At 60.8% G+C, this 55,538-nt stretch carries 55 protein-coding genes and 1 pseudogene (1 of these 56 cut by a window edge); 18 read left to right on the forward strand and 38 right to left on the reverse strand.

Going from position 1 to position 55,538, the window contains the following annotated elements; genetic code table 11:
• From ACFE7X_RS07115 to ACFE7X_RS07175, 13 genes are all read right to left on the reverse strand, one after another.
• Nucleotides 1-144 carry the 5' end (the start) of an adenylate/guanylate cyclase domain-containing protein gene (locus ACFE7X_RS07115; RefSeq protein WP_375434978.1) on the reverse strand. It extends 786 nt beyond the left edge of the window, so the window shows 144 of its 930 coding nt (coding positions 1-144); the start codon lies at nt 142-144; its stop codon lies off the left edge, out of view.
• Nucleotides 145-313: 169 nt separating this feature from the next.
• Nucleotides 314-655: a hypothetical protein gene (locus tag ACFE7X_RS07120; RefSeq protein ID WP_375434979.1), complete on the reverse strand. Its 342-nt coding sequence runs from the start codon at nt 653-655 to the stop codon at nt 314-316.
• A gap of 75 nt (nt 656-730) precedes the next feature.
• Complete coding sequence (locus ACFE7X_RS07125) at nt 731-1,570, reverse strand: pirin family protein (protein WP_375434980.1); 840 nt, start codon at nt 1,568-1,570, stop codon at nt 731-733.
• A gap of 118 nt (nt 1,571-1,688) precedes the next feature.
• A complete protein-coding gene (locus ACFE7X_RS07130; RefSeq protein ID WP_375434981.1) occupies nt 1,689-2,345 on the reverse strand; it encodes an alpha/beta hydrolase in 657 nt (218 codons plus the stop codon).
• A 5-nt stretch (nt 2,346-2,350) separates the two neighbouring features.
• Complete coding sequence (locus tag ACFE7X_RS07135; protein ID WP_375434982.1) at nt 2,351-3,289, reverse strand: ring-cleaving dioxygenase; 939 nt, start codon at nt 3,287-3,289, stop codon at nt 2,351-2,353.
• Nucleotides 3,290-3,339: 50 nt separating this feature from the next.
• Nucleotides 3,340-4,005: a YceI family protein gene (locus ACFE7X_RS07140; protein WP_375434983.1), complete on the reverse strand. Its 666-nt coding sequence runs from the start codon at nt 4,003-4,005 to the stop codon at nt 3,340-3,342.
• Between the two features lie 127 nt (nt 4,006-4,132).
• Nucleotides 4,133-4,531 carry a hypothetical protein gene (locus ACFE7X_RS07145; RefSeq protein ID WP_375434984.1) on the reverse strand — a complete coding sequence of 133 codons (399 nt, stop codon included), beginning with the start codon at nt 4,529-4,531 and terminating at the stop codon, nt 4,133-4,135.
• Between the two features lie 52 nt (nt 4,532-4,583).
• Nucleotides 4,584-5,042: a hypothetical protein gene (locus tag ACFE7X_RS07150; RefSeq protein WP_375434985.1), complete on the reverse strand. Its 459-nt coding sequence runs from the start codon at nt 5,040-5,042 to the stop codon at nt 4,584-4,586.
• A 157-nt stretch (nt 5,043-5,199) separates the two neighbouring features.
• Nucleotides 5,200-6,162 (reverse strand): ribonucleoside-diphosphate reductase small subunit, encoded by a 963-nt coding sequence (locus ACFE7X_RS07155; RefSeq protein ID WP_375434986.1) that lies wholly within the window; start codon nt 6,160-6,162, stop codon nt 5,200-5,202.
• Between the two features lie 97 nt (nt 6,163-6,259).
• Nucleotides 6,260-7,075, reverse strand: a complete 816-nt coding sequence (locus tag ACFE7X_RS07160) for a helix-turn-helix domain-containing protein (RefSeq protein ID WP_375434987.1) — start codon at nt 7,073-7,075, stop codon at nt 6,260-6,262.
• Between the two features lie 115 nt (nt 7,076-7,190).
• Nucleotides 7,191-7,481, reverse strand: a complete 291-nt coding sequence (locus ACFE7X_RS07165; protein ID WP_375434988.1) for a DUF3861 domain-containing protein — start codon at nt 7,479-7,481, stop codon at nt 7,191-7,193.
• 44 nt (nt 7,482-7,525) lie between these two features.
• Nucleotides 7,526-8,743: a Bcr/CflA family multidrug efflux MFS transporter gene (locus ACFE7X_RS07170; RefSeq protein ID WP_375434989.1), complete on the reverse strand. Its 1,218-nt coding sequence runs from the start codon at nt 8,741-8,743 to the stop codon at nt 7,526-7,528.
• A 122-nt stretch (nt 8,744-8,865) separates the two neighbouring features.
• Nucleotides 8,866-9,840: an alpha/beta fold hydrolase gene (locus ACFE7X_RS07175; RefSeq protein ID WP_375434990.1), complete on the reverse strand. Its 975-nt coding sequence runs from the start codon at nt 9,838-9,840 to the stop codon at nt 8,866-8,868.
• A 187-nt stretch (nt 9,841-10,027) separates the two neighbouring features.
• On the opposite strand from ACFE7X_RS07175, the gene ACFE7X_RS07180 reads away from it, so the two are divergent.
• Both ACFE7X_RS07180 and ACFE7X_RS07185 read left to right on the forward strand, forming a co-directional pair.
• Nucleotides 10,028-10,975 carry a helix-turn-helix domain-containing protein gene (locus ACFE7X_RS07180; protein ID WP_375434991.1) on the forward strand — a complete coding sequence of 316 codons (948 nt, stop codon included), beginning with the start codon at nt 10,028-10,030 and terminating at the stop codon, nt 10,973-10,975.
• Nucleotides 10,976-11,067: 92 nt separating this feature from the next.
• Nucleotides 11,068-11,226, forward strand: a complete 159-nt coding sequence (locus ACFE7X_RS07185; RefSeq protein ID WP_375434992.1) for a hypothetical protein — start codon at nt 11,068-11,070, stop codon at nt 11,224-11,226.
• Nucleotides 11,227-11,758: 532 nt separating this feature from the next.
• Here ACFE7X_RS07185 and ACFE7X_RS07190 read toward each other — a convergent pair.
• Both ACFE7X_RS07190 and ACFE7X_RS07195 read right to left on the reverse strand, forming a co-directional pair.
• Entirely contained in the window at nt 11,759-12,262 is a 504-nt protein-coding gene (locus tag ACFE7X_RS07190) for a GNAT family N-acetyltransferase (protein ID WP_375434993.1), read from the reverse strand.
• Nucleotides 12,263-12,784: 522 nt separating this feature from the next.
• Nucleotides 12,785-15,376 (reverse strand): malectin domain-containing carbohydrate-binding protein, encoded by a 2,592-nt coding sequence (locus tag ACFE7X_RS07195; RefSeq protein WP_375434994.1) that lies wholly within the window; start codon nt 15,374-15,376, stop codon nt 12,785-12,787.
• A 131-nt stretch (nt 15,377-15,507) separates the two neighbouring features.
• Between ACFE7X_RS07195 and ACFE7X_RS07200 the strand changes: the two genes are divergently transcribed.
• The 3 genes and pseudogenes from ACFE7X_RS07200 (at nt 15,508) to ACFE7X_RS07210 (ending at nt 16,260) form a co-directional block, all read left to right on the forward strand.
• Entirely contained in the window at nt 15,508-15,801 is a 294-nt protein-coding gene (locus ACFE7X_RS07200) for a hypothetical protein (protein ID WP_375434995.1), read from the forward strand.
• Nucleotides 15,802-15,852: 51 nt separating this feature from the next.
• Nucleotides 15,853-15,996: pseudogene (locus ACFE7X_RS07205) on the forward strand (DUF4982 domain-containing protein); the annotation flags it as partial.
• Nucleotides 15,994-16,260, forward strand: coding sequence for a hypothetical protein (locus tag ACFE7X_RS07210; RefSeq protein ID WP_375435037.1), 267 nt, complete (start codon nt 15,994-15,996; stop codon nt 16,258-16,260). The pseudogene ACFE7X_RS07205 and the gene ACFE7X_RS07210, both read left to right, overlap by 3 nt.
• Before the next feature lie 84 nt (nt 16,261-16,344).
• On the opposite strand, the gene ACFE7X_RS07215 is transcribed toward ACFE7X_RS07210, so the two are convergent.
• Together ACFE7X_RS07215 and ACFE7X_RS07220 are read right to left on the reverse strand one after the other, a co-directional pair.
• Complete coding sequence (locus tag ACFE7X_RS07215; protein WP_375434996.1) at nt 16,345-16,542, reverse strand: hypothetical protein; 198 nt, start codon at nt 16,540-16,542, stop codon at nt 16,345-16,347.
• A 115-nt stretch (nt 16,543-16,657) separates the two neighbouring features.
• Entirely contained in the window at nt 16,658-17,080 is a 423-nt protein-coding gene (locus ACFE7X_RS07220; RefSeq protein ID WP_375434997.1) for a BLUF domain-containing protein, read from the reverse strand.
• Nucleotides 17,081-17,585: 505 nt separating this feature from the next.
• Between ACFE7X_RS07220 and ACFE7X_RS07225 the strand changes: the two genes are divergently transcribed.
• On the forward strand, nt 17,586-18,755 hold the full coding sequence (locus tag ACFE7X_RS07225) for a low temperature requirement protein A (RefSeq protein ID WP_375434998.1): 1,170 nt from the start codon (nt 17,586-17,588) through the stop codon (nt 18,753-18,755).
• An 81-nt stretch (nt 18,756-18,836) separates the two neighbouring features.
• Nucleotides 18,837-19,076 carry a hypothetical protein gene (locus tag ACFE7X_RS07230; RefSeq protein ID WP_375434999.1) on the forward strand — a complete coding sequence of 80 codons (240 nt, stop codon included), beginning with the start codon at nt 18,837-18,839 and terminating at the stop codon, nt 19,074-19,076.
• Nucleotides 19,077-19,230: 154 nt separating this feature from the next.
• Here ACFE7X_RS07230 and ACFE7X_RS07235 read toward each other — a convergent pair whose 3' ends face one another.
• On the reverse strand, nt 19,231-19,641 hold the full coding sequence (locus tag ACFE7X_RS07235; protein ID WP_375435000.1) for a hypothetical protein: 411 nt from the start codon (nt 19,639-19,641) through the stop codon (nt 19,231-19,233).
• 692 nt (nt 19,642-20,333) lie between these two features.
• On the opposite strand from ACFE7X_RS07235, the gene ACFE7X_RS07240 reads away from it, so the two are divergent.
• The 9 genes from ACFE7X_RS07240 (at nt 20,334) to ACFE7X_RS07280 (ending at nt 34,283) form a co-directional block, all read left to right on the forward strand.
• A complete protein-coding gene (locus ACFE7X_RS07240) occupies nt 20,334-20,663 on the forward strand; it encodes a DUF6660 family protein (protein WP_375435001.1) in 330 nt (109 codons plus the stop codon).
• Between the two features lie 190 nt (nt 20,664-20,853).
• Nucleotides 20,854-25,290: a CusA/CzcA family heavy metal efflux RND transporter gene (locus ACFE7X_RS07245; protein WP_375435002.1), complete on the forward strand. Its 4,437-nt coding sequence runs from the start codon at nt 20,854-20,856 to the stop codon at nt 25,288-25,290.
• A 24-nt stretch (nt 25,291-25,314) separates the two neighbouring features.
• Complete coding sequence (locus ACFE7X_RS07250; RefSeq protein ID WP_375435003.1) at nt 25,315-26,505, forward strand: efflux RND transporter periplasmic adaptor subunit; 1,191 nt, start codon at nt 25,315-25,317, stop codon at nt 26,503-26,505.
• Between the two features lie 29 nt (nt 26,506-26,534).
• The gene (locus ACFE7X_RS07255; protein ID WP_375435004.1) at nt 26,535-26,867 is read left to right on the forward strand and encodes a YnfA family protein; all 333 of its coding nucleotides are present in this window, start codon (nt 26,535-26,537) and stop codon (nt 26,865-26,867) included.
• A 9-nt stretch (nt 26,868-26,876) separates the two neighbouring features.
• Nucleotides 26,877-27,488, forward strand: a complete 612-nt coding sequence (locus ACFE7X_RS07260) for a hypothetical protein (RefSeq protein WP_375435005.1) — start codon at nt 26,877-26,879, stop codon at nt 27,486-27,488.
• A gap of 45 nt (nt 27,489-27,533) precedes the next feature.
• Nucleotides 27,534-29,666, forward strand: coding sequence for a heavy metal translocating P-type ATPase (locus tag ACFE7X_RS07265; protein WP_375435006.1), 2,133 nt, complete (start codon nt 27,534-27,536; stop codon nt 29,664-29,666).
• 502 nt (nt 29,667-30,168) lie between these two features.
• The gene (locus ACFE7X_RS07270) at nt 30,169-33,351 is read left to right on the forward strand and encodes a PAS domain-containing protein (RefSeq protein ID WP_375435007.1); all 3,183 of its coding nucleotides are present in this window, start codon (nt 30,169-30,171) and stop codon (nt 33,349-33,351) included.
• 49 nt (nt 33,352-33,400) lie between these two features.
• Entirely contained in the window at nt 33,401-33,817 is a 417-nt protein-coding gene (locus tag ACFE7X_RS07275; protein WP_375435008.1) for a response regulator, read from the forward strand.
• 154 nt (nt 33,818-33,971) lie between these two features.
• Nucleotides 33,972-34,283, forward strand: coding sequence for a circadian clock KaiB family protein (locus tag ACFE7X_RS07280; protein WP_375435009.1), 312 nt, complete (start codon nt 33,972-33,974; stop codon nt 34,281-34,283).
• Between the two features lie 612 nt (nt 34,284-34,895).
• Here the strand turns inward: ACFE7X_RS07280 and ACFE7X_RS07285 are convergent.
• The 12 genes from ACFE7X_RS07285 to ACFE7X_RS07340 form a co-directional block, all read right to left on the reverse strand.
• On the reverse strand, nt 34,896-35,567 hold the full coding sequence (locus ACFE7X_RS07285) for an SDR family NAD(P)-dependent oxidoreductase (RefSeq protein ID WP_375435010.1): 672 nt from the start codon (nt 35,565-35,567) through the stop codon (nt 34,896-34,898).
• Between the two features lie 27 nt (nt 35,568-35,594).
• On the reverse strand, nt 35,595-36,563 hold the full coding sequence (locus tag ACFE7X_RS07290) for a zinc-binding dehydrogenase (RefSeq protein ID WP_375435011.1): 969 nt from the start codon (nt 36,561-36,563) through the stop codon (nt 35,595-35,597).
• A gap of 62 nt (nt 36,564-36,625) precedes the next feature.
• On the reverse strand, nt 36,626-37,018 hold the full coding sequence (locus tag ACFE7X_RS07295) for a YybH family protein (RefSeq protein ID WP_375435012.1): 393 nt from the start codon (nt 37,016-37,018) through the stop codon (nt 36,626-36,628).
• A gap of 53 nt (nt 37,019-37,071) precedes the next feature.
• On the reverse strand, nt 37,072-37,650 hold the full coding sequence (locus tag ACFE7X_RS07300) for a PPC domain-containing DNA-binding protein (protein WP_375435013.1): 579 nt from the start codon (nt 37,648-37,650) through the stop codon (nt 37,072-37,074).
• Between the two features lie 4 nt (nt 37,651-37,654).
• Complete coding sequence (locus tag ACFE7X_RS07305; RefSeq protein ID WP_375435014.1) at nt 37,655-38,524, reverse strand: alpha/beta fold hydrolase; 870 nt, start codon at nt 38,522-38,524, stop codon at nt 37,655-37,657.
• 222 nt (nt 38,525-38,746) lie between these two features.
• Nucleotides 38,747-39,235: a YybH family protein gene (locus ACFE7X_RS07310; protein WP_375435015.1), complete on the reverse strand. Its 489-nt coding sequence runs from the start codon at nt 39,233-39,235 to the stop codon at nt 38,747-38,749.
• A gap of 343 nt (nt 39,236-39,578) precedes the next feature.
• Entirely contained in the window at nt 39,579-40,178 is a 600-nt protein-coding gene (locus ACFE7X_RS07315) for a Crp/Fnr family transcriptional regulator (protein WP_375435016.1), read from the reverse strand.
• A gap of 64 nt (nt 40,179-40,242) precedes the next feature.
• The gene (locus ACFE7X_RS07320; RefSeq protein ID WP_375435017.1) at nt 40,243-40,503 is read right to left on the reverse strand and encodes a hypothetical protein; all 261 of its coding nucleotides are present in this window, start codon (nt 40,501-40,503) and stop codon (nt 40,243-40,245) included.
• Between the two features lie 261 nt (nt 40,504-40,764).
• Nucleotides 40,765-41,571: an alpha/beta fold hydrolase gene (locus ACFE7X_RS07325; RefSeq protein WP_375435018.1), complete on the reverse strand. Its 807-nt coding sequence runs from the start codon at nt 41,569-41,571 to the stop codon at nt 40,765-40,767.
• A gap of 122 nt (nt 41,572-41,693) precedes the next feature.
• Nucleotides 41,694-43,280 carry an MFS transporter gene (locus tag ACFE7X_RS07330; RefSeq protein ID WP_375435019.1) on the reverse strand — a complete coding sequence of 529 codons (1,587 nt, stop codon included), beginning with the start codon at nt 43,278-43,280 and terminating at the stop codon, nt 41,694-41,696.
• A 13-nt stretch (nt 43,281-43,293) separates the two neighbouring features.
• Nucleotides 43,294-44,352, reverse strand: a complete 1,059-nt coding sequence (locus ACFE7X_RS07335; protein WP_375435020.1) for an HlyD family secretion protein — start codon at nt 44,350-44,352, stop codon at nt 43,294-43,296.
• Between the two features lie 2 nt (nt 44,353-44,354).
• Nucleotides 44,355-45,698 carry a TolC family protein gene (locus ACFE7X_RS07340; RefSeq protein ID WP_375435021.1) on the reverse strand — a complete coding sequence of 448 codons (1,344 nt, stop codon included), beginning with the start codon at nt 45,696-45,698 and terminating at the stop codon, nt 44,355-44,357.
• Between the two features lie 411 nt (nt 45,699-46,109).
• On the opposite strand from ACFE7X_RS07340, the gene pdhA reads away from it, so the two are divergent.
• Nucleotides 46,110-47,156, forward strand: coding sequence for a pyruvate dehydrogenase (acetyl-transferring) E1 component subunit alpha (gene pdhA / locus ACFE7X_RS07345; protein ID WP_375435022.1), 1,047 nt, complete (start codon nt 46,110-46,112; stop codon nt 47,154-47,156).
• Between the two features lie 580 nt (nt 47,157-47,736).
• Here pdhA and ACFE7X_RS07350 read toward each other — a convergent pair.
• Entirely contained in the window at nt 47,737-48,135 is a 399-nt protein-coding gene (locus ACFE7X_RS07350; protein ID WP_375435023.1) for a hypothetical protein, read from the reverse strand.
• 185 nt (nt 48,136-48,320) lie between these two features.
• A complete protein-coding gene (locus tag ACFE7X_RS07355) occupies nt 48,321-49,442 on the reverse strand; it encodes an NAD(P)-dependent alcohol dehydrogenase (RefSeq protein ID WP_375435024.1) in 1,122 nt (373 codons plus the stop codon).
• A gap of 186 nt (nt 49,443-49,628) precedes the next feature.
• On the opposite strand from ACFE7X_RS07355, the gene ACFE7X_RS07360 reads away from it, so the two are divergent.
• Nucleotides 49,629-50,429 (forward strand): helix-turn-helix domain-containing protein, encoded by an 801-nt coding sequence (locus tag ACFE7X_RS07360; RefSeq protein WP_375435025.1) that lies wholly within the window; start codon nt 49,629-49,631, stop codon nt 50,427-50,429.
• Nucleotides 50,430-50,509: 80 nt separating this feature from the next.
• On the opposite strand, the gene ACFE7X_RS07365 is transcribed toward ACFE7X_RS07360, so the two are convergent.
• The 6 genes from ACFE7X_RS07365 to ACFE7X_RS07390 all read right to left on the reverse strand — a co-directional run bounded on the left by ACFE7X_RS07365 (nt 50,510) and on the right by ACFE7X_RS07390 (nt 55,349).
• Nucleotides 50,510-51,169: a YceI family protein gene (locus ACFE7X_RS07365; RefSeq protein ID WP_375435026.1), complete on the reverse strand. Its 660-nt coding sequence runs from the start codon at nt 51,167-51,169 to the stop codon at nt 50,510-50,512.
• A 61-nt stretch (nt 51,170-51,230) separates the two neighbouring features.
• Nucleotides 51,231-51,917, reverse strand: a complete 687-nt coding sequence (locus tag ACFE7X_RS07370; protein ID WP_375435027.1) for an alpha/beta hydrolase — start codon at nt 51,915-51,917, stop codon at nt 51,231-51,233.
• 56 nt (nt 51,918-51,973) lie between these two features.
• Nucleotides 51,974-52,921 carry a VOC family protein gene (locus ACFE7X_RS07375; RefSeq protein ID WP_375435028.1) on the reverse strand — a complete coding sequence of 316 codons (948 nt, stop codon included), beginning with the start codon at nt 52,919-52,921 and terminating at the stop codon, nt 51,974-51,976.
• 52 nt (nt 52,922-52,973) lie between these two features.
• On the reverse strand, nt 52,974-53,498 hold the full coding sequence (locus ACFE7X_RS07380; protein WP_375435029.1) for an ester cyclase: 525 nt from the start codon (nt 53,496-53,498) through the stop codon (nt 52,974-52,976).
• A gap of 168 nt (nt 53,499-53,666) precedes the next feature.
• The gene (locus ACFE7X_RS07385) at nt 53,667-54,251 is read right to left on the reverse strand and encodes a Crp/Fnr family transcriptional regulator (protein ID WP_375435030.1); all 585 of its coding nucleotides are present in this window, start codon (nt 54,249-54,251) and stop codon (nt 53,667-53,669) included.
• 534 nt (nt 54,252-54,785) lie between these two features.
• Nucleotides 54,786-55,349 (reverse strand): hypothetical protein, encoded by a 564-nt coding sequence (locus tag ACFE7X_RS07390; protein ID WP_375435031.1) that lies wholly within the window; start codon nt 55,347-55,349, stop codon nt 54,786-54,788.
• Between the last annotated feature and the right edge of the window lie 189 nt (nt 55,350-55,538).

Raw genomic sequence — 55,538 nt, forward strand, 5'->3', positions numbered from 1 at the left:
TTGTACGCGGCAAGTGGAGCAGCGCGCCAGCCCGCCGCAGGCGTGCACGTGGGGAATGCCATGACGCAAGTCAGCTGCTAGGATGGTTTCGCCCGGCAGGCTGTCGAACTGCTGGTTGTCGGGCAATACAGCTAATGAGGGCATGGGAAGTGAAAATAGTAAACCGCCCAGGCCGAAGTGGTAGAGGCTACCGCTAAAACACGTACTTCAGCCGGGACAAGTTGTCCTCGCATGGCTGGGGATTGGCAAAACCAACGGCCCGGAAGCCTCTGGACTATGGCTTTCACCTCCGTACTGGCAGCTGGTGGCGGAATTACCTGCGGGTTAGCGAACGGTTGATGAGGAAGTCTGCCGAGTATTTGCCGGGACCCAACGCCAGGAGCAGCAGATAGGTGATACCATACAGGTAAGGCAAGGGATGAGCCGGCAAACCCAGTAGCATACCGCCCAGGAGCACGCTGGCGATGATGCCTACCGAGGCCAGCCGGCTGAATAACCCCACCATGACCAACGCCGGGAACAGCGTCGTCGCCAGCACGAGGATGAGCAGACGAAGCAGCTCGGCGGCCGTCCACCCCAGGACCCCGCCCATCGCGCCGAAGCTTACCCGAGCCGCCATCAGATGGAGCGACACGGCGACCCGAAACAGCAGCATGCTGACGTTATAAGTGTCCGGCGCGGGGAATACCCGCGTTACTTGTTGTACCCACACAGGCGCTTCGGCAAGAGGTTATTGCAGGGGAACTTCAATGAGCAGCACCTGGGCCGGCTTCTGGGCCACGACGCTAAGCGCCGGCGTGTTCCAAAGCCCCAGACCATCCCGGCGCTCCAGCGCCACGCCGTTAACGGTCACGGCACCTTCCAGTACAAAGGCGTACACGCCGCCTTTGTATTTCAACTGGTACGGCAAGGTCTGGCCTTTGCTCAGCTCGGCCATGCTGAACACAGCATCCTGATTGATTTTCAATGCGCCGGCATCGGTCGGGGAGAGCAGCGTCTGCCAGCGGTTTTGCTGGCCCGCCAGCTGAAACGCTTTCTGGTGGTAGGCGGGGGCTATGTCCTTGCGATTGGGAGCCACCCAGATTTGAAGAAACCGGGCGCTGTCCGTTTGGGAAGCATTGTATTCGCTGTGCGAGATGCCCTCACCGGCACTCATGTGCTGCACGGTGTAGGTGCCCTTGGCCGCGTCGAGCGACGTAATGCCGGAGGAGCCCTTGCTGTCGGTGTGGGCTACCCCACCGTGCAGCGGAATGGACACGATTTCCATTTCGGCGTGGTCATGGTCCGGGAAGCCGGCCCCGGCCTTTACCCAGTCGTCGTTGAGCACCCGCAGGGCCCCAAACCCTACCCGGTTCTGGTCATAGTAGTTGTTGAACGAGAACGTGTGCCGGCTCAGCAGCCAGCCCGTCTGGGTGGTGCCCCGGGAGTTGGCTTTGTGCACGACGTACTCGGGTGCCGCGGCCGGGAGGGGCGCAGCCCCCGCCGTGGCGGCCAGCGGGGTTTCCGCGTTGGTCTGGCACCCGATGCTTATGGCTAAACACAAGATGAGAGGTAATAAGCTGGATTTCATCGGGTGAGGCAAGGGTTAGTTCTACTCCAGTTGGCGGAAAAGCGCCCACCCAGCAGCAATAACGTGCTGGCGAGACACTTCGGCCTCGGCCAGCAGGTGGGGAAACGCTTTCTTCGATCTAGCGGGCGGCATTGAGGGCCGGCGCGGCAAAGTGCTGGCGGAACCAGGCAATGCCCCCGTCCACGTCAGGTTGGGTCAGGCTGTGGCCGGTGGGCGTATCCTGCCGGGTAAGCTGAAAGCCCGCGGCCGAGAGCAAGGCGGCGTAGCGCTCCGTGGAGGCCGGGTCCACCGTGGGGTCGCGGCTGCCGGGGTTGAAGAATACCGGGGGACGGCGCGCGGTGCGTACTGGCGGCACTTCCTTGGTCAGGGGCTGCATGGGGCGCCAGAGCACCGCGCCAGCCAGCAGTTCGGGATAGAGCAGCAGCAGGCTACCGGCGATGTTGGCCCCGTTGGAGTAACCCACGGCCACAACCTGCGAGGCATCGAAGCCCTCCTGCTGGCTGACTTGCGTCAGGAAGGCGGCCAGTTCGTGGGTGCGGAAACGCACGTCGTCCTCGTCAAATACGCCCATGCCCAGGCGGCGGAAAAAGCGGGGCATGCCCCCTTCCGACACGTTGCCGCGCACGCTCAGCACGTTCACGCCCGTCCCGAAGCCTTTGGCCAGCGGCAGCAGGTCGCGCTCATCGCCGCCGGTGCCGTGCAGCAGCAGCACCGTTGTGCCCGTGGGGGCGGAGGTGGCGGGCTGATAGAGGTAGTGCAGGGGTTGGTAATTCATCGGGCTTAGAGAAGGAGTTTGGGCAGGCGGGTTTCCAGCTGCGCGCGCAGACGCTCGTGTTGCTTGGGCAGCATCAGGCCGGTGCCCAAGGTGGCCAGCGGCTCGTCCACGGTGAAGCCGGGATTATCGGTGGCCACTTCGAACAGCACCCCACCCGGCTCGCGGAAATAGATGGCGTGGAAGTAGTCGCGGTCAATTTGCTGCGTGACGTTGAAGCCTTTGGCCGCAATCTTTTGGCGGAAGTACAGGTGGGCCGCGTCGTCCTTGACGCGGAAGGCCACGTGGTGCACCGAGCCGGCGGCGACGTGGCCGCGCGGCTCGGCGGGTACTTCCACCAACTCCACCAGGGCCGCGCCCTCCACCGTATCGGTGGCGAAGCGGTAGCGGTTCACGTGCTGGTCGATGAGCTTATAGCCGAAGATATCGGTCAGCACGTCGGCCGTGCCCTTGATGCTGGCCAGGGTCAGCGTGATGTGGTGAAAGCCTTTGGTGGCCACGTCAGCACCGATTTCAGCCGTAGTCCAGGGCGTGCGCGGGTCGGGTGTCTTGGACACCACCAGCTCCAGCTTCATCCCATCGGGGTCGAGCACGGTCAGGTACTGCTCCCCAAACTTCTCACTCGGCTTGTTGTAGGTGATGCCGTGGTCCTGGAAACGCTTCAGCCAGAAGTCCAGGCTGCCTGCGGGCACGGAGTAGCCGATTTCGGTGGCCTGGCCTGTGCCGCGACGACCGGGACCCATGCCTGCCCAGGGGAAGAAGGTGAGAATAGTGCCGGCCGAGCCGGACTCGTCCCCGTAATACAGGTGGTAAGTGCCGGGGTCATCGAAATTGACGGTCTTCTTCACGAAGCGCAACCCCAGGACTTTAGTGTAAAAGTCCAGGTTCTTTTGGGCGCTGTCGGTGATGGCCGTTATGTGGTGCAAACCTAAAATGCGGGGTTCCATGGCGGTGGGGATAAAAGCGGGGAAACGGAAGCGGGCGAGTACGAGGCCGCTTAGCGCGTGGCCACGCCGCTGGCTTTGGCGATGACGTTGAAGGTCAGTGCGAAGGTGTCGTCGATGGCCTTGTCGCCGATGCTCTCGAAGAACGACTTGGAGCCGTAGCGGATGTCGTACTTGGTGCGGTCCACGGTGGCCGTGCCCGACGCGGCGGCCACGCCGTTTTTCACGCCCATCTTGGCCGGGAAGCTCAGCGGATTGGTTTTGCCTTTGATGGTGAGGTTGCCCGTGATGGTGGCGTTGTTGCCGGCGGCGTCGCCTTTCAGCGGCTTGATGCTGGTGATGACAAACGTGGCAGTGGGGTTCTTTTCGATCGAGAAAAAGTCGTCCGACTTCAGGTGGCCCAGCAGCTTGCCGTTGGTTTCGGCGTCGGTTAGGTCGGTGTTTTTGAGGGAGGTCATGTCCACCACAAAGGTGCCGCCGGTAATCTGCGTGCCTTTCACCAGAACCTGGCCACTCTTGAACTGAACAGTGCCGTTGTGCTGACCGGTCACTTTTTTGCCCACCCAGCCGATGGTGCTCAGCTGCGGCTGTACTTGGTAAGGGGTAACGGCGGCCGCAAGTGCGGCGGCGTGGGTGGCGGGTTTGGTGCCAGCAGGGGTATTTGCCGTGGCGGACAAAACGGTGGCGGCCAGCAGCAGGGGCATCAGGAGCTTTTTCACGTGGAGGTTTAGTTGAGTTGTTAATACATGTATGTACATCAAATGTACGTACATGATTCTTAATTTGACAAATGTTTTTCTTGGCTATCGCGCAAACGACGGCCAAGTACTTGGTAGTCAAGCTGTTTTATTTCAGCGGGTACTTGGCAAAAGAGACCTTGCTCATCAGGTCTTTCTCATAAGAGGCCAGACAGTACCGGTTGAGGGTGGCCGCGAAGTGCGGCGGAGCCAGCTGCAGCCGGGTTGGGAAAGGCCCGTTCTTGGCGAAGAAGAACACCTTCGTCGTGCCATACTTGGTGTAGGGCATAAGCGCGCCGTACTGCTGCATCTGCTGCCAGCCGCTGGTGTCGCCCACCGTCACGACGTAGAGGCGAACGATGGGGCCGGTGTTGTTCTCGTTGCGGAACAAGGCCACCTCCTGAAAGTCGCCGGGCAACTCCTGGGGGCTCGGCTGACTGGCCCCATCCACGATCAACCAGACGAGCAACGCGCCCGTACCCAAGCCGAGGAAGTGTTTAATTCTCATAACGCGCAAACGGCCGAATGCTGGACTCAGAATTTTACTACGAGCGGGTCGACTACTTCCGAATATCCTGGGCTTTTGCGGGCCCCCGCTCTAGCAGCCAGGTGATAGCCTCGGCCTCCGCTCCAGCTTCGAATGACCGCAGCGAGTTCCCCTGGTTGTGCAGCCCGGCCACCAACGGCAGCAAGGACAAGCGCGCGAGGACATCGTACGCCTGCAGAATGGCAACGCGGTGCACTTGCTTATCCGCCGCCAGCTGCGGCAGCAGCTCGTCGGTAAACCAACGCTGGTCCGCTTGCGAAAACATTACCGCCAGGCGCTGGTCAATCAGCAGTTTGGTGTAGCCATACCGGTGCATCCCTTGCCGGGCTTGCTCAAACATATGCCGGATGTCGACCGAATTTTGGGCTCCGGGCTGTACCTGCAAGCGGATGTAGCCCAGCCGTTCGTGGGTAATATAGGCCGCCCGATTCTCGAAAAAGGTGAAGGGGCTGAGGATTTTGTTGTTTTCCATAAGCCAGGGGGAGCCCGGGGCCGGGCTATGACGGGATACCGGTTGAGAATTACCTAACATATCAGTTGTTACTACAGACTATTGAAGGACCAGAAGAAAAGGGCCGAAGCGGCACCGTGGTGGCAGGAAGCCCGCCGCCGTGGATTAGCCGCCTGCCCTAAAAGTCCTCGTTAAGCGAAAAGGCATGGTTACTTCCTTCGTTCATCACCCCCGCTTTTTGGTAGTCGCCTACTTTTTTCTCGAAGAAGTTGGTCTTGCCCTGCAGCGAAATCATTTCCATGAAGTCGAAGGGGTTGGGGGCGTGGTAGATTTTCGAATAGCCCAAGTCCACTAGCAGGCGGTCGGCCACAAACTCGATGTACTGCGCCATCAGCTTGGCATTCATGCCAATCAAACTCACCGGTAGCGCGTCCGTCACAAACTCCTGCTCGATGCTCACCGCGTCGCGGATAATGGCGTGCACGCGCTCCTCGGGTAGTTTATTGACGAGGTGGTCGCGGTAGAGCAGGCAGGCAAAGTCGCAGTGCAGGCCCTCGTCGCGCGAAATCAGCTCGTTGGAGAACGTCAGGCCCGGCATCAGGCCGCGCTTCTTGAGCCAGAAAAGGGAGCAGAACGAGCCCGAGAAGAAAATGCCCTCCACCGCAGCGAAGGCAATCAGGCGCTCGGTAAAGTTCTCCGAGTTAATCCACTTGATAGCCCACTGCCCTTTCTTAGCCACGGCGGGCACAGTTTCGAGGGCGTTAAAGAGGTAGTCCTTCTGCTTAGGGTCTTTGATGTAGGTGTCAATCAGCAGCGAATACGTCTCGGAGTGGATGTTTTCCATCATCACCTGGAAGCCGTAAAAGCAGCGGGCCTCAGCCATCTGCACTTCCTGCATGAAGTTGACGGCCAGATTCTCGTTCACGATGCCATCGGAAGCGGCAAAAAAGGCCAGCACGTGCGAGATGAAGTGCCGCTCGCCGTCACTCAGGTTGTCCCAGTGCTTCTGGTCTTGGCCGAGGTCAATCTCTTCCGATACCCAGAACGAGGCTTCGGCCTTTTTGTACATCTGCCAGACGTCGTTGTGCTGGATGGGAAAGAGAACGAAGCGGTTGGGGTTTTCAGCGAGCAGTGGTTCCATGGAAGAGGCAGTTGGGTAAATGGGCAGCCAGCGGTACAGCCGACTCGGTAGTATGCTTAACCTTAAGGCTAGCACAAAATTACCCGTGCCTACTAGGCTAGACCGACCCTTTTGGCGCAATACCTGACACTATTTGGAACATCTGCTCCTGAAACTCGGTGGGTGAGCTGTCCGTGTGCTTGCGGAAAAACCGGGCAAAGTAGGAGGGCTCCTCAAAGCCCAGGCGGAAGGCAATTTCCTTGATGGTACGCTCCTGAATGGTCAATTCGCGCTTGGCTTCCAGCAGCAGCCGCTCGTGCACCAGCTGCGTGGCCGTCTTCTGCAGGTTGAGCTGCAGTATCTTATTGAGCCATTTGGGGCTAATTCCCATCTGGGCTGCGTAGAAGCCCACCAGCGTCTGGGAAGCGTAGTGCGCCTCCACCAGCAAAAGGAATTGGTACACGCGCTTGCCCTGCAAATCCTGCGGCGTGAAGGGCTGCTCCTGCAAGCGAATCAGGTTCATCACCAAGGCCTTAAGCAGCGCCTTGAGAATAATAAAGCACGGCACGGGCGCGTGGTGCTCCCGGGCCAGCACCTCATATACGGCCCGCAGGTCGGCATGCTGCTCGGCCGATAACGCCAGGACTGGCGGCTCCCCCGACTGATTGAAGAGCTTGAAAACGGCCACCGAGTACTCTTTGTCGTCGTCCTCCAGAAAGTCCCGAGTAAAGCGAATGACCTCGCCTGGCTGCCCGTACAGCGGGACCGAGTTGGCCCGCCCCAGCGAAACCAGGCACAGCCAGCTGCGAGCAGCAGGGGGGCCGGCCGGTTCACCCGTTGGTTGAAACCAGAACACCTCGAAATAGGCTCTTGACGTTTGGTCGGGTAGAGCTAGGTAATCAGCGAGGGATAGTAAAGAAAGAAGCGGAGACATTGCAAGCAGGTCTGTGGAAGGTACTCTTCTTCCAGAAGAAAAGGAGCAGGGGTAATGTTACCTCTTCACTAGGTTGGCATCTTTCCGGCCCTTGTTTGAAGAAACAGCTGATTCCCTATGCGGCCTTAAGCTTTTTCATAAACGCGCCGAACGCCGGTGCCAATTCCGCAAACAGCGGGTTGGTGCGGTGCTTGAGCATTACTTCGCTAAACAACTTCAACCCGAGGGCAAACTGCGCGGCTTCCTCCGCGTCGGCGAAGAGCGGCTTGGCCTGCATCAGCCGCACAATGTGCAGCACATCGTCGTGGTTGCTGAAGTCGAACTCGAGCGAAGCGGGCTCGAACGAGTCCGTTTTGGCGGAAATTTGCTCCACGCGTAGGTGGTAACGGTTTTCTTTCTTATCCATCTGAATCTTGGTGATAAAGGAAATGGGAAACCTGCCGGCTGCCTTTAGGCCTGCGCCTCCTGCAACGCTGCCTTGGGCTCCCGGATAACCAGTACGCGGTAGAGCACGCAGGCGGTGGCCGCGCACCCGGCCATCACGGCGGCCATCGGTACCACCGTGCCATTGGCCAGGGCACTGACGGCCAGCGCGGCCCCGGCCCCGCAGCTATACATGAGCGTACCGAACAGGGCCGAGGCGCTGCCGGCCTGCTGGGCGTATTGCTGCAATGCCCCGGCGGTGGCGTTGGGCGAAGTCAGGCCCACGCTGCTCACCACCACGAACAAGGGCAGGGTGATGCCGTAGATTCCGCCCCACCCGGTGCTGGCCAGCCCCAGCAGCACCCCGCCCGCCAGCACACTCACCAGCGTGGCGCCCCGCAGGATTTGCTGGTAAGTAAAACGCCGCAGCAGGCGGTTGTTGAGCTGCGAAGCGGCAATGATGCCGGCGGCATTCAGGCCAAAGAGGAGCCCAAACTGCTGCGCCGAGAGCCCAAATAAGCCCGTGAACACGAACGAGGAACCCGTGATGTAGGCGAACATGGCCGCCTGCACCAGGCCCGCCGTCAGGGCATAGCCCACGAACGAGCGGTCCCGCAGCAGCCGGCCGTAGGTGCCAAACGCCTGGCGCACCGCCATCGGGTTGCGGCGCTCGGCGGACAAGGTTTCGGGCAGCGTGAACACAATGCCGGCCAGGGCCAGCACAGCCAGCGCCGCCAGCACCTGGAAAATCAGGCGCCAGTCGCCCAGCGTCACCAGGAAGCTGCCGACGGTGGGCGCCAGGATGGGCGCCACGCCAGTTATCAGCAGCATGGTGGAGAAAACGCGGGCCGCCTCGTTGCCGGCAAACCGGTCGCGCACGATGGCGCGGGCCAGCACCATGCCCGTACAGCCGCCCACGGCTTGCAGCAGGCGCAGCAGTACCAGGCTTTGCACCGACGTGGCCCAGGCGCAGCCCAGCGCCGCCACGGCGTAAATGCTCATGCCTACCAGCAGGTTAGGCTTGCGGCCCCACTGGTCGGCCAGCGGCCCGTAGAGCAATTGACCCAGGGCCAGGCCCACGTTGTAGGCCGCCAGCGTGTACTGCACGGCCGCGATATCCACCCCAAATTCGCGGGCAATGGCTGGAAAGGCCGGCAGATACATATCGATGCTCATCGGCCCGAAGGCAGTGAGCAGGCCCAGCAGCAGGATGAGTCCCCGGGAGCCTGAGGTGGTTTTGGGCATAAAACAAAAAATAGTGCGGCGGCAGAAGCAAGGGCGCGGTGAGCAGAAGCCCCCTAGCCGCCACCGTCGAACCTGCGTTGGCGGCTACCGTCACCGAAGCCTGGCAGGAAAATCAGGTGAGCTTACTTGAGGTACTTGTCGAGGAAGGCGAAGACCTTCCCCAGATTTTCGGGGGTTTCGAACTGCGGACCGCCGTGGCCAGCTCCTTCCAGCAGCGTGAGCGTCACGTGGTCTTTACCCAGCACTTTTACGAGGTCGGCGTGGAAGTTCTGCGACTGCTGGGTGGGTACGATGGGGTCATCCGTGCCGTGCTCAATAAAGAACGGTGGGTCGTTTTTGGAGAGGTAGGCGGCGGGGCTGGCGCGCCTGACCAACTCGGGGGCCTGCTGTATCGGCTGGCCGATGACCACGGATTCCGGCGACAACGCCTCGTCGTGGTCGGGGCGGCCCTTGCCGCTGGCCTTTAGCTGCGCATCCATTTGGTCGAATTGAATGGGGCCGTACCAGTCGACGACGGCCTGCACGGCACTCGATTGGCCGGCATGGCCCAGCTTCGGGTTATCAAAGGTCTTGGTATCGCCGGTCGTGCCCACCAGCGAGGCCATGTTGGCGCCGGAGGAATTGCCCCACGCGGCTACCTTGTTGGGATTGAGCTGGTATTGCTTGGCGTTGGCCCGCACGAAGCGAATAGCTGCCTTGATGTCTTCCAACGGCGCCGGGAAGGTGGCCTCGCCGCTCAGGCGGTAGTTGACGCTCACCACCGCGTAGCCGCGCCGGAGGCCTTCGAGCGCCGGGTTTACTTGGTCGTCGCCCTTATCGCCCATTTTGAAGGCGCCGCCGTGGAGGTACACAATCACCGGAAACGGCCCGTTGCCGGCATCGGGCAGGTAGATGTCCAGCTGCTGCGCGGGGGAGACGGCGGCATAGGCCACGTCCATAAATTTGCGCTTAATGCTTAGGTTTCTAGCTTTCGCTATTCCCCCGCGAGGCGCTCCACCAGCAGGCATCCCGCCAAACGGCGTGGTCGGCTGCGCCAGGCCTACCTGCTGGATAAGCAGACCAGTCGCGAGAACAGGGAGAAGGCGGGTGAATTTCATGCTGGGAATAGGGCAACTAGATGGGACCACGAAAATCAACGGCCGGTTGACCTATGGGTTTGAGTACGAATACAAAGGTCGGCCATTGCTGCCGCCGTTGCCGGCTACAATTCTATCTTTAGCAGCAACAAATCGAACATTAACATCGGGACGCACCCGCTCATGTTCGCCAGAATCTTGCCGCCCTATGCAGCGCATTACCCAGTTCGACGGCCTCTACGGGCAAGCCAATTCCCAGCGTACTACCGAGTACCTGTTTTCGGAACGGCTCGAAACCCGCAGCCGACGCTTCGAATGGGTTATTCAGCCGCACCTACACGCGCAGTTATTCCAACTCTTCTACCTGGAACAGGGTCAGGTCACGTTCCTCCAAGCCACCGGTCAAAGCGACCTGACGGCCCCCGTGGTGCTGCTGATTCCGGCTACCGCCCTGCACGGCTTCACCTTCAGCCCCGATGCGACGGGGCATATCCTGACGCTGTCCAGCGCACTGGTTGACGGCCTCTTTTCGAACACTTCCCCGCTGGCCGCCATGCTCGGCGCGGTGCAGTGCCTCACGGTCTTCGACGAGCCCTATTCGGCAAGCCAGGTAGGGTCCCTGCTCCAGGAGGTGGACCACGAGTTGTTCGATACTCAACCCGAAAAGCGGCTGATGTTACACCTATGCCTGCAACGGCTGTTTGTGGTGCTCTTCCGCATTTGGCAGCAAAGCGCAGCGCGGGGCTCGCTGCCCGATACCCCGGCGCTGCGGTACTTTCGCAAGTTTCAGCAGCTCGTCCGGCAGGTGGGCACCACCCATACCATTGTCCAATTCGCCGCCGACCTGGCCATTACGCCGGTGCACCTAAACCGCATCTGCCAGGAGATGGCCGGCAAGTCGGCTAGCCAGCTGGTGCAGGAGCATATCCTGGATGAGGCCCGCAAGTATTTGCTTTATAGCACCTATTCAGTGTCCGAAATCACCTACCTGCTTCACTTCGAGTACCCCAACTACTTCGCCAAGTTCTTCAAGAAGCATACGGGGATAAGCCCCACCGAATTCCGGGAAGCGCAGCAGCAAGCCTCCCTGGGAGTGCCAGGCCGGCAGATAAGTGACCAGTCTGGAAAGTGGAGTTTGGGCGCCTCAACCAGGTAATTGCCGCCCTGCTGACGACAGCACCGAGCTGGCTGTAAGTAACTGTCTTGTCCGGAAATAAGTTAACTGTTGTCCACCCAAAACCTGTCCTTATGCAAAACTACATTCAGGATCTACTGACCCGCTTTCAATACAGCGAGCAATTGCGAGAAACGGCCGTGTTCTGTATTCTCTTTGGCGGCGAAGAGCCTAGCCAAGTCATGGCCGATTTGGCTATCCATAACAGCTGTACGCTGCGTAACTGGTTATGAGGTGGTCTAGTTATCTTGGACAGTTTGGGTAATTGCTGGCAGGCAGGGGCTGTAGCGGGGATGCTCGTTAAAACGGGGCAAAAAATGAAGTTGCGCTGCTTCGAGGTAGGCTCATATTGTCATCGGTTTCGGGGCCCTTCTTCTTTTCCTAATCCCTGCTCCCAAAACATCCGCCACGCGGGGCCACAAAGTAGGGCCAGAAAGAAACGCGCGATTCTTTTTATAACCCCAACTTGCCGACCCTATCCTCCTACGACCTGTGGCCTTGCTAGCGTCCTTGTGGTGACCACCTAAGGAGTAGTCCAGGACCTAGACACCGTCCCAGAAAAACGAGTGTTTGGTTGCTCTCGTCTGCTGAACAGAGGGTAGGCGTCCAACCGGTGTCGGCGTGACGGGGCGCGCCTGATGGGGCAAACCCCGCCCAAGCGCCGTCTCCTGCTCGCTGGCGGGGCCTTTTCGGCCGAGCACCTGCTGGGGCAGAGTACGTCCGTTAGCCGCTAGTCGGACAACGTGCCCGCCACTGGTTGACGGCCTACCAGTTGGTCGCTTCCGCGCACGCTTTCAGGCGCCCCCCCGACAAGCGGTAGCTGAGCCGATCGGCCACGAGCTGGGCGCCTAGGCCTTCGTAGAACGCAATGCCGCGCCGATTGGCCGCGTTCACGGGCCAATCCAGGCGGCAACACCCCTTGTCGAGCGCGTACTGGGCCACCCACCGCATCAGCTGGCGGCCGACCCCCCGGCTGCGCTCGGCCGAGCGGACATAGAGCTCCTTGAGCTGACATTGACGGCGACTCGCGGGCGCCGCTTCCACGAGCGAGTAAGTGAGCGACACGGCGACGAAGCCAACCGCCCGGCCGCCCTCCTTCAGGGCCATGCCGAGCCGCAAGGGCGAATCGGCCGCCAGCAGATGGTGGAGCAGATGAGTTCGCATGAGCTCCGGCGGCAGGGACGAGCCGGGGTGGTAGTAGTGATGCAGCTCACACAAGAGGTCGACGAGGAGACCATGATTTTCGGAAGAAACAAGCTCTATTCGCATTCGATCGCGGGTTTACTAGGGCTGAAAAACAGGTCCCGTGTTCGGGCCAACAGGGCGGTAAAAAGCCCCCGTCGCTGAGATAAGGTCGCAGTAGAGCCGGTTAGCAGCAGGGAGGCCAAGGGCCAAACTGGGGCGAATAAGAAGCTATGAGTCGGCGTATCGCTGTCGGATAAGGAAAAACTGCTGCACGTAGATACGGCGTAGCTTTTCAGTTGCTCTATGGGCTTGAACCTTTTGTAAATGTTCCACTGGAAGGTACTCAAGGGGAGAATAGGCGTTTCCCCGCGCGCTATTCCAGCAGGACAGTACCTCGTGGTCCGGGTAGCAGATCAGGGCCTAAAAAGGGGCTGCCGCCCAAGGCGACAGACCCTTTTGGCTTTTCCGCCACTGCCCCGCGCTACGCACGGCACCTCGTTGCTGGCCGGCGGTTTGCCCCGGCTGCCGCTCCCCTCAAGGAGGTTCTTCTATCCCCGCGGGACGCTTAGTACGGAGCGCCAGCGCATAGGGGGAGCGCTTGGCTGTTTATTGACGCAGCAGCTTGACGTGCGCCTGGCCCTTGGCTCCGCGCAGGTGCAGGTAGTAGAGCCCTTCCGTAGCTAACTGGTGCGAGAAGTCGAAGGTCAAGGCTTGCCCCGCGGCCGAAACGGTGCGCTGGCCCTGGCTCACGGTCGTGCCCAGCGACGAGACCAAGCTATAGGTGACCTCGCCCTGGAAGGCAGCCGGTAAATCGACCGTGACGCGGCCGTCAGCGGACGGGTTGGGGTAGAGTTTGACCTGGGCGCTATAGACGGGCAGCTTGGCTGCCGTAGGGGTCGCCAGGGGAGAGGCGGCGGGGCGCGCCGCGGGGACCGGTAGAGCGGAGTTGTCACGCAGCACTTCGATGGCCGACACCTTGGGTTGATCCACTCCACCCGCGCCGGGGGCAAAGGCCAGCGAGAGCACGCCGTCGGTGACCGTGACGGGGAAGGTTTCGGTGGTGGCCGTTAGCGGCCCGACCTTCTGCACAATGTCGTAGGCGTTAAGCACGGTCGTGCCTTCGGCGGCCACATTGAACACGCGCTGGCCGGCGCGGTTCCAGTAGAGTTCGGCAAAGTGGAGCGTGACGGTGTAGGTGCCGTTGGGCACGGGCAGAGTGTAGGTGAAGCTGCCGTAGCGTTCCGTCTGATAGAGGGCATCGTCTTCGGTGCCGGCAATAGGCGCCGTGGTGGCATAGACCGCGCCGCCCGTCGCGTACTGATCGGCGGCGAAGGACCCGAAGCTCGTGTTAAGCTGCCCGCTGCCGGCCTTGAGGCGCAGCACGGCCGTCGGGGTGGGGGGTATGTTCAAGCGATAGATCTCGAGGGCCGAGATCTTGGCGTTGTCCACCCCCCCTGCGCTGGCCAGCGAGCTAAAGTTGAGGTTGAGCTCGTCGTCGGCCGCAGTCACCGTGAAGCGCTCGGTGGTGGCCGTGTAGGCCCCCACTTTGCGGTAGAGGTCGTAGTTGTCGAGCACCGTGTTGCCTTCCAGGGCCACATCGAAGACGCGCTGGCCGACCTGCGTGGCGTAGACTTCGGCAAAGTGGAGCACCACCTGGTACTGCTGCCCCCGGCTGACGGGGAAGGCATACGAGAAGGCAGGGCCGTAGCGCTCACTCTGGTAGAGGGCGTCATCCGGTGTGCCGGCAATGGGCTGGTCGGTGGCATACGTGGTTCCCCCTAAGGCGTACTGATCGGCGGCAAAGGTCCCCAGCGCGGTGCTGACTTGCTCGCCCCCGGCATGAATGCGGTAGAGAGCCGGGCCTGTGCTGGCCTGCGCGTACTTGACCACCGCGATATCGGCCCCACTGCTGCCCGTCACGTACACCTGACTGCCGCTGCCCAAGGTAATCGTGGTGGCGATATCATCGCTGTTGTTGGCCCCGTTGTAGCGTATTTCCCACACTTGCTGGCCGGTGGGCGTGTACTTAAGGGTCTGGAAGTCGTTGTCCCCCGCGCTGCCCCGGGAGCGGCCGGTCACGTACACGTTGCCGGCGCCATCAAGGACGAGCGCCGTGGCCGCATCCGCGCCGTTGGTGGGGCTGTTATAGCGCACCACCCAGAGTTGCTGGCCGCCGGGCGCATACTTGACCGTCGCGTAATCTTGCCCCGTGCTGGTCTGCGCGGACGTGCCCGTCACCAGCACGTTGCCCCCGGCATCGACCGCGAGGGCGGTTACTTCGTCGTTGCTGCCCCCATCATAGCGCGCTTCCCAGAGCCGCTGACCGGTAGTACTCGCGTATTTAGTTGTTACGTAGTTGCTGGCCGCGTTGCTCGTCGTCAGCACCTGGCCCGTCGGGTCCACGGCCAGGCTTTGGATGGGCTCGGCACTGCGGCCGACCCACAGCAGCTGCCCCGTGGCCCCTGCGTACTTTTTGATGAGGCGCTCCCCCCGGGCCACCACCTCCCCGTTGGCCGCGACGACCACCTGCCGCGCCTCCTCCAACAACGGCGCGGTGTTGGTGCGGGCGGTGGCCCAGAGTTGCTGCCCCGCGGGCGAATACTTCACCGTCACGGCTTCATAATTGTTCGCCGCAGAGGTCGTCGTGGACGTGCCCGTCACGTACACGTTGCCCGCCGCGTCCACGGCCACGTCGGCAGCGCGTTCTAGATTGTCGCCCTGCGTATACTGCGCCGACCAGCGCACGTCGCCCCCGGGGGAGTAGGCAATGGTAAGAAAGTTCTGGATGACTTGATTAGAACCGAAAAGAAGGATGCTCGTCGAACCCGTCACGAGCACGTTACCGGCCGCGTCCACGGCCAGGGCGCGGGCCTCGTCGGCGCTGCGCAGGGTCGGGAAGGAGTCGAAGCGGTGTTGCCAGAGCAACTGTCCGCTCGGCGCGTACTTGGCCGTCAGCACATCCGAGCCGGTCCCCGCAAAACTGGTGGTCGTGCCCGTGACATAGGTGTTGCCGGCCGCGTCGACCACCCGTTCCCGTACCACAAAGAGCGGATCCAGGGCAACGCGGAACACCCCGACCTCGACTTGGGTGACGGTTTCGGTGGGGCCATTGCCGGGGGCCACTTGGGCCTGCGTGGCGGGCGCGCCCAGCAGCCAATTGGCGGCCAACAGCAGCAGCGGGGTAAAGAGTTGTTTCATAGCCAAGAAGTAGTAGAGAACAGGAAAAATCAACAAGGAAAGCAAGCGCTGGGAGCAGGCGATCCGCCCTTGCCGCCCCCCTGACTTCTGCTGGGGGCGGGCGCCGCGAGCAGCCCGATTCGCCCTTGAATATGCGCCGAACCAAGCAACAAAAACAAGGAGTACGTCATTTTGTCTGGACGGCCCTAGACTATCTGGGGAAGTCGGGCATTGGCAACTCCATCGAGGTAAACCCACAAGAAAATGGCCACCAGTTTATGGGCTGGCCCTGGTTCAACGGGTGGTGTGGCGACTTGGACCTTTTAGGCACCAAGAAACCGCAGTTCTATTATCAGGATGTGATCTGGCGAACCCGTAAAATCAGTATGGCGGTAGAGAAGCCCGTGGCGGTGGGCAAAATCCGCCAGGTCAGCTTCTGGGGCTAGCCGGAAGAGCTGCTGTCTTGGACGTTCCCTGGGCAGTAAGGGAAAGACCTAAAAGTGAATGTGTACAGCCGGTCGCCTAAGGTAAGGCTGTACCTGAACAACCAGCTTATCGCCGAAAAGGAAACGGGTGAAGTGTATACGGCCTCATTTGTGGTTCCCTACCAGGCCGGGAAGCTGAAAGCGGTGGAAGCAATGGAAGGCAAGGAAGGAGCCTCGGCCGTTTTAAAAACGAGCGGTCCACCCGTCGCGCTGCGCCTCACTGCCGACCATACCAAGCTTACTGCGGATGGTCAGAACCTGTCTTTTGTCTTCATCGAACTGGTATACCAACAGGGGAACGTGGTGTATGACTCGAACCGACAGGTTGCTATATCCCAGAGCGGGGGTAAATACTCGTTGATCCCGGCCAGGATGCCAATATGTGTTTGCGGGCCTCACCAGTGGGTGTACACCCACTAGTTGTCGAGGTCGTATTCGCTGGTCCGATACCCCTAGCCCGCAGCGGGGAGCCGTTCGGTACGCATACCAAGGAAAGGGAAGAGTCTACCGCGAGCCCCTTGCCACCAGGTGATAGAGCAGATACGTTACGCTGCCGAGAACGATGACCTTAATTGGGGGCGGAATAGTCGTCGACTTCCACAGCCCGTAGAGGCCGAGGGGCAACACAAGCACGCACAGCAGCAGCACGAGGGCTGGCTGATTGTACCACTGCGTGGACGGCGGGCGGTAACCTGGGCTCATAAGAAGCGAAGAAAGCAATTGCCGGCGCCGAGTTACTTGGTAAATCCCCTACGAGCAGAACGATGCTTTCGTAGCTGGTGAAGCCGCCCTTTGGCCCGAAGAACTCCGGGTTGGGTTACCCGGCGGGGGCGCAGACAAAGGCTTTAGCCATTTGCAACAGGGCGCTATCGCTCACGCTGAAGGAGGCCGTCGTGAAGTCAACTTGGGCCACGGGCAGGTAGCCGCTTAAATACGTGAATTTCTCCTCGGAAACCGTTTCGAAGGCCATGCTCCACTCCGCAAAGCTGCGGTACGTGACGGGTTTATCCGCCAGCTTGATCAGGCCCGTATGGCGGGAGTCTTGCGCTAGTTTCGAGTAGAGCCGCGCCACGTCGGCTTCTTCGCCCTCAAGGAGCTGCATAAACTGCGGGGCACAATAGAGCAGGATGCCCGTGATGTTACGCCTCTGGTTATTGGCCCGGGATTTCTGCAGTAACCTTTGTAATTCGTCTTCGCTGAGGGAGGCGCTAACTTGGCTTAAGTAAAGAATATGGTGCATAAGCAGAATAGGAAACAAATTAGAGTGGCTGTCAAACCCTCGAGTAGATAGAGCTTGCCTACATAAAGAGCGAGAAGATAGTTCGGAAATTCGTGTACAAGGATCAAGCCAACACCTATACTTTACCTAGTTAACTACACTGGGAGTGAATAGGACAAAAAGCATATACCCTGCCGTCTATTCTACTAGTGGTACGCAACAGATGGGCCGCTATGCTCTATTCTAACAACATCGGCTTTTTCTAAACGTCGCCTTGTAAAACGCCCCGTAGCGCTGGCCATCTAACTACCCCTGATAGCTCCTGCCTCCTTGCAACACCACTTCTTGCCTCAGTACGCTTGGCGGGCGGTAGGCGGACCAGTCGAGAAAAAGGCGAGGCCGACTGCTGCTTTGTATTGTTATAAGGCTTGTCAGTACCAGCATCTCGTCGCCCTCGTACCGTTTTCCCAGCCGCAATTCGAGGGATGGATCCGCCTAAGCTCCTCAAACCCGCACCCCCTTACCCATGGCTGATCCCAATGCCCACGAACTCAAGCCCACGGCGGAAGCCCCCGACGACGAGCGGGGCCAGACCCCAGTGGACCGCTGGCTGGAGCCCTTCTACGACCTGGTGGCCGGCGTGCTCATCGGGCAGCTCACCACCATGTTCACCAAGACTGTCACCTTGGCCAACTACGGACAGTATTGCGCCGTCTTTGTACCGTCGTGGTGGTTGTGGAATGGCTTCTCGATGTACTTCGACCGGTTTGACCGCAATTCCCGCTGGCAGCAAGGCGGCCTGCTGCTGAGTATGGTGCTGCTGGTGTTGCTGGCCGTGACGGCCCCCCAGACGCTGGAGGGGAAAGTCGCGGGCTTCACCTGGTGTTACGTGGCAGCCCGGGGGCTGCTGCTCGGGCTCTATGCGTATACCTACTGGACCGATGAAAAAGCCCGGCCCCTGGCGCGCGGTTTACTGACAGGCTACTCGCTGGGCTGGCTGGGTTGGGTGATCGGCGGCTTGTGGCCCACCTATGGCCTGTGGTGGAAGCTAGGGGGACTGCTGATTGACTTGATTACGCCGCGCCTCAACCAGCGGCTGGCTAAGCAGTTTCCCGCCACGCAAGAGCACTTCACCAGCCGACTTCGGGAGTTCACCATGATTGTGGTCAGCCAAAATATCGAGGTGCTGCCCCGCGACTTGGGCGACCTCTTATGGCAGGGACCCGCCTTAATCACGTCAGCCAGTGGCTTCGTGCTGGGCGTGGGCTTGTGGTGGTGGTACTACCAGCACCATACCAAGCTGCTCGTGCGGAAAGAGCACCAGAGTGGGTTGCGCTATGCGCTGGGGCATTTGCCTGTCTACCTGGGCAGCGGCACCGTGGCCCTGGGCGTCTTCGATGTGCTCCACGGCAACCCCACCGTCTGGCTCTTACCCCTGGGGCTGACCCTGTATACGGTGTCCTTGCTCTGGCTGGGCTACCCGCAACTCCCGCCAGAGTGCCAGCGGCGGTATCGCCGGAATACGGCCCTGGTGGTAGCCGCAGGTTGGGGAATAATCCTAGTCCCGATGGCCAGCTGGCTTAGTCTGGTGGTGACCAACATGGCCGCGTTGGGCTACGTTTACTTCACTTACCCGGTCCTGGTCGCATCCGAAAAGGACAGCCCATCGGAAGCCGAGGAGTCCCAAGGCAACTAAGCAGGCACTCGTGTTAAACCAAACAACCCGAGCGGGCTTCTCTCCAGAAGCAAAAAAAGTGAGCCTAGCATTCAGTAACGTTTGCAGCAGACGCATTTTCGGTACGATGATACCCTCTTGGGCCCTCTGAAAATACGGAGCATTCAGCACGGTAAGGCCTGGAAAAAGCACATCAACCTACAAGGAGAATTTGATTTCTCGGACGAGGCCTTGATCGGTGCGCTACAGTTTGATTTGGAGGCGTTGCTCACCGTCGAATGGGAAGCGGCGGAAAGCAACCCCGCCGCAAATTCAAATGCGACTATTGGACCAAACTTTTAACCAAGGCCAATAGTATGACTGCCCAAAGAGCTTAGAGTAGTTTTATCCCTCCGCTGCTATAAGAAGGCCAGTTTGCCAGCCACGGCACTGAGCTACGTGTTGCGGTTAGGGAGTAGCTACCAGTAGTTTATAGCCTTTCTACAGCTCTTGTTCCCTATACCCCGTCGCCCCCGCCCTGCAGCCACTGCCGAGCCGGGACGATGCCTGGAAAGTATTCCAACTGGTAGGAAACCAAGGCCCGGCTATCGGCAATCAGCGAATCGTACCCGGGTCCGCCGAACGCGCGCGGCGGCAAGACAATGGCGACCCGTTGCAACGTGCTTTGGTGCAGCGGCAGCAGGGCGTGCTCCTGCAGGCAGAGCTGCTCGGCGGGCGCGAGGGGGTAGACGTGGTGGTTGAGGGTGAGCCAGTGACGCACTCCCTGCGCGTGGGTGAGGGTCACGGCCGCCGTCAGTCCTTGCAAAAAGCCCGCACTGCTGACCCCTGCCTGCCAGCCCAGGCGCAGCAGGCCTTGGGCGGGACACAGGTGGAGCAGCAAAGAGGCAGAAGTGTAGACCAGTTGCACGAGCGGAAGATACGATTCTCTGCCCGTCTGCCGCTCCCCGTAGCCGGGACAACTTAGCCCCACGCTTCGACGCGCGCCGAACCGTCAAAAAGGGGCTTAGAGTCGATCGGACAAAAAGGGTTTTGGGGCGGGTGCTGCAGACCAGGTAGGGGTGCGCCACCAGCACTAAGCCCCCGAGTTTACCGAGCGTTGGTCAACCCTATTTCTGCGACGGCTGCCGCTCACTCCTAGGGTTTTGGGATCGAAATACCTTATAGGCCAGTGCTGTAAGTTGTCCGAAGCAACTGCGTATAGTTGTGATAAGGGCCCTTTATCATAACCTGTTTTCGCACGTTCTGTCAAAAGAGTTGCCTGCGCTACCTCAGCCAGTCAAGGCCCCCAAGGAAAAAGCTCGCTGGTTTCTAACCCTACTTTGTAAGCCTGATTTTTTAACGGCAAAACACCTAACTGCTAGTTCAGCCACTCGACTCTGGAAGTTAGGGGACTGTTGCAGAACGCCGCCGCAAACCTGATGAGAGGTGAGTTCTACCAGAGAAGTGGTGAAACCAACCTCCTTACAGCCAGTTTTCTATTCTCTTTTAGCTTATCAAGGTTCATCGTGTGGGCGTAAGGGCAGGAAAGGAACCTTTGCTGAATGAAGCTGGTAAAAAACGGTAGCTGCTAATTCTTTGTTGTCGTTACCTTTGCTCGTGATGCGTTTGTCTGCTCTGTTTTTTGCCTTGTACTTCGCCTGCCTCTCGTGCCTGACCTGCGCCGACGAGGCCCCCGTATGTCAGGACCAGACGCAAACGAAGGTGGCGGCCTCTTCCCACTCGGATTGTGGGGCTGATGGCTTGAGTGACTGGTGTTCCCCTTTCTGCCAGTGCCACTGCTGCGGTGGGGCCGTTGTACCACTGGCCCCGCTGCCGGCGCTCGCCCAAACCCCGCCCCAGGTATGGGGCTCTGCTCTCCAGCACCGCCAGCTCGTAGTGGCGGCGCCAACCCGTGTTCCGGGGGCCATCTGGCAACCGCCGCGGGCCTAACTTTTCCCTCGTTTTCCTGCTGACCACCCCCTCCGGGGGCCTGCTCCTGTATAAGCGGCCTCGTCGGGCATGCCCACGCGTGGCGCGGGCACTCGGGTGCATCGTAGTCGCGCTGTTTCCGCTATTCCTGGCCGGAACCGCCCGGCAGCAGGGTTTTCTCGGAAGTGTTAGACCTAACCCCAACCAGCGGATGTTCGACCGGCTGATCTATTTTTCCATTCATAACAAGCTCATCATCGGGCTGCTGACTTTGGCCCTGGTGGCCTGGGGCAGCTACTCCCTCCAGCACTTACCCATCGACGCCGTGCCCGACATCACCACCAACCAGGTGGTGGTGTACACGGTAGCACCTTCGCTGGCCGCCAGCGACATCGAGCGCCTCGTCTCCTTTCCCGTCGAGCAGAGCGTGGCCACTATCCCCGACCTGGAAGAGGTGCGCTCCTTTTCCCGCTTCGGCCTCTCGGTGGTCACCATCGTTTTTAAAGACAACATCGATATTTACTGGGGTCGCCAGCAGATTGCCGAGCGCCTGCAGGAAGCGCAGGAACAGATTCCCCCGGGCGTGGGGCGGCCCACGCTGGCTCCGGTCAGCACCGGCCTGGGCGAGATTTATCAGTATGTGCTGCGTCCCGCGCCCGGTTACGAGAAGAAGTACGATGCCCGCGAGCTGCGCACCATGCAGGACTGGATTGTGCGCCGGCAGCTGCTGGGCACGCCCGGCGTGGCCGATGTATCGTCCTTTGGCGGCTTGCTCAAGCAGTACGAAATTGCCCTGGACCCCTCCCGGCTGCGCTCCTTGGGCGTGAGCGTGGATGAGGTGTACCAGGCCGTGTCGCGCAACAACCAGAACACGGGCGGCGCTTACCTCGATGTGAATCCGCAATCCTACTTTATTCGCACCGATGGCCTGGCCGCCACGCCGGCCGATTTGGGCAATATTGTGGTGCGCAAAACCGACAGTGGCCTGCCCGTGCTGGTGCGCGACGTGGCCCAGGTCCAGTTCGGGTCGGCCGTACGCTACGGGGCTATGACCCGCAACGGGCAGGGCGAAGTCACCGGCGGGGTGGTGCTCATGCTTAAGGGTGCCAACGCCAATGAGGTAATCCAGGCTGTGAAAACGCGCATGGCCACCGTGCAAAAATCCCTGCCTAAGGGCGTCATCGTCGATGTGTACCTGGACCGCTCGGAGTTGGTGGGCCGGGCCATCGGCACCGTGACCAAGAACCTGGCCGAGGGCGCGCTGATTGTCATTCTGGTGCTGGTCTTGTTTCTGGGCAACTGGCGCGCCGGCCTGGTGGTGGCCTCGGTGATTCCGCTGGCCATGCTGTTTGCCATTAGTTTGATGCGCGTGTTCGGCGTGTCGGGCAACCTGCTCTCGCTGGGCGCGATCGACTTCGGCTTGGTCGTGGACGGGGCCGTGATTATCGTCGAAGCCATCGTGCACCGCCTGCATGGCGGCACGCTGGCGGCCACCGCCCGGCTCAACCAGGAGCAGATGAACGAGGAAACCTACCAGGCAGCCTCGAAGATTCGCTCGTCGGCCGCGTTCGGGGAAATCATCATCCTCATCGTGTACCTACCCCTGCTGGCTTTGGTGGGCACGGAGGGCAAGATGTTCCGGCCCATGGCCCAGACCGTGGCCTTCGCCATTCTGGGCGCTTTTATCCTGAGTTTGACCTACGTGCCCATGATGTCAGCGCTGGCGCTGAGCCGCAACACCCAGCCGAAGGAAAACTTCTCGGACCGCATGATGGCCTTTTTCACCCGCCTCTACGAGCCCGTATTGCTGTGGGCGTTGCGGGCGAAGGTGCTGGTACTGGGCACGGCCGTGACCCTGCTCGTGGGGACGGTGCTGCTGTTCCGCACCCTGGGCGGCGAGTTTATCCCAACCCTTTCCGAAGGGGACTTCGCCGTGGAAATGCGCACGCTGGTAGGCAGCTCGCTGGGCTACACGGCCGACAAAACCCAGCAGGCCGAGCGGATTCTGTTGAAGCAATTCCCGGAGGTCAAGGAGGTGGTGGCCAAAGTCGGCTCGGCGGAAATCCCCACGGACCCCATGCCGGTAGAAGCGGCTGATTTGATGGTGGTGCTGGAAAAAGACCAGGACAAATGGACGTCGGCCAAAACGCAGGAAGAGCTGGCCGAGAAGATGACGGAAGCCGTGAGCGTCATCCCCGGCGTGACTTTCAGCTTCCAGCAGCCCATTCAGATGCGCTTCAACGAGCTCAGCACCGGGGCCAAGCAGGACGTGGTCATGAAGATATTTGGCGAGGACTTGGAGCAGCTCAGCCGCTACGCCCGCCAGGCGGCGGCCCTGGCGCGGAAAGTACCCGGCGCGGTGGACATTTACGCCGAAGAGGTGACCGGCCTGCCCCAGATTGTAGTGACGCTGGACCGCAACCGCCTGGCCCAGTTCGGGCTCAACGTGGAGGACGTGAACCACACCGTGCAAACGGCCTTCGCTGGCCAGACCGCCGGGCAGGTGTTCGAGCAGGAGCGCCGCTTCGACGTGGTGCTGCGCCTGCGCGCCGACCTGCGTCAGGACATCAACTCGGTCAAGCAGCTCTTCATTGCCACGCCCGGCGGTGTCCAGGTGCCGTTGGAACAGGTAGCTACGGTGGAGCTGGTGGACAGCCCCAACCAGATTCAGCGCGACGCCGCCAAGCGCCGCATCTCGATGGCGTTTAACGTGCGGGGCCGCGACGTGGAAAGCGTGGTGCAGGACCTGCAAACCCGCGTGGACCGGGACTTGAACCTGGCCCCCGGCTACTACGCCACCTACGGCGGGCAGTTTGAGAACCTGCGCCAAGCTACCGACCGCCTGCTGGTGGCCGTGCCGGTGGCGCTGGGGCTGATTTTCGTGCTGCTGTTTTTCACCTTCCGCTCGCTCAAGCAGTCGGTGCTCATTTTCACGGCCATTCCGCTCTCGGCCATCGGCGGGGTGCTGGCCCTGTGGCTGCGCGGCATGCCGTTCAGCATCTCGGCCGGCGTGGGCTTCATTGCCCTGTTTGGGGTAGCGGTGCTCAACGGCATCGTGCTCATCGGCTACTTTAATCAGCTCAAAGCCGAAGGCATCACCGACTTGGTGGAACGTATCCGGCGCGGGGCCGAAGTGCGCCTGCGGCCGGTGCTCATGACCGCCACCGTGGCCTCGCTGGGCTTTTTGCCCATGGCCCTGAGCACCTCGGCCGGCTCGGAAGTGCAACGTCCCTTGGCCACCGTGGTCATCGGCGGCCTGCTCACGGCCACGCTGCTCACGCTGCTGGTGCTGCCCGTGCTCTACGCCCTGGCGGAACGCAATGCCCCAACTCCAGAGGCCTCCGATGTGGCACCCAACGAAAGCAGTTCCCGCGCTCTGCACAAAACGCTGGGCAGTCTGTTTCTGCTGCTTGGCTTATTACCTATGGCCAGCCACGCCCAGCAAGCGCCGCTTTCGGCCACGCAGGCCGTCACGCAAGCCCTGCAAACCAACGGCACGGTGACGACCGCCCGCGGGGCGCTCGAAACCCAGCAGGCCGTACGCCGTGGAGCTGTCGATGTGCTCGGGCGCACCACCATCCAGGGCACCTACGGGCAGTACAATTCCTATCGCAAAGACAACCAAATCAGCATTACCCAGCCCCTGAGTTTGCCTGGTGTGTACCGCAGCCAGGCCCGCCTAGCCGACGCCCAGGTAGCCACCCGCGAGCTGGAGCTAGGTCAGGTGCAAGCGGACTTGCGGCGGCAGGTGCGCCTGAGCTACGAGCAGGCCGTGCATGCCCGGCACCGTTTGCGGGTGCTGCGCGGGCAGGACAGCATTTACTCGGAGTTTCTGCGGGCGGCTAACCTACGCTTTAAAACCGGCGAGGTCGCTCGTCTGGAACCCGCCACCGCCCTGGTGCAGCAGGGTGAAACCCAGACTCTGCTGCGACAGGCCCGCACCGACTACGCCGTGGCCCAGCGCCAGCTGCAGGCCCTGTTGCAGCAGCCGACTGCTATTGCCCTGGCCGACAGTGTGCTGCGGCCCCTTACAACTGCCACTGCCCCGGTGGCCAGTGCGGATACCTCCCTGCTGGCCCAGAACGCCCAGGCGCGGGTCTTGCAGCAGCAGGTGCGGGAGCGGCAGGCCACGACCCGCGCCGAGCAGGCCCAGGGTCTGCCCAATTTCACGCTGGGCTACTTCAACCAAAGCCTGATTGGCCCCCAGACCGTGGGCGGCTTAGGCGGTCCGGAGCGCTACTACGGCGGCAGCGACCGGTTCCAGGGCGTGACAGCCGGCGTGGCTCTGCCGCTGCTGCGCGGGCCGCAAAAAGCCCGGGTGCAGGCTGCCCGCTTGCAGGAAAAGGTAGCCCGGACCCAGGCACAGCGCTACCAGGCCGAATTAGCCGCTCGCGTGGACGAGTTGCAGGCCCGCCGCCAGGAGCTGGTCGAGCGGGTGCAGTTCTACGAGCAGACCGGCCTGCCCCAGGCGGCCGTCATCGTGCGCCTGAGCACCCGCGCCTTCCAGGCCGGCGAGATGGGCTACTCCGAGTACCTGCTCAACCTGGACCGGGCCCTGCAGCTGCGCACCGCCCACCTCGACGCCTTGCTGGCCCATAATCAAACCATCATCGAACTCGACTACCTGCTCGGCACGGCCGCGCAGTAGCTCCTTCTTTTTCTGACGTATCCTATGCGCAAGCAACTCTTTTTTCTTCTGCTGCTAGGTGTAAACCTGGCCGGTTGTGACTCTAAAACCAAGGAAGCCGCTCCTGCCGAGCTGGAAGGAACGGCCAGCGAAGCTCCGGGCGAAGCCGGTGAGGGCGCCGAAGCTGAAGCTGACCCCGAAATCGTGACCCTCTCGCCCGCCGAACAGCAGGCCGGCGGCCTGAAAACCGGCCCGCTCACCACGCGCCCCATGGGCACGGGCCTGGCCGTGACGGGCACCCTGGACGTGCCCCCGGAAAGCTCGGTGGCCATCACCGCCCCGCTGGGCGGCTTCGTGGAAAACACCACGCTGCTGCAGGGCACCCGGGTGAACAAGGGCCAGACGCTGGCCGTTATTCGCAACCCCGAATTTGTGCAGCTCCAGCAGGACTACCTCGAAACGGGCAGCCGCCTGGAATACGCCCGCGCCGAGCTGGCCCGCCAGAAAGAGCTCTACGAGCAGGAAGTAGCGCCCCAGAAAAACTACCAGCGGGCCCTGGCCGACTACAACGCCCTGCGGGTGCAGACCAACGCCCAGGCCGCCCGGCTGCGGCTGGCGGGCCTGCCCGTGGGCGGCCGCCTCGTGAGCACGGCCACGCTGCGCGCCCCGCGGGCGGGCTTCGTAAAAACGGTGAACGTGACCGTGGGTCAGAGCGTGACAGCGACCGAAACCCTGTTTGAAATCGTGGACCCCGAGCACCTGCACGTCGAGCTGACCGTGTTTGAAAAGGACGTCACCAAGCTGCAGAAAGGCCAGCTCATCCGCTTCACCCTGCCCAGCGACTCGGCCAAGGGCAGCCAGGAGCGCACGGCCCGGGTGTACCTCATTGCCCAGGCCATCGGTGAAGACCGCACCGTGCGCGTGCACGGCCATCTGGATAAAGAGAATGACCGGGCCCTGCTGCCGGGCCTGTACGTGCGGGCCACCATCGAAACCGGCCGCGCCGATGTGCCGGCCCTGCCCAACGCGGCGCTGGTGCGCTTCGAGGGCCGGAGCTACGGCTTCGTGGCCGAAGCGGCGGGCCGCTACCGCATGGTGGCCCTGCCCACCGGCCGCAGTGAGGACGGCTTCACGGAAGTAACGCTGCCCACCGACCTGCCGGCCACCACCACCTTCGTAACCGAAGGCGCGTACTCGCTGCTGGCGAAGATGAAGAACGCCGAGGAAGAGGAATAGTCCTCTCTGGCCTACTGTACCGTAATGCTATGCTATCCATTCTTAAACCTCTGGCCGTGTTTTTCCTAGCGGGGCTCTGCGAAATCGGGGGCGGCTACCTGATGTGGCAGTGGCTCAAGGCCGACCGCCCGGCCTGGACCGGCCTGGCGGGGGCGCTGCTGCTCATGGTCTATGGCTGGGTGGCCACCTGGCAGCCGACCTCGTTTGGCAAGACCTACGCCGTGTACGGGGCCGTATTCATCGTCATGTCCATTGCTTGGGCAGCCTACTTCGACGGCTTTAAGCCCGATCGGTTCGATGTCCTCGGCGGGGCCCTGATCCTGCTGGGCATCGCCGTGGTGCTGTTCTGGCCTCGCTCTTAATTTCTGCCTATGCTCCAGTTGCTCACCGGGGTTTTCCTGCTTAGCCTGCTGCACGCCGCCATTCCCAACCACTGGGCGCCAGTGCTGGCCGTGGCGCGGGCAGAGCGCTGGCCCCTGCGGCGGGCAGTGGGGGTGACGATGGTAGCGGGCCTGGCCCACGTGCTGAGCACGGTGCTGCTAGGCTTGGCGCTGGGCCTGCTGGGCTGGCGCCTGTCGGCCCGCTTTTCGCAGTTTGCGGGGGTGGCCGCCCCGGCCCTGCTGGTAGCCATTGGCCTGCTGTACGCCTTTTCCGGGGCCGGCCAGCCCCACCCCGACCCAGAGCTGGTGGCCGTGCGGCCGCGCGGCCGGGTGGTGCTGGGGCTGGCGGCCACCATGTTTCTGGCGCCCTGCCTGGAAATTCAAACCTTCTTCTTAGCTGCCGGCACCCACGGCACAGCGACGCTGGCCCTTACCATGGCCACTTACCTGGTCGTGTCGGTGGGGGCCATGAGCGCGCTGGTAGCCGCGGCGTACACGGGCATCCGGCGCCTCAACCTCGCGGGCCTCGCCCATTACGAGCGCCGCTTTACCGGGGCCGTCCTCGTACTGGTGGGCCTGGCCGGCTTTTTCGTGGACTGGTAACCAAGCCAGCCGCCTCACTCTTTCATCGCTGCAATTCTTATTTCCATGCCTGACCCAATTTCCCCCAATACCGACGAAGAACTCAACACCGCCAAGCAGGTGAAGCTCGAAAACGTGGGCGCGCTCAGCCGCGACCAGCTCACCCCCGAGGCCGCCACGGAGCCCGAGGGCCACGACGTGCCTGGGCACAACCACGCCGAACACGACCATACCGGCCACAATCATCCCGCGGGCAAAAAGGTCGTGGACCTGGGCGGCAAAGCGGCGACGGACGAGCATGCCGGCCACGACCACGGCTCGGGTGACGACCACGGCCCGGCCGGCGATACCCCCTACCTCTGGCCCGGCGTCAGCTTCGCGCTGCTGCTGGTGGGCCTGGCCCTGGATTACTACAAGGTCGGCTTCTTCACCGGCAATGTCCGCCCGGTGTGGTACGGCGTGGCGTTTCTGCTGGTGGGCTGGAAGGTAATCCGCTCGGCCGTGCAGAGCATTCCCTCGGGCAACATCTTCAACGAGTTTTTGCTCATGAGCATCGCCACGCTCGGGGCGTTTGCCATCGGTGAGTACCCCGAAGGCGTGGCCGTGATGCTGTTCTACACGGTGGGCGAGCTGTTCCAGGATGCGGCCGTGAACCGGGCCAAGCGCAGCATTCGGGCCCTGCTCGAGATTCAGGCCACGGAAGTCACCGTGGTGCGGGCGGGGCAAAGCCTGGTGCTCGACCCCAAACAGGTACAGATCGGGGACGTGATGGAGGTCAGGCCCGGCGAGAAAGTAGCTCTCGACGGCACGCTGCAAACTGCGGCGGCTTCGTTTAACACGGCCGCGCTCACGGGCGAATCGGCCCCGCAGACCAAGCAGCCGGGCGAGGCCGTGCTGGCCGGCATGATCAACCTGGAAACGCTGGCCCGCGTCACGGTCACGGCCGCCTTTGCCGATACCAAGCTTTCCAGGATTCTGGCCATGGTGCAGGACGCGGTGGGCCGCAAGGCCAAGACGCAGCAGTTCATCACGCGCTTCGCTAAGATTTACACGCCCATTGTGGTGGGTCTGGCGGTGCTGCTGGTGGTGGTGCCTTACTTTATTGTCGACGACTACGTATTCCGCACCTGGCTCTACCGGGCCCTGGTCTTTCTGGTGATTTCCTGCCCCTGCGCGCTGGTTATCAGCATTCCGCTGGGCTACTTCGGGGGCATCGGCGCGGCTTCCAAAGCAGGCATTCTGTTTAAGGGTTCCAACTTTCTGGATGTCTTGCGGGAAATCGACACCGTAGTCATGGATAAAACCGGCACCCTCACCCAAGGCGTGTTTGCCGTCCAACAGGTACAGCCGGCCCCGGGCACTGACCCGACGCAGCTGCTGCAACTGGTGGGCGCGTTGGAAACCAAGTCCACCCACCCCATTGCCAAAGCGGTGGTGACGCACGTCGGGACTGCCGTAACGGGCGTGCTGGTGGAAGGAGTAGAAGAAATTGCCGGCCACGGCCTGCGTGGCCGCGTAGCGGGTAAAGACGTGCTGGCCGGCAATACCAAGCTGCTCACCAAGTTTAACGTTGCCTATCCGGCGGAAGTGGATCAGGTGGTTGACAGCATTGTGGTCGCGGCTGTAGACGGCCAGTACGCGGGCTACCTCACGGTGGCGGATGCTCCCAAGGAGGACGCGGCCCGGGCCGTGCAGGAACTCAAAGCCGATGGCATTACCAGGCTCGTGATGCTCTCGGGCGACAAGGACAGTATTACGCAGCGCGTGGCCCAGGAACTCGGCATCGACGAGGCCCACGGCGGGCTGCTGCCGGAAGACAAGGCCCGCTACGTGCAGCAATACCTCACGGAAGGACGCAAGCTGGCTTTTGTGGGCGATGGGGTGAATGATGCCCCGGTAGTAGCGCTGGCCGACGTGGGCATTGCCATGGGCGGCCTGGGCTCGGACGCCACCATTGAAACGGCCGACGTGGTCATTCAAACCGACCACCCCAGCAAGATTGCCACCGCCCGCCGCATTGCCCGCGCTACGCACACGGTAGTCTGGCAAAACATCTGGCTGGCCTTCGGCGTGAAAGCCATTGTCTTAGCCTTGGGGGCCGGCGGTCTGGCCACGATGTGGGAAGCGGTTTTTGCCGATGTAGGAGTAGCGCTACTGGCCATTCTGAACGCAGTACGCATCCAACGCATGAAGTTTTAAGGATAGTGGTTTTAAGCATACTGAGTAACTGGCCTACTTAGTCCCGCTTACAAGGCGGCTGTTATTGGGGCCCTCTCAAGAAACGGAGAATAGAGCACGTTAACGATTGGGACCTTGGCTGTTGCAGAACTCTGCGCGCCACTTATAATCGACCGCTTAGTAGCCTGAACCAAGCGAGAAAGGCGAGCTAACGCGGCTTTTACGCGCGCTACCTAGCGGACCGACAGTGTTTCTACGTTATACATGGAGTTCTGCACCAGCTACGACCGTTTTTGTAAACTAATAGGTAGCATCGGAAACGAAACGAGCGGACCACCTATCCCGCTCGTTTCTATCCATCACCTCAACAGGCAACCGGTCACTGCCACCAACTAACTTCACCCCTGCACCCACCGGCAACTCTGACTCGCCCTCTTCGTTCTTTCAGCATCTTCGTTTGCCAAAAGTCGCGCGCTGCCCAACCGCCCCACGTTTTGGTTGCCTCACCTTGCTGCTGTTGCCCATGCTTTCTCCCGCCGCTGCCGCCATCGCTTCTGCCCCCGACCTGCTCCGGGATTTGCTGGCGGTTTCCCTCACGGGCATCATTTTCTACACGCCCCTCTACGACCCCAGCGGTTCGGGCGAAATTGTGGATTTCACCTTCGAGTACCTCAACCCCACGGCCCAGCGCATGATGGCCATGCCGGAGGTGCCCACCGTGACACACAACCAGCAGTGGCCCCACAGCATCGCCCACGGCACCTTCCAGTTCCACGTCGAGGCCTTCGTGTCCGGCGAGCCGCGGGAGTACAACGTCAACTACCAGGCCGACGGCTACGACAACTACTACCGTCTCGCCGCCCGCCGCTCGGGCCACGGCTTGCTGGTGAACTTTACCGACACCGCCGACCAGCCCCGCAGCCCCGTGGAAGAAGCCTTGCGAACAGCCCAGGCCGCGGAGAAAGCCGCCCGCGCCGACGCCGAGGAGCAGCGGGCCGCGCTCGGCCGCGCCTTCGAGCAAGCTCCGGTTTCCATCGCCATTCTGCGGGGCCCCGAGTTTGTCGTGGAGCTGGCCAACCCCTCGCTCGGCTTGCTGTGGGGCCGCCCGGTTGGGCCCGCGCTCGGCCGCCCCCTGTTCGAAGCGTTGCCCGACCTGGCGGGGCAGGGGCTGGAGGAGCTGCTGACCCAGGCGCTGCGCACCGGCGAGCCGCTGTACTTCCAGGAACGCCCGACGTGGCTGGCCCGCGACCCGGCCGACCCGCCGGTGCTTGGGTATTACAACTTTACCTACCAGCCCTTGCACGACGCGCAGGGCCACGTTACGGGCCTCATCACGGTGGGCTTGGACGTGACCGAACAGGTGCTTGCCCGCCAGCAGGTGCAGCAGCTCAACCAGGAGCTCGAAGCCCGCGTGCAGGCGCGCACCCGCGAAGCCTTGGCTTTGCAGGCCGACCTGCTGGCCGCGGCCCAGCGCCAGGCGCGGGAGCGGGAGCAGTTCTACGAGATATTTGCTCAAACCCCGGCGGCCATCTGCGTGCAGCGCGGCCCCGAGCACCGCTACGAGTACGCTAACCCAGCCTATCAGGACTTCTTTCCCGGCCGGGAGCTGGTAGGCCGCTCGGTGGCCGAAGCCCTGCCCGAAACCGTGGCCAGCGGCGTGGTCGCCCTGCTCGACCGCGTGTACGAGACGGGCGAAACCTACTTCGGCGAAGAGCTGCCGCTGCTCGTGGCCCGGCCCGACGGGCAGCCGCCCGAGCAGATGTACTTCACCTTCACCTATCAGGCACTGCGCGAAAACGGACAGATTGTGGGTATTTCCACCTTCGCCTACAACGTCGCCGCCCAGGTGCAGGCCCGCCGGCAGCGCGAAGCCGAGCGCCAGCAGCTGCTCCACTTGTTCACGGAAGCCCCCGCCGGCATCGCCATCCTGGCCGGCCCCGAGCTGGTGTTCGAATTCGTCAACCCCGGCTACCAGCAGCTGTTCCCCGACCGCACCCTGCGGGACCAGTCCGTGTTCGCGGCCCTGCCCGAAATCGTCGGCACGCCCGTGGAAGACGTGCTGCGGCACGTCTACGCCACCGGGGACCCGCACGAAGAACAGGGCCTGCGCATTCCCTTCGCCCGGGCCGCCGACGGAGTGCTGGAAGACCGCTACTTTACCTTCACGTACCAGGGGCGGCGCGACGAGCGCGGCCAAGTCACCGGCATCCTGGTGTTCTCCTTCGAAGTCACCGAGCAAGTGCAGGCCCTCCAGCGGGTGGAAGAGAGCCGCGAGGAGCTCCAGCGGTACCAGTTCATGGCCGACCAGGCCCGCGACCCCTTCATCCTGATGCGGGCCGACGGCAGCTTTGCCTACCTCAACCAGCGCGCCTTGCACACGTGGGGCTACTCGGCCGACGAAATAGCGCACCTGCGCGTGCCCGACCTCGACCCGATTTACGACGAGCACGCCTTCCGCCAGCTGTTTGCGCAGGCCCAGCACGAAACCATTCCCCTGTTTGAGACCCTGCACCGGCGCAAAGACGGCCACGTGTACCCCGTCGAAGCCAGCGCCACCGGGCTGCGGTTCGACGGCCAGCCGCACCTGCTGGTGGTGGCCCGCGACATCACCGTACAGAAACGCTTCGTGGCGGCGCTGCAGGAAAGCGAGGCCCGCTTCCGCACCATGGCCGACGCCGCTCCCAACCTGGTGTGGGCCGTGCACCCCGATTCGTCCATCCGCTACATCAACCGCGCCTTTCTCGACTTTGTCGGGTTGAACCACGAGCAGCAGTACCTCGACACGGGCTGGCAGCCGTACCTGCACCCCGACGAACTGGAACTGACCCAGCGCACCCTCACGCACGCCATTGCCGAGCGCCTGCCCTATGTCCTGGAGCACCGCCTGCGGCGCCACGACGGGCAGTACCGCTGGCTGCTGGCCCAGGGCGCCCCGAGCTACCTGGCCGGCGGCGAGCTCTATGGCTACGTGGGCTCGGCCATCGACATTACCGACCTCAAGCAGGCCAACGAGCAGCTGCACCGCACCAACGTGGACCTGGACAACTTCATTTACACTGCCAGCCACGACCTCAAGCAGCCCATCGCCAACATCGAAGGCCTATTGCAGGGCGTGCAGCACGCGCTGCCGCCGGCCGGCCGCGTGGGCGAAGTGTCCCGCATGCTCGACCTGATGCAGGACGCCGTCGAGCGCTTCGGCCGCACCATCACCCACCTCACCGACATCTCCCGCTTGCAGCACGAGTACGACCAGCCCGCGGCGCTGGTCCCGCTGGCCCGCGTGGTGCAGGAAGTGCGGCTCGACCTGGCCCCGCTGGTAACCCAGACCCACGCCCGAGTGGCGGTGCAGGTTCCGGCCGAGGCCACGCTGCACTTCTCGGAAAAGAACCTGCGCTCCGTGGTCTACAACCTGCTCAGCAACGCCCTCAAGTACCACCACCCCGACCGCGCCCCGGAAGTGACTCTCACCTACGAAGCCCAGGCGGCCCACCACGTGCTGGCCGTGCGCGACAACGGCCTGGGGCTAGATGTGGCCCAGGACCAGGACAAGCTCTTCGGCATGTTCAAGCGCCTGCACTCCCACGTGGAAGGCTCCGGCATCGGCCTGTACATGGTCAAAAAGGTGGTTGAAAACGCGGGCGGCCGCATTGAGGTAGAAAGCACGCTCGGCCAGGGCTCGGTTTTTCGCGTATACCTCCCCCATTAGCCCTTATTTTCTATGCCCTCGACGCGCTGCCGGGGCTTGCTACGAAGCTATGCCGCCCCTGAAAAGCGTCCTGTTGGTCGACGACGATTCGACCACCAACTACCTCAACCAGCTGTTGCTTACCCGCCTCGACGTGGCCGAGCAGTTGCTGGTGGCCGAGAACGGCCGCGAGGCCCTCACCACCCTCACCCAAGTGTGCGCGGAACCCACCGCGCGCTGCCCGGACCTGATTCTGTTGGACCTCAACATGCCGGTGATGAACGGCATTGAGTTTCTCGAAGCCTACCAGCAGCTGTCCCTGCCGCAGCGAGAGGCCATGGTCATCGTGCTGCTCACCACCTCCGGCAATTCCCAGGAGCTAGCCCGCGCGCAGCAGCTGCCCATTGCCGGCGTTCTCACCAAGCCCCTCACCCCCAAAAAAGTCCATCAGGTACTGCACGAACATTTCGGCCACCCCGCCCGCTAAGCCCCTCACCCCCAAAAAAGTCCATCAGGTACTGCACGAACATTTCGGCCACCCCGCCCGCTAAGTCGCGCCGTCGTGGGCGCCAGCCCAACCGGCACAAGCCCAACCCGGTGGGACCACCTGCGTATCTTGCTGCTTACCCTTGTCCGCTACCATGTCTGAACTTGTTGCCCCCGCGGGCTTTTCTCCCTTGCTGGAGGCGGAATACGAGCTGCAGCTTTTCATCGCCGGCGCCTCGCTTCGCTCCGACGCTGCTTTGCGCAACGTGCAAGCCATCTGCGCCCAGCACCTGAGTGGCCGCCACTCCCTCACCGTCATCGACCTGCAGAAACACCCCGAGCGCGCCCATGCCGACAACATCCTCGGCGTGCCCTGCCTGGTCAAGAAACGCCCCGGCCTCATCCGCCGCCTCGTCGGCGACTTCTCCCAGCTCGACCGCGTGCTCAAAGCCCTCGGCCTGGCCTAAGCCACAGTCATCGGAAAGCCGCAGCAGCCAAATCGACCGATTGAGTTTTGTACTTACCCGTCGGTCAAATTCCTTAACGTGCTATTTATTCCGTTTTCCGAGAGGGCCCCCTTATACCACCGCTTTTCCTAATTGCCCCCTATATCGACTCGATCAGCTTTGCAGAAGGGGAGGTTGCCACTACAGTTTCACCACAACCACAAAAAGGGTCATAGATACTATGATTGTCCTCCACATGGCGCCTTCTAGCCACTGAGGTGGTCTAGTAATACTGGACAGTTTGAGGACTTATTGAAGGTTCAAAATATCATAGTAGCTGTTGCAGAACCCGGTCCCAGGCTTGTGAAGGCGAGTCATTTCACTTGCTGAAACCTTGAGACGCGTGCGTAGCACCCTAATTCGGTCTGTAGAGCCGCCAGCAGAGTTCTGCAACAGCCACGTCCGATTGTAAAGAGGTCTGTTCCTTGCCGATCTAGTTGGCGGCATTATAAATACTCCTGATAACGGCCACTTATCGAGGGCAATCTAGAACCTACCAATAAAGGCCCTCTCCACAGTGGAGAGGGCCTTTGTTATTAAGCTGCTCTCGTAAATATCAGCCACATAGCTTGGTTAGGCCATTACGCTGTCTACTTCCACGTTCCAGAACTTGCCGCTTTCGGGCCGGGCCTCGATGCCCCGGAAAAGGCCGGCGGCCGACTGCTCGACGGTGAAAGGCGCACTGCTGCCGCCCATGCGGGTTTGCACCCAGCCCGGGTGCATCGGCGTCACGCCAATAGTGCGGTCCGCCACGCGCTCGGCCAGAATGGCGGCGTACATGTTGATGGCCGCTTTCGAGACGCGGTAGGCGGGGCTGTCGGGGGCCGCATGGCTCACGAGGCCCATCTTGGAGGAGAGAAACACAATCTGGCCGCCGTCGCGTACCAGCGGTAGCATGGGCTCGGTGAAGAGGATGGTGCCATCTACATTGGTCGCGAAGGTGTCGCGCAGGGCGTTGCGCTCGGGCGTGATGGTGCCCAGGTCGGAGCCCACCCCGGCGTTGTTCACCAGCACGTCAATGCTAGGAGCCAACTGGCCGATTTTGGTTACAGCTTGCTCGATGCTCTCGTCTTTGGTAACATCCAGGGTTACTACTGTTAGGTTGGGGTGGCTGAAATCGGCAATCTGGCCCGAGCGGGACGTGCCAATGACGCGGTAGCCTTCGGCTAGTAATTTCTGGGTGAGGGCCAAGCCAATGCCGCTGTTCGCGCCGGTTACAACGGCTGTTTTTTCGGTGGTGTTCATCAAATCAGGGTAAAAAAAGAAAAAGGGTTAGGTAGTGACGACGATTTTGCCCCCGGCCACATTGCTGTCCATCAGCTGGTGCGCAGCTACGAGGTCGTCGAGGGAAAAAGTATGACCGATGCCGAGCTGCACCCGACCAGCTTCGACGGAATCGATAAAGGCCTGCAGCGCTTCGGCCGGGGCCGTTACCTGGCCACTGTCGTAGATGGTCAGGCCCACGGTAGCCGGAATGAACTCCATCGGGGCAAAGTCGGGGATCACCCAGCTTTCGGAGAGCATGCCCGTCATGCAGCCCAGGCCACCAGGCTTGAGGCAAGTGAGCGTATCGCGCAGGGTGGGGGCACCTACCAGTTCCAGCGCGCGGTCAACGCCTTGTGGGAACAGGGCCCGCACCTGCTCGCGCAGCTGGCCGTCATCCACCAGCACGTGCGTCGCGCCGTTGGCCTTGAGCAAGGCCGTGCGGTCGGAGCGGCGGGTGGTAGCCAACACCGTGAGGCCGGCTTGCTGGGCGAGTTGCGCGGCCAGCAGGCCGATGGACGAGGTGCCGCCCCGAATCAGCAGCGTCTGCCCTGGCTGGATTTTCAAGGCCAAGTGCAGCGAGCCGTATACCGTCTGAAACATCTCGGGGATGGCCCCGAGCTGAACCCAGGGCAGCTGGCTGCGAAAGGGATACAGGATGGTCTTGGGCACGACCGTGTACTCGGCATAGCTGCCGTCGAAGTCACGGCCTAGGCCGCCCATCAGGGCCGCCACCTGCTGGCCGGGCAAATACTCCCCCGAAGCATCCTGCACCACTTCGCCGACGCACTCGATGCCGAGGACGCGGGGAAACTGCACGCCCGGCGACAAGCCCTTGCGGGTCATCAACTCCGAGCGGTTCAGCCCAAAGGCGCGCACCCGCAGCAACACCTGCCCGGCGGCGGGCACCGGTACGGGCCGCTCTTCCAGGCGAAACTGGTCGGGGGCGCCAGCGCTATATAAAACGGCGGCTTTCATGGCATCAGAGAGAAAAGGCAGGAAGAGAGGATCTACGCGGCCAGGATAGCAACAACTGTTTCCTAGTCTTGGCGCACACTATTGAATAGGTAACGGTAAATTTTCCAGTCCTGGCCTTCCTGGCGCAGCACAAAGAAGTCCCGGCTGGTGCGCGTCACTTCCTGTCCCGTAGCCAGGTTGGTGGTGGCGGTGCGGGCCGAAGCCTGCACAAAGGCGTACTCACCACCCACGCTCACTTCCTCCACCGCGTAGCGGATGTGCAGGCGCGATGTGGCAAAGAACCGTGCCCCTTTACCAGGCAGCGCGCCAGCCGGCAGGGAGGCCACGCCATCGGCCATGAATACGCCGTCAGCGGTGTAAAGAGCAGGTAGTAAGGAAGTATTGGCCGCGTTTAGGGCTTCCGCGTATTGCGCCAGTAGTTGCTGGGCAGCCTGCGTTTGGGAGTGCGCTTGCATGATTCTGGTCTTAAGGAAGGGTGATGGCAACTCAAAAGCTGGGCCTGATGGCGTTATTTGGTTAATTCCGGGTCAATCAGGGCAGCATCGAACTCAGTATTGAGCTTCTTGTAGAGCGGCGTTGGCTCGACCGTCATGATCAGCTCAATGGTCGGACCGGAGACCAGTTCGAACAGGTGGCCACCGTGGATGAGACCATCAAAGGTGGCCACGTTGATGTGGCTGTGGGCCACGGGCTTGCCGTTGTACACAGCGACGTCACCCGTGAGCGAGGTTACCTCAATGGGGTCCGTAAACGGAATGACCTTAAACGCCTTACGGCCGTAGTCAAATACCCCCACTTTGGCCGAGAGAGCATCCCCAATGGCTTGGTAGTGCGCACTCTGCACCTTGTATTTCTGGGCAAACTCGGTCAGACCCGACACGATTTCGTCGCCCTTGGAGAAAATCAGCGCGTACGTCTTAGTCTGCCCGTTGGTGCTCAGCAGCTTTACTTTCATGCCGGGCGCTTTACCCAACGGCACGGGCTTAGCCGTAGTGAGCGAAATGTATTCCTGGGCCTGGGCGGCCAGGGCGCTGCCGGCCACGAGCAAGGCCGTGGCGGCGAGGTGCTTGATGAAGGAAATGCGCATCGGATTACTGCTTAAGGAAGGGCACCATGTCGGCCCACGTGGCCGGGAAATTGATAAGGAAGGCCCCGTGCGAGGCATTAGGGACGATGGCCAACTGACTGCGACGAATCAGTTGCGCGGTGTTGAGCACGCGCTGTACCGGATTGCCCTCGTCCCGGTCACCAGCCATCACCAACGTGGGGCACTGGATGGTTTGCAGCAGAGCTTTGTCCACGGTCAGGTGGCTGTACATGGTGCCTACCTGAGTAAACATTTCTGCCAACCGCTTGGGCTGGGGCATCAGGGCCAGCTGCTGCCGTATGTAGGCGCTGTCGAGGGCGAGAGCCTGCTGAGTGCTGAAGGTGAAGTCGCGCATACCGGGTGCCAGCTCACTTGCGCCCATCACGATGAGCTTGCGCACCCGCTCGGGATACAGGCTGGCCAGCTTGAAGCCGGTGAAGCCCCCGTCGCTGAAGCCAAAGACAATGGCGCTGTCGCGGGTCGTAGCTTTGAGTACAGCCAGCACATCGTTGGCCCGCTGCTCATAGGTGAGCGGTGCGGTACCCAACTCTGATTTGCCGTGGCCCCGCGTCGAAACGGCAATGACCTGGTACTGGCGCGAGAGGCTGTCAATCAACTGGTGCATCTCGTAGGTTGAGCCGAAGATGCCTCCGTGTAGCAGCACGAACGGGCGGCCCTTGCCGTACACCTCGTAGTAGATTTTGGCGTCACCGGCTTGGGCGTAGTGCCCGGCCTTCGGGTTGTTGCCGTACTGAATGGCGCCCTTCGGGGAGGGGGTAGCCTGCATAAAAGCCCGTAGGGGCTTGGCTGGCCGTTGCTGGCCGAAGGCGGCAGTGGTTAATAGAAGGAAGAAAAACAGCAGGTGCCGGGACATACTAAACAGAGAATGGCGAGTGGAAATGATGATGCAAAATTGGGGCTGCCACCCCCGTCCCGGAATAAACTAGTGTAAGAAATACCCTTAAGCTAGGTTAAGGGTAAGCGCAGGGTGTAGTCCAACCAAGTGGATAAAAGCGGCTTGGCGGCCGGAATGAGTGCATTCCGGCCGCCAATTGGATAAAGAGGTATTTACCGCGACTACAATAACCCTAGTGCCTTACTGCGGCGAGTTGAACAGGTAGCGGGCAATTTTCCATTGACCGCCTTCCTTCACGAACACCCACTGCTCGCGGAAGCTCACACTAGAGGAAGGACCTGAAGGTTTCACGAACTGGGTACCGCTCGAGGTGGAAGTGGCAAAGGCGTAGTTATTGTTCACTACCGTGATTTGAGCGGGGGTAAACGTGAGCGTGAGCATAACGGCGCTGAACAGGCCATCGAATGCGGTCCGGACTTGGGTCTGACCCGTGGCCGTAGGGGAACCGGGAGCGGCAAATACGCCATCCTGGGCGAAAAGCGTAGTTACCGTGGCGGCATTAGAAGCATTGAGAGCCGCGCCGTAATCGGTGAGCAGCTGCTGAATAGCTTGCTGCTCGGCCGCGGTATCGACGGAAGGCGTGTTGTCATCGTCTTTTTTGCAGGCGAGCAGGGCGGGCGTCAGGGCCAGGGTGAACAGGAAGACGCGTACTAGTTTAGAAAGGGTCATACAAAAGGGAGGTGAAAAGCTGGAAAAGGAGGTTGCGGGTGGTTGCCAGCGAGTACCGGCCGAAAGACCACACTTCGCCCGGCCCTTGCCGGGAGCAAGCGAAATGGAAGCGGGCACGCCAGCTTAAATGCGCAACCGGTAAGCAGTTAAAAGGGGAGGGGTGAGTCGGCTTACAACTTCGGTAAGGGGGTAGCCGGTAACTCCCGGGGGCTTCCACTGCAACGTGGCCTATCGTTACAGTTTCGACCGTCTTGGTGTTGTTCGAACAGGACAAAGGTCCGACAACAGGGTAGTCCACGCCCTTGAACTAGCGTAAGAAATATCCTTAACCTAGGTTAAGCTTTCAGGCTTTGGTCGCCCGGTCTTTGCGAACTTTGCTAAGGAACTCCGGTGTGATGCCGAGGTAGGAAGCAATCTGCGTGTTGGGTAAGCGGTTGGCCCAATGCGGGTACTGCGTCAGGAAGTTCTGGTACCGCTCATCGGCTGTGGCGCTGATGCTTTGCAGGATACGATTCTGTAGGTCGATATATCCCCGCTCGACGAGGATGCGGAAGTTGCGGTCGAACTTGTGGTAATGCGTAAACAAGTCAAGCAGGTCGTCGTGCTTGATTTGCAGCACGGTCGCCGGCTCCACGGCTTCGATGTACACGCGGCTGGGCTGCTCGGCGTAAAAGCTGGCCAAATCGGTCATCCATTCATTTTCCACCGCAAACAACAGGTTGTGTTCCTTGCCACTCTTGTCGACGGCGTACAACTTAAAGCACCCGGCCACCACGAAGCTGGCGTACCGGCACACCTCCCCCTCCTGCAATAGGAAGCTCCGGCGCTTCACTTTCCGCTCTGTGAACTGCCGGGCCAGCGCCTCTTCCTCCTGCGGAGTGAGAGGGAAGTAGTCGCTGCGGAAATACTGGCTGAGTGCTTCGAGCGGAGGAGATTTATCCAAGTTGCTGGCAAAGTAGTAGATGTTTAGCGCCGGGCGTAACGCTTGGCACCGAGTTAGCTGAGCGTTAACCCACCTGGAACGTGCGCATACTGATGCCCCCGAACGTCACGTCCTCAAACGTATGGGTGATGGCCTCGGTTGGGCAGGCCAGGCCAACACTATAAAGCAGCGACAGGTATTGGTCGAGCGAGGGCACGGCCAGCGCGCCGGTGCGCCCGGTTTGCTGGTAAGCAAGTAAGCCCTTGAAGTCGCGCTGGTCGAGCCGACCATGAGGCATGCTTAACTGCAGCTTGTACACCACATTGCCCGAGCCGATGAGGAGCACGCCCCGCTCCCGCAGAAACTGGAGTTGCCTGGCAAAGTCGAAGTGTCAGGCCAGCGGCTTGGTGTAGTCGAGGCTGAGTTGCACCACCGGAAGGTTGGCCTACGCGGGGTACTGCATCCGTTCCAGTGCTGGTGGGAAGCCCTCAAAGTCGTGGGTAGTCGGGGTTCATGGCCTGCAATTAATGGGTGGTAACGAGCTTAACTTCTTTGTGTTAAGACATTGCGTCAGTCGGCAAGCTTCTGGCTGGCATGCAGTTGAAAATCAAGAATGGTTTGGGGTAGCATACGGCCCTTTCACTACCGCTTCGATGAATAGGCTCGTGTAGTGCAAGACGGTCTGCCGGGCCTCTTTGTGGGGGGTATGCCCGACGAATGGAACAAGCAGTAGCTGGGCTGTCCCAGCTACTTGCCCTACAATGCCTGTTACCTGAGCTAGCGTGCCGTACTCATCCTGCCCGCCCTGAATCACCAGCACCGGACAGGTAATACGGGGAAGAAAGCGTTCGATATTCCACTCTCGGTATTCATCGCGCAGCCACGTTTGCGCCCAGGCTTCAAACACGGCATCCGTCTTATCGCCGTGGTACTTACGCAGCCGCTCCGGCAGGTTGGTGGTACTAAACGCTTGCACAGCTGCCCGAATGCCCCGTAAGGTTTCCTCTTCCACGAAGATGTGCGCTCCCTCGGTTACCACCGCCCGGATGCGGGCGGGGTGCTTGGCGGCCGCCAGCAGGGCGATAGAGCCACCATCGCTGTGGCCGAACAGAATGGCCTGCTCAATACCGCCCTGTTGGAGCAGCCGCTGCAAGACGTCAGCTTCCGTTTCGAGATAGGTTACTTCGCGCCGGGCGCTGCCAAACGGGCTGGATTGGCCGTAGCCTTGCCGGTCGTAGACGAGCGTTGGGCACCCGGTAGCAGCCCCCAGCGCAGAAGGAAAGTCCCGCCACTGGCTGGTAGAGCCCAGCGAGTCGTGCAGAAATACAAGGGTCGGTCGGTCGGGCTCTCCCGGGGTGCGACTCAGATGCAGCGTTGCGCCATCAAGTACTATTTCTTCCAGCAAAGAATTCATTTACAGCAGCTGCAAAATTGACAGAAACGTGCAGATCGGGACCTTTGACGCGAAAGAAATAGTCAGCGCCAAGGAAAGGATTCCGACTTTCGTCGGCCTTATCGAAGGCAAAGTACCCCGCTCTATAACGGCCGCTGCCGGAACGTGACGGCCTGCCGGTGCAGCGGCGGCAGCACCAGCAGTACAATCAGCAGGGCCATGATGCCCACGCTGACCAAGCCAAAGTAATTCAGGCAGTAGCGAAGCAGGGTTTGCGTTTCGAGCGTGTTGGCCAGCAGGCTGGCCGCACCGCGCTGAGCAGTTTCCAAGGCCAGGCCCTTGCCTTGAAGGCTCTGTTGCAGGCCCTGCACGCGGGCCGCGACTTCGCTCGTGCCGGGCAGCAAGTCGGCCCGAAAGCGGTCGAGTTGCGCCGTGCGCCAGTAGGGCTGGAGTACGCTGGTGACGGCCAAAGAGCCCACGAAGCCCAGGTTGCGAAACGCCACCGCCGCGAAGGTGCCCGCCGCGGCCAGCTGCGGGGGCAACCTGCCCATCGTGAACAAGGCCAGTGGCACCAGCACAACGCCCACGGCCAAGCCCTGTAGCAGCATGGGAAGCAGGAAAACTGTCAGTTGCTGCGCCGGTCCGAAGAGCAGGTACATCCACACGTGGTGAGCGAGCAGCAGCGCAAATCCCACGACGAGTAGCCGGCGCAAGGGCGTCCCCAGCAGCACAAAACGGACCACCACGCTTACCCCCAGCACAATCCCAAGTAACGTAGCGGCTTGCAGCAGCACCATCTGACGGGCATCAACGTGCAATACTCCCGTGAAGTAGGCCGCCGCGATGTTGGTGGTCCCCCGGAAAAAGTAGAACACCATGAACAGCGCCAGCCCTACGCAAAAGGTGCGGTAGCGAAACACGCCGGGGTGGATGTAGGGCCGCTTCAGGTGCCACTGCCGCCACCCAAAGGCCCCACTGCCTACCACAGCTAGGCCCAGCGCCAGCCAGGCCGCTGTGCTCTCCAACCAGTAGAGTTGCTGGCCATACGAAGCCAGGTAGGACAGCCCTAGCAGGGAGGCACTCAGCAGCACCCAACTAGGCCACTCCAACTGGCTAAGCGGCAGCCGCCTGCGGGTGCGCACGCCGTTGAGAATGAGCAGCAACAGCAGCGCGCCGGGCACCACCACGACCAGAAACACGTGAAACAGTGCCGGCACGGGGTAGTGGTCAAGTACCGACCAGCTCAACATGGTACCCAGCGGCGCCGAGGCCAGCAGCCCCCCGTAAAAGATGGCATAGCCCATGGCCCGGGCCCGGGTGGAGTGCAGGCGCGAAAAAATCAGTGACAACAGCGGCGTGACGATGGTGCAGGCCACAGTGCCCTGCAAAAAGCGTAGCAGCAGGAGCAACCGAAAATCGCGCACCCAGCCGGCCAGCCCGACCAAGGCTACTAACAGTACTATGCTCACCGCCAAGTAATCGCGCAGGCGCAGGTAGCTGCCCAAATGCGGATCAAAGGGCAGAAAGGCTACCAGGCCTGCGTAGTACAGCAGGACGGAAAACTGCACGTCGGCAGGCTCCACGCCGTAGTAACCTGCCACCTCGGCCCCGCTGCCAGCGTAGAGGCCAAGCAGCAAAAATGGCGGCAGCAGTGCCCAAAACAGCACGACCCGGATAACCCACTCGGGTACCCACGCCTTGAAAAGCGGCAGCAACTCAGCGTTTTTCATTGGGTGGCAACAGTTACTTGGCGACCGTCACGGTGGCGTTCATGCCGGCCGCGAGTTGCGCGGTTTTCGCCGGCTGGTCGGTGAGCTGAATGCGGATGGGCAGGCGCTGAATTACCTTGATGAAGTTGCCCGTCGCGTTGTCGGGCGGCAGCAGTGAAAACCGCGCGCCAGTAGCCGGTGACAGTGATTCAATACGGCCCGCAAATGTCTGGTCGGGATAGGCGTCGGTGGTGATGCGCACCGGCTGCCCCAAATGCAGGCTAGAGAGCTGGGTTTCCTTGAAATTGGCAGTTATCCACTTGCCCGCCTGGCGGTTCACGATGTAGGCCAGCGGCTGCCCTGCCTGAAGTAGTTGGCCGTCCTGGATGGTCTGGCGGCCCATCACGCCGGTGTAGGGAGCTGTCACGACGGTATAAGAAAAGTCGAGCCGGGCTTTGCGCAGCAGCGCCTGTCGCCGCCGGATTTCGGCTTGCAGCACGGCCCGCTGGCCCTGGCTTTCATTCACCCGTGAGAGCGAAGTCTGGTAGCTGCCGGCCAACGCCTGGTAATCGGAGCGGGCCACGTCGAGGGCCGACTGCACCCGCTCGAATTGCTGGCGCGTCACGGCTTCATCGGCCAGTAGCTGACGGTAGCGGGCAAAGTCCTGCTCCTGTTGCAATAGCCGGGCCTTGGCCGCGCCAATCTGGCTCTGACTGACCTGCGAGCTGCGCTGCGAGGTTTGCACGGTGCGGGCCAGGTTTAGCAGCTGCGCCTGGGCATTAGCCAGGGCGGCTTCGGCCTCGGCCACGGGCACCTCGAAGTCGCGGTTATCAAGTACCACCAGCGTATCACCAGCCTTCACGGCTTGGTTCTCCTGGTAGCGAATCTGGCTGATGTAGCCGCTTACCTTGCTGTTAATGGGATTGATGTACTCTTCCACCTGGGCATCATCGGTGCTTTCGTAGTGGAGCATCTGCCACCCGATGCGGCCGCCCCAGACGAGTAGCACCAGTACCAGCAGGCCAGCCAGGGTGGTCGTGATGCGCGCCACGAGGCGGTCAGTGCGTTGCGGCGAGGTCGTCGGCTGAGTCATACTTATAGGAGGCCGATGGCTTTTTGCAGTTGATAGTAGTGGGTGGCGGCTAGCGTTTGGGCCGTCACCAGGTCGAAGCGGGCTTGCAGGAGCTGATTATCTGCGTCCAGCAAGTCGGTGAGCAGCGCCAACTGGTTGAAGTAGGTGCGGTTGACAATGCGGTAATTTTCCGTGGCCTGCCCGATGCTCTGCTCCGCGATGCGGATGCGCTCCAGCGTTTCCTGGTAGCGCACGTAGGCCGTTTTCACTTCCTGGCGCTTGTCGTCCAGCGCCTTCTCCTGGCCAATGCGCTGGCGCTCGATGCCGATTTCAGCGGCTTTCTCGGCGTGGCGGTCCAGCCAACGCGCCGTGATGTTGTAGGATACCCGCACGCCAATTTCGCCCACGCCGTAGATCTGCGACACGTTGGGGAATACCAGCCGGTTGGGGTAGGTGTAGGCGTAGCCCGTGAACAAGCCCACCTGCGGGCGTTTGCTCACCTGGGTGTTTTCCAGCCGCAACTCGCTCAGGCGGGTTTGCAGCCCGGCTACCCGCAGCTCCGGGGCCTTGGACTGGGCCTGCCCAAAGTAGTCGGCGTAAGGATTGTCCAGCACTGCGGTCGGCAGGGTCACCGGGGCGAGTTGGTTTGCCTGGTCTTCCCGAGTGCCCAGCAGCAGGTTCAGGCGCTGGTTGGTGAGGGTAATTGTATTCCCGATTTCGGTCAGCAACAACTGTTGCCGCGAGAGTTGCAGTTCGGCCCGCAGCAGGTCGCTGCGCAGCACCACCCCGTTCTTGAACAGCGACTGAATCTGCTTGAGCCGCCGCTCCGATTCCTTCACGTTGTTGGCCGTTAAGGCTTGGTACTCGCGGTTGCGCTGCACGTCGAGGTAGGCTGTGGCCACGCGCAGGCGTACCTCGCTGGCTGTCAGGGCGAGGCGTTCGGTCTCCAGCACTTCGTTGATGGCCTGGGTGGCAATCTGGTTGTCGATGCGCCCGCCGGTGTACACTTCCCAATCGGCGGCGAGGCCGACACGGTAGGCATGAGGACTCGGCGGCACTTCCCGCGCTTCGGGGTTTTGCAGGCCGGCGTAGGGCTCAAAGGCCGTCAGCCCGCCCAGGTAGGCATAGCTACCACTGGTCGTCACGCGGGGCAGGCGCTCGTTCTGGCGGTCCTTCATTAGCTCAGTACTAAGCGCTACCTGCCGGCGCTGCATCTGGATTTCCTTGTTATGCGCCGTAGCCAGCACCCAGGCCTGCTCCAGCGTCAGGGGCTCAGCCGGGCGGCCGCCCGTTTGCGCGGCCACTGGGTAAGTAGCTACTAGTAAAAAAGCTGCGGCACTTAGCCGCAGCCAACTTCGACCGTTCATGGTGATTTTTTTTGTAACGACCCAAAATTACGATCCCACTGGTCGGCTCATTTTATCATGTTAGTCAGAATGTTGTTCAAAACGGCCAAATCCTTTTAATCCCGTTTTTCCGGAGTAGACTTACCTAAACAAGGGGAATGATGCTACCGCTAAGCAACACACTCCGAGGTTACGGGCTGATTTTCTAGCTTTCCCACTCTTGGCATTTCTATGCCCACGGCGCTGCTTCCGGTCTACCAGATAGCTGATTTCTAGCTGATGACCTGGGCTGGTGTCGTTCAGCGTGCAGCTGCTGGAAAACATGAGGCCGTCGTGGCTGCCTCAACGAGAAATCTTAGCGACTACCCTCAACTACCTGCTCATCTGATTGCGCCATTTCTGCGCGCAACAACCTCATTTAACTAAAGAGCTATGGCAAACAAGATAGTACCAACGGCCACGAGTAACTCGACAACCGCAATACCCGCCCCGGGTGCGTTCCCGAAGCAGACCTACCTAACCTGGTATGAGCAGATGCAGCTCATGCGCAAGTTCGAGGACAAGACGGGCCAGCTCTATGGTCAGCAAAAGATCAAGGGGTTCTGCCACCTTTACATCGGGCAGGAAGCCTGCGTGGCCGGGGCCGTATCGGCCCTGGAAAAGGGTGATAAGTACATCACCGCTTACCGCGACCATGCCCACCCGCTGGCGCTGGGTACCTCCCCCAATGCCGTAATGGCCGAAATGTATGCCAAGTCCACGGGCTGCTCGAAAGGCAAAGGCGGCTCGATGCACATCTTCGATAAGAAAGTAGGCTTTATGGGCGGCCACGGCATTGTAGGCGGCCAGATACCCATGGCGGCGGGCGTGGCCTTCGCCGAGAAGTACAACAAGACGGGCAAGCTCTGCATCTGCTACATGGGCGACGGGGCCGTGCGCCAGGGCGCGCTGCACGAAGCCTTCAACATGGCCATGCTCTGGAAGCTGCCCGTCATTTTCGTGATTGAAAACAACGGCTACGCCATGGGTACGGCGGTAGCGCGCAGCTCGAACGTGACGGAGCTCTACCAGATTGGTCTGAGCTACGACATGCCTTCGGAGCCCGTGAACGGCATGCGCGTCGAAGACGTGCACGAGGCCGTGGCGCGCGCGGCGGAACGTGCCCGCGCCGGGGAAGGCCCCACGCTGCTCGAGTTCAAAACCTACCGCTACAAAGGCCACTCCATGAGTGACCCGCAGAAATACCGGACCAAGGAGGAGCTGCAAAATTACCGCGACCGGGATGCCATTGAAGGCGTACGCCACACCATCCTCAGCCAGCAATTGGCCACCGAAGCGGACCTCGAAGCCATTGATGAGCGGGTGAAGGCCCAGGTAGCGGAATCGGTGGAGTTTGCCGAGAATTCGCCCTACCCAACGCCCGACGAGCTGTACAAAGACGTGTACGTGCAAGCCGATTATCCGTACATCCGCGATTAACACAGGCCCGCCGTTGCTACCGACTGCGAGATGAAACACTGCAGCGTAGTGAATAACATGGCTTATGTCCGTCCTGTGGAACAGCAAGTCCGTCGTGGCGGCTATTCCACTGGCCACAGTATGTAGCTGTATTTCCTCGAAGACGATCAAACACGGCTACATGCCGTAGCCCCATACGTGTTGCCTCAGTAGCGGCCGTTCCACTCTGGCTACAACGTAAAAAGACCAGCCAAGCCCATTTCCGGGGTCTGGCTGGTCTTTTGCGTCGACGTAACTGCTATTGCTTGGCGGCGGGTTGCATCCGGGAAATTGGGAAGCCCTATTGCGCCAACCAGGCGCCGAACTGGTGGAGCCAGGAATTAACGGGCAGCTTCTGAGTTTTTGTTCCGAAGCCGTGGCCGCCCTTGGCGTACATATGCAGTTGGGCGGGTTTGCCGGCAGCCAGCCAGGCGCTATAAAGCTACACGCTCCGTGGGGCATGGCCGCTCTCATTAAGTCGCTATTGTGAGCTAAGCAAACGAAGCCAGGGCTGAGCACGAACTCAGTTCTGGCTTGCCACTGGCTTCCATCCGCGCATGGTCTAGGGCAGCGGGTGTTTGAGAAATGTGACCTTGCTCATCACATCTTTCTCGTAAGAAGCCAGGCAATAGCGGTTGAGTGCGGACGTAAAATGCGGCTGCTTCAGTTGAAGCAGGGTTGGAGAAGGCCCGCCTTTGGCAAAGAAGAACACCTTGGTGCTGCCATACTTGGTGTAAGGCATCAGCGCGCCGTACTGCTGCATTTCCTGCCAGCGGCTCGTATCCCCTATGGTTACCGCGTAAATGCGCACGACAGGACCGGTGTTGTTCTCATTGCGCACCATGGCCACTTCCTGAAATTCTCCGGGCAAATCCTGCGGGCTCAGCTGGCTGAACGTATCGGCAATGAACCAGGCTAGTAACGCGACGCTGCCCAAGCCAAGTAAGTATTTAATCTTCATGCAGTACGCACTAGGTGTGGCCACCAGTGCCGGGAAAAGTGAACAAGGAGAACAGGAGAACAAAGGGAGCGGTTCACAACCAAGAGCAGGCTGCCGACTTCCTAAACCACTTGCGTAACCAAACAGACGCCCGGCTCTAGCAGAAGCCGGGCGCTTGAGTGCCAACCAGGCACCGCTACAACTGTTTACACGGCGGCCTCTACCTTGCCGATGCGCAGGATGGGTTTGATGGTGATGCCCTTTTCCGAGTCTTCCGCGGCTTGGTTAATCTGGTCGAACTCGTAAAATTTCACCAGCTTATCGAAGGGGAACTGCCCCTGCTGGTAGAGCGCAATCAGGCGCGGAATGAAGATACTGGGCACGCTGTCCCCCTGCAAAATGCCTTTCACGGTCCGGCCAGCCACCATGATGTCGTTGGGGCCGAAGCTCAACTTCTTGTCGGGAGCCGTCACGCCCACCAGTCCGCACACGCCGTGGGTGCGTAGCCCCTGCACGGCCGTGCGGATAATTTCCGGCCGGCCGGTGGTATCGAAGGCGAAGTGCGTGCCCGTGCCCGTGAGCTGCTGAATCTGCTCTACCACATTGCCCGTCTTGCTGTTGATGGTGTGGGTAGCCCCCAGCTCTTTGGCCAGGGCCAGGCGCTCGTCGTTGATGTCGACGGCGATGATGGTGGTGGCCCCGGCCACGCGCGAGGCCATAATGGCTGACAGCCCCACGGCCCCGGTACCGAAAACGGCAATGCTAGCTCCCGAGGGCACGTTCAAGCTGTTCAGGATGGCGCCGGCCCCGGTTTGAATGCCGCAGCCCAACGGCCCAAGCAGCTCCAGCGGCACGTCCTTGGGCACCTTGATGGTGTTGTTTTCGTGGGCAATGGCGTAGGTGGCAAACGACGACTGCGAGAAGAAGCTGTCGTGCAAGTCCGGCGTGCTGTGCTGGTGGATACGGTGGCTACCATCGGGGCGGCTGCCGGCAAAGTTGTGCTCCAGCATGTGCTCACAGTAGGTCGGGAAGCCTTCGCGGCAGCTGCTGCACTTGCCGCAGTAGCCAAAGGTGAGCACCACATGGTCGCCCACGGCCACCTCGGTTACTTCATTGCCCACAGCTTCCACCACGCCGGCGCCTTCGTGGCCGAGCACCATGGGCAGCGGGGCAGGCATCTGCTGGTTGCGAATCACCATATCGGTGTGGCAGATGCCGGTGGCCACGATGCGCACGAGCACTTCCTGGGGTTGGGGCTGGTCGAGCTCCATTTCTTCGAGCAGAAACGAGCCACCTTTTTCTTTGACGACCGCAGCAGTAATCTTCATGGGAATTTTGGGTTAGGATAAGAGATGGGGATTCCGGATGGCGCCGCCCAAATGGGCTATGCAGGCCTTCGCGGGATGTGCCTGATCAGCCTGGCGCGCGGATAAGCGCCCGCTCACAAAGATACCAGTGCTGGTAAAGGCCGACTTTTGCAAACAAGTCATAAGTTTGTTCAAACTTGCCAAAACATGCTCACGACCACAGAATTCCTGGTTGAACTTGAAAACATCGACAGTCGACCCGAAACCATGTTCGTGCAGCAGCACAGCGAGGAAAACTATCCCCTGCACCAGCACCAGAAAACCCAGCTGGTGTACGTGCGCAGCGGGGTGGCTTACCTCATCACGCCCAGCAAAACGTATTTTCTGCCGGCCCGGCACTACGTGCTCGTCCCGCCCCGGCTGGCGCACCGCGTCCTGTTTCATTCCCCCCAGCATATCATCACGGGCTTGTGCTTTGCCGAGGCCCGCGACACTGACCATCCCTTCTTCGGCAAGCTGGGCATCTACCCGGTCACCGACCTCTTGTACGAGATGCTGCGCTACACCGAAAGCTGGTACGGACATTACGGCCCCGAACAGTACGAGGCGTACCTGTTTCTGCTGAATCTCAAGCTGGTACTGCCCCGCATCAGCCACCATCCGCTGCCGCTGGCCCTGCCCACGACGGAAGACCCGCGCCTGGTGCCGGTACTGCGCTACATCTACGAGCACATCGGCGAGCTGCTGGAGCTAAGCGGGCTGGCCCGGCACTTCGGCTTCAGCCCGCGGAGTTTGTCGCGACTGTTCCAGGAGTGCCTGAGCATCTCCTTCGGGCAGTACCTGAAGCTCCGGCGCATGATGGCAGCCATGGAGCTGATGCTGAAAACCCGGCAGACCATCAGTGAAATTGCCTACGCCGTGGGCTACAACAGCCTGGCTTCCTTCAGCAACACCTTCTACAAGCTGGTCGGCCAGCGGCCCTCCCAGTTTGCGGCCCGCGAGCAGTAAGCAGCGGGTCGGGAAGATGTCAACACCGAGGCTGCCCCGGTTGTCCTTCCTACGGGAGCAAGCCGGGGCGGCTCAATGGTTTAGCGCGTCGCTACGCCGTTGCCTTTAGCAATCACGTTGAAGCTCAGCCAGAAGGTGTCATCAACCGCTTTGTCAGCGGCAGTGCCAAACAAAGTCGAGCCAAACGTGACATTGTATTTCGTCCGGTCGATGCTAGCGGTGCCGGAAGCCGCGGCTACGCCGTTCTTCACGCCTACTTTGGCCGGAAAGCTGAGCGGGTTGGTTTTGCCCTTGATAGTCAGGTTGCCCGTGATGGTAGCATTGTTGCCGTTGGCATCCCCTTTCAACGGCTTGATGCTGGTAATGACAAACGTAGCCGTGGGGTTCTTTTCCACCCCAAAGAAATCGTCTGATTTCAGGTGGCCTACCAGCTTGGCGTTGTAATCGGCATCGGTCAGGTCGGTGTTCTTCAGCGAAGTCATGTCGGCTACGAACGTGCCGCCCACAATCTGGCCGCCTTTTACTTGTACGGCACCTTCTTTCAGGGCGATGGTGCCCGAGTGCTGGCCCCCCACTTTCTTACCCGTCCAGCCCAGCGTGCTCAATTGGGGCTGCACTTTGTAGGATTCGGTGGCGGCAGCGGCCGTAGCAGGTTTGCGGGCGGTGGGGCCATTGGCGGCTTGCGCGGGAGCCGACAGTGCGGTGGCGGCCAGCAGTAGGGGGAACAAGAGATTCTTCATGGTTTCTTGAGGTGAAAAGTGGGTAAGTCGATATGAGTGAAAGGAAACTCTGGTCGCCGCATTAGGGCTGCTGCGCCAGCCACTGGTGGGCGGCGCTTACTCCGCTGGCCGCTACTTCGTGGCCGCCCTCGAAGGCTTTGTAGTGCGGGGTGATGCCTAGAGTTTGCAGGAACGTCACGGCCTCGTCAGCATAGAAGGCGGGCAGCTTATCATCGTGGCGACCATGGCTGAGGAAGAAGTGCACCTGCTGCACGTCGGCGGCCGGGGCGTGGTGCTGGCGCGATTCTATCAGCATGCGGCCGCTGAAAGCCAGCACGCCGCGCACCTGCGCCGGGCGAGTCAGGGCCACGTCGTAGGCCATGATGGCGCCCTGACTGAAGCCTAACAGATACACCTGGCCGGCCGGAATGCCATACTTCGCGGAAGCTTCGTGCATAAAGCCCAGCAGCAAGCGCCGCCCATCCAGCTGCTGGGCCTGGTTGAAGACCGGCTTGCCCGACGAAAAATCAACCTGGTAGAAACCAAAGCCCATGGGGCCAAATACCAGCGGAGCCCGCACCGAAAGCACCAGCCTGTGGGCATCGGTTAGCTGCTCGCCCACGGGTAGTAGGTTTAGCTCGTTTCCGCCCACGCCGTGCAGCAGCAGCAAGAGTCGTTTGGCCCCGGTTGCCTGGGCCGGGTTTACTAGCCGGTAGGCCAGGGGCAAATCAGTAAGCAGCGGAGGCTGCGTAGTGGCGGCAATCGTCATGGAAGTAGTTGGAATTAGCAAGAGAAAAACAACCAGCCACAGCCAGGGCCGGTAACTCAATGTTGGGAAGGCGCCTCCGCGCCCAGCAGCACGCGGATGCCCCAGGGGTCGGTGGCAATCGGACCCTCGGAGGTTAGGTCCACGGCGTAGCCAGCGGCTTGCAGACGGGCAGCGGCCGCGTCGCGGGAGGCGGCATCAGGTAGCCATAGCTCCCAGCGCAGCAGGCGGGCATCGGCGTCGGTAGCGGTCGGCGAACCAGCCGCCCACACGTTCAGACCCAAGTGGTGGTGGTAGCCTCCAGCTCCCACGAACAGGGCCCCCGACAAGCGCCAGGTTGCAATGTCGAAGCCCAGGGCTTGGTGGTAGAAGGCTGCCGCTTCGGGTAGGCTGCCGGTATAAAAGTGCAGGTGGCCGATGGTGGTGCCAGTCGGCAGGCCCTGCCAGCGGGTTTTGCCGGCTGCTTCCAGCACCCCGGCCTCGTCGAGCGGGTCAAGGGCCGACTGGATTTCACCTTCTTCGCTCACCTGCCACTCGCTGCGGGGCCGGTCCCGATATACCTCGATGGTAAAGCCGTCGGGGTCGGTCAGGTAGGTGGCTTCGCTGTAATTGTGATCCGAGGAGCCTACCGGCACTCCTAGGGCCCGTACATGCTTCAGAAAGCAACCTAAATCGGCGCGGGATGGCAGCAGCACGGCCAGGTGGTAAATGCCGAGCCGGCCCCGCCGCGGAATCGGGCGGGCATTGAATTGCTCTTGCAGCCGTACCAACACGTGCGGGCTACTGGCCACGCCGAGTTCTGCTACGGCAGCTTGGCTTTCAGTGGCCGGCACTTGGCTGAGCAGCGCAAAGCCGAGCACCTGCTGGTAAAACTCCAACGAGCGGGCCATGCTGGCGACCGCTAGGTGCACAGTGCCCAGGCGGATGGACGCCGGCAGCTCGGTCGGCGGGTGCACGCCAATGCGCTCGGCGGGCAGCGATGAATACGAAAGCAGGGCAGTAGTCATAAAAGCAGAGTAGGTAGCCCATAAGGGCCGGTAAAGTGACAACAGGACGTGCTTATTGGGCCACCCCGAGCTGCTTGAGAAAGGATTGGTTGTCCCAGTAGAGGTATTCCTCGACCATTACGCCGTCTTTCCACACGCCGATGGTGGACATGGGCAAGCTGAATTTCTTGCCCGTGGGCTGAATGAACTTGCCATCGCCGGTGGGCATGGGCTGGGTGAAAGTGCCGGTCATCACGCCGGCTACGGACGTCAGGTTGCCTTGGCCCAACTGGAAGAGGTGTTGCTTGATCTGCGTGTCAGGGGCGTACACGAACATGGCCTTCAGGTCGGTGATGTGCTGCTGAATACCGGTAGTGGTGTGGCCGTCAGGCCAGTGTACCAGAATGTCTTGGCCGTGGCTTTCGTGCAGCCGGTCCCACTTTTCATTACTGAACACGTCGTAGTCCAGCTCGTCAAAAGTTTTCAGATGCTGAGCTACCGAGTCGCCCGACTTAGTGGCGGGCTTGGTAACTGTTTTCTGGGCGGTTGCGGTAAAGGAGGCAACGAACAAGGCGAGGGGCAACAGAACTCTTTTCATGCGGAAAAACAAGCATTTGTCAGGATCCTCTCACCGTGAGAGAACAAGACAAAGGTCCCCCAAGCCCAACCCGTGGGCATTATCATAGGATAAGAAATGGAACCCTGGTCACGGACGACTTCCTCGCGCAGGTACCGCTTCCGCCTAGCCTGCTTGCTGTCGTTGCCGCTAGAGCTGCCGCCGCACCCGACTTAAGGACTCGGGCGTAATGCCCAGGTAGGAGGCAATCACGTGTTGAGGCACCCGTTGCACAATTGTTGGGTACTTGCGCACGAAATGCTGGTATTTCTGAGCCGCTGATTGGCTTAGTGCCGCGTTTACGCGCTCTTGTAGTACGACGTAGCGGCTCTGCATCAGGAGCCGAAAATAGCGCTCGAAAATGGGGCACTTGGCATAGACAGCTTCCAGGTCGGCTTGGTCAAGTAGCAGCCCCTGGGAATCTTCCAGCGCGTCAATGTTCATTGAGCTAGGCTGCCGGGTGAGCAGGCTGTACAGGTCGGAGATCCACCAGTCTTCGGGGGCAAATTGCAGGGTGTGCTCGTGTCCCTGGCTGGTAAGGGAATAGCTGCGCAAACAGCCGTGGGTGACAAAAGCGAAGTGCGTGCACACGTCACCAGCTAGGAGCAGGTGCTCATGCCGGGCCAGGGCCAGGGGCCGGAGATAGCTGCGGAAGGTGGCAAACTCCGTATCGGTTAGTGGTACCCGGGCGAGCAGATGGGCCCGCAGTAATTCATCAGAAGTTGATTGACTCATAAACGTTAGGTCACAACAAAGCGATCTTGCCCAGCCTGCATAAGAACAAGTTTAAGGATGAAAAACTGTCAACTTATTCCAGGACAAGACAAGTGGCTTGTCCGTCCGGTTATTGGAGCGTTTTCGTGGATGGATAGTTAGGTGTTAGCTACTTGTTATTTAGAGCAGCTAGACTGTAGCAGCTTGTCTCAAGGTGCCGTCTACAAAATCAACGTCCTGTTATCTGACATTTTAAGACATGATTACAGGTCCTGTACTCAAGAAGTGGAACAGGAGTTCAACTCTCGCCGGGGCTGCCACAACTCCTCTCTACATGCAGTAGAGAGGGGTTTTACATGTTCAGGTTACAATGGGTGTACTTGCTACCCAAAGTATAAGTCGTTCTATCACTCACTTTATGCCTCCTGAACAGCTAAAGGTTAGCTATATGAGTACGCTGAGGTTTCTAGTACCTATATAGTAAGACGGCACATTGCTTTTGTTGCAAATTTGCAAGGTCACGTGGTTACCTATAAGCCTGCTACAATCACCTACCTATTTTTTTGGCACAGAGGCAGGTTTGGCTACAATTGATTCAAAGAACTTTTTACGCGACTCACTGCCTGAAATGCCCGTCGTATCTTGCCTATCCTGCGAATAGAAGCTTAAGGAATAGGCCACTGCTCCTAGTACCAGCGTTCGGCTATACTTAATCCCCATTTTGCCAGTGCCTTTGTCAAGCCCTCTGTATTTGACGTCTACCCCTTCACCACCAGCAGTTGAGAAAGTTGTGCGGGACAAGAGGACCCCATTTTGCCCTCTCAACAGTCCATTAATCAGGCCATCATAAAAGGCAGTTCGACTACTCTCACTCTGCATGTTCGCTTGTGGGTCTGTGGCCGCGAGCCGCATGAGCATGTATGTTCCGGCGGCGTCCTGAGCACTAAACACCTTTATGGTTTGAGGAATTTTGGTGCTTGCCTTACCCAGATCCGTTTCTTTGGGCTGGCTTGGCATTTGTACGGCGAATTGATCATCTATTGAGAACGTTGTCCAATCCGCACAAGTGAAAGCAACAAGTGGCAAACAAGCAAACAAGAAAATGTAAACTGATTTCATAGCCGCAAATAACCAATTTTTTATATAATATAACTTAAGTACTAACTACAACCCTGCTTTTAAGAGCAAGTACTTAACCTAAAGCTTGGCATGCCTGGATTCCTATAGTCGAGCAATAGTAGTTCTGCATAATCAGGTTAGCTTGACCTTTACCCTAGATCCTGCTGCTACCAAGCGCCACTAATTGCT

The sequence above is a fragment of the uncultured Hymenobacter sp. genome, assembly GCF_964242765.1.
In the GTDB taxonomy this organism is placed as follows: Bacteria; Bacteroidota; Bacteroidia; order Cytophagales; family Hymenobacteraceae; genus Hymenobacter.

Excerpts from the sequence above, each read along its gene's own strand:
- ACFE7X_RS07120 (WP_375434979.1), bottom strand. The coding sequence starts at position 655 with ATGCTGCTGTTTCGGGTCGCCGTGTCGCTCCATCTGATGGCGGCTCGG.
- ACFE7X_RS07125 (WP_375434980.1), bottom strand. The coding sequence starts at position 1,570 with ATGAAATCCAGCTTATTACCTCTCATCTTGTGTTTAGCCATAAGCATC.
- ACFE7X_RS07130 (WP_375434981.1), bottom strand. The coding sequence starts at position 2,345 with ATGAATTACCAACCCCTGCACTACCTCTATCAGCCCGCCACCTCCGCC.
- ACFE7X_RS07135 (WP_375434982.1), bottom strand. The coding sequence starts at position 3,289 with ATGGAACCCCGCATTTTAGGTTTGCACCACATAACGGCCATCACCGAC.
- ACFE7X_RS07145 (WP_375434984.1), bottom strand. The coding sequence starts at position 4,531 with ATGAGAATTAAACACTTCCTCGGCTTGGGTACGGGCGCGTTGCTCGTC.
- ACFE7X_RS07150 (WP_375434985.1), bottom strand. The coding sequence starts at position 5,042 with ATGGAAAACAACAAAATCCTCAGCCCCTTCACCTTTTTCGAGAATCGG.
- ACFE7X_RS07155 (WP_375434986.1), bottom strand. The coding sequence starts at position 6,162 with ATGGAACCACTGCTCGCTGAAAACCCCAACCGCTTCGTTCTCTTTCCC.
- ACFE7X_RS07160 (WP_375434987.1), bottom strand. The coding sequence starts at position 7,075 with ATGTCTCCGCTTCTTTCTTTACTATCCCTCGCTGATTACCTAGCTCTA.
- ACFE7X_RS07165 (WP_375434988.1), bottom strand. The coding sequence starts at position 7,481 with ATGGATAAGAAAGAAAACCGTTACCACCTACGCGTGGAGCAAATTTCC.
- ACFE7X_RS07170 (WP_375434989.1), bottom strand. The coding sequence starts at position 8,743 with ATGCCCAAAACCACCTCAGGCTCCCGGGGACTCATCCTGCTGCTGGGC.
- ACFE7X_RS07175 (WP_375434990.1), bottom strand. The coding sequence starts at position 9,840 with ATGAAATTCACCCGCCTTCTCCCTGTTCTCGCGACTGGTCTGCTTATC.
- ACFE7X_RS07180 (WP_375434991.1), top strand. The coding sequence starts at position 10,028 with ATGCAGCGCATTACCCAGTTCGACGGCCTCTACGGGCAAGCCAATTCC.
- ACFE7X_RS07185 (WP_375434992.1), top strand. The coding sequence starts at position 11,068 with ATGCAAAACTACATTCAGGATCTACTGACCCGCTTTCAATACAGCGAG.
- ACFE7X_RS07190 (WP_375434993.1), bottom strand. The coding sequence starts at position 12,262 with ATGCGAATAGAGCTTGTTTCTTCCGAAAATCATGGTCTCCTCGTCGAC.
- ACFE7X_RS07195 (WP_375434994.1), bottom strand. The coding sequence starts at position 15,376 with ATGAAACAACTCTTTACCCCGCTGCTGCTGTTGGCCGCCAATTGGCTG.
- ACFE7X_RS07200 (WP_375434995.1), top strand. The coding sequence starts at position 15,508 with ATGCGCCGAACCAAGCAACAAAAACAAGGAGTACGTCATTTTGTCTGG.
- ACFE7X_RS07210 (WP_375435037.1), top strand. The coding sequence starts at position 15,994 with ATGGAAGGCAAGGAAGGAGCCTCGGCCGTTTTAAAAACGAGCGGTCCA.
- ACFE7X_RS07215 (WP_375434996.1), bottom strand. The coding sequence starts at position 16,542 with ATGAGCCCAGGTTACCGCCCGCCGTCCACGCAGTGGTACAATCAGCCA.
- ACFE7X_RS07220 (WP_375434997.1), bottom strand. The coding sequence starts at position 17,080 with ATGCACCATATTCTTTACTTAAGCCAAGTTAGCGCCTCCCTCAGCGAA.
- ACFE7X_RS07225 (WP_375434998.1), top strand. The coding sequence starts at position 17,586 with ATGGCTGATCCCAATGCCCACGAACTCAAGCCCACGGCGGAAGCCCCC.
- ACFE7X_RS07240 (WP_375435001.1), top strand. The coding sequence starts at position 20,334 with ATGCGTTTGTCTGCTCTGTTTTTTGCCTTGTACTTCGCCTGCCTCTCG.
- ACFE7X_RS07245 (WP_375435002.1), top strand. The coding sequence starts at position 20,854 with ATGTTCGACCGGCTGATCTATTTTTCCATTCATAACAAGCTCATCATC.
- ACFE7X_RS07250 (WP_375435003.1), top strand. The coding sequence starts at position 25,315 with ATGCGCAAGCAACTCTTTTTTCTTCTGCTGCTAGGTGTAAACCTGGCC.
- ACFE7X_RS07255 (WP_375435004.1), top strand. The coding sequence starts at position 26,535 with ATGCTATCCATTCTTAAACCTCTGGCCGTGTTTTTCCTAGCGGGGCTC.
- ACFE7X_RS07260 (WP_375435005.1), top strand. The coding sequence starts at position 26,877 with ATGCTCCAGTTGCTCACCGGGGTTTTCCTGCTTAGCCTGCTGCACGCC.
- ACFE7X_RS07265 (WP_375435006.1), top strand. The coding sequence starts at position 27,534 with ATGCCTGACCCAATTTCCCCCAATACCGACGAAGAACTCAACACCGCC.
- ACFE7X_RS07270 (WP_375435007.1), top strand. The coding sequence starts at position 30,169 with ATGCTTTCTCCCGCCGCTGCCGCCATCGCTTCTGCCCCCGACCTGCTC.
- ACFE7X_RS07275 (WP_375435008.1), top strand. The coding sequence starts at position 33,401 with ATGCCGCCCCTGAAAAGCGTCCTGTTGGTCGACGACGATTCGACCACC.
- ACFE7X_RS07280 (WP_375435009.1), top strand. The coding sequence starts at position 33,972 with ATGTCTGAACTTGTTGCCCCCGCGGGCTTTTCTCCCTTGCTGGAGGCG.
- ACFE7X_RS07285 (WP_375435010.1), bottom strand. The coding sequence starts at position 35,567 with ATGAACACCACCGAAAAAACAGCCGTTGTAACCGGCGCGAACAGCGGC.
- ACFE7X_RS07290 (WP_375435011.1), bottom strand. The coding sequence starts at position 36,563 with ATGAAAGCCGCCGTTTTATATAGCGCTGGCGCCCCCGACCAGTTTCGC.
- ACFE7X_RS07295 (WP_375435012.1), bottom strand. The coding sequence starts at position 37,018 with ATGCAAGCGCACTCCCAAACGCAGGCTGCCCAGCAACTACTGGCGCAA.
- ACFE7X_RS07300 (WP_375435013.1), bottom strand. The coding sequence starts at position 37,650 with ATGCGCATTTCCTTCATCAAGCACCTCGCCGCCACGGCCTTGCTCGTG.
- ACFE7X_RS07305 (WP_375435014.1), bottom strand. The coding sequence starts at position 38,524 with ATGTCCCGGCACCTGCTGTTTTTCTTCCTTCTATTAACCACTGCCGCC.
- ACFE7X_RS07310 (WP_375435015.1), bottom strand. The coding sequence starts at position 39,235 with ATGACCCTTTCTAAACTAGTACGCGTCTTCCTGTTCACCCTGGCCCTG.
- ACFE7X_RS07325 (WP_375435018.1), bottom strand. The coding sequence starts at position 41,571 with ATGAATTCTTTGCTGGAAGAAATAGTACTTGATGGCGCAACGCTGCAT.
- ACFE7X_RS07330 (WP_375435019.1), bottom strand. The coding sequence starts at position 43,280 with ATGAAAAACGCTGAGTTGCTGCCGCTTTTCAAGGCGTGGGTACCCGAG.
- ACFE7X_RS07335 (WP_375435020.1), bottom strand. The coding sequence starts at position 44,352 with ATGACTCAGCCGACGACCTCGCCGCAACGCACTGACCGCCTCGTGGCG.
- ACFE7X_RS07340 (WP_375435021.1), bottom strand. The coding sequence starts at position 45,698 with ATGAACGGTCGAAGTTGGCTGCGGCTAAGTGCCGCAGCTTTTTTACTA.
- pdhA (WP_375435022.1), top strand. The coding sequence starts at position 46,110 with ATGGCAAACAAGATAGTACCAACGGCCACGAGTAACTCGACAACCGCA.
- ACFE7X_RS07350 (WP_375435023.1), bottom strand. The coding sequence starts at position 48,135 with ATGAAGATTAAATACTTACTTGGCTTGGGCAGCGTCGCGTTACTAGCC.
- ACFE7X_RS07355 (WP_375435024.1), bottom strand. The coding sequence starts at position 49,442 with ATGAAGATTACTGCTGCGGTCGTCAAAGAAAAAGGTGGCTCGTTTCTG.
- ACFE7X_RS07360 (WP_375435025.1), top strand. The coding sequence starts at position 49,629 with ATGCTCACGACCACAGAATTCCTGGTTGAACTTGAAAACATCGACAGT.
- ACFE7X_RS07365 (WP_375435026.1), bottom strand. The coding sequence starts at position 51,169 with ATGAAGAATCTCTTGTTCCCCCTACTGCTGGCCGCCACCGCACTGTCG.
- ACFE7X_RS07370 (WP_375435027.1), bottom strand. The coding sequence starts at position 51,917 with ATGACGATTGCCGCCACTACGCAGCCTCCGCTGCTTACTGATTTGCCC.
- ACFE7X_RS07375 (WP_375435028.1), bottom strand. The coding sequence starts at position 52,921 with ATGACTACTGCCCTGCTTTCGTATTCATCGCTGCCCGCCGAGCGCATT.
- ACFE7X_RS07380 (WP_375435029.1), bottom strand. The coding sequence starts at position 53,498 with ATGAAAAGAGTTCTGTTGCCCCTCGCCTTGTTCGTTGCCTCCTTTACC.
- ACFE7X_RS07385 (WP_375435030.1), bottom strand. The coding sequence starts at position 54,251 with ATGAGTCAATCAACTTCTGATGAATTACTGCGGGCCCATCTGCTCGCC.
- ACFE7X_RS07390 (WP_375435031.1), bottom strand. The coding sequence starts at position 55,349 with ATGAAATCAGTTTACATTTTCTTGTTTGCTTGTTTGCCACTTGTTGCT.